The organism is Cupriavidus sp. 96C5-1, from assembly GCF_057798855.1.
This window is the reverse complement of the sequence record NZ_JBYOJU010000056.1, coordinates 1-56,844: the sequence shown is the minus strand read 5'-3', so window position 1 is coordinate 56,844 and position 56,844 is coordinate 1. Positions and strand designations below refer to the sequence as shown.

Genomic DNA, 56,844 nt, shown 5'->3' with positions numbered 1-56,844 from the left:
GAACGATCCGATGCACGCTGACCCCCATGTCTCTTCGTTGTCGGAGGCTCGAACGACATCAAGCCGACTCACGGCCGGCGTTTTATAAGGGAACGGCTTGCATGCTCGATTCGTCGCCCCGACAGCGAATCGAATGAAGGTGTGAAATAGAGCTTCGAAGAACTACATAGGCTCCATAGGGCCGCTTCCACGCGCCCAACGGAAGGAGCGATTCTCCCCTGCGCAAATTGCAGGCGTCGAGTCTGAGGCAACTCCATGGCCCGAAACTTTACGCATTGCCCCACCGTTCGGTTACCCCAAACTAGGGTTAGCTTCGTGCAGGATTTGACATCGAAGTTCGCCCCGTTCATAACCAGCCTTCCCGATCCAAACGCATCTTCTTACCTGCGGTCATTGCGCCTTTGTTCCAGTCAGCCATCTGCATACGGATCCACATCATAGTGGTGAGCGAGCCGATGCGAGCTACTGCGACGAAGGCAGAAATACGGGCAGGGCGAGATGCAGGCCTGGTTGTAGCGGGCTGGGGAGTGGCGAAGTTATCGCAATTGCGCATCATTTATTCAATTAACGGCGGATTGGCTTTATTTCACGTTTTCGCATTCCGAGGTTTTGATAGTATCGCCGAAGATTTCCGGGTTGCCGCAAGTTGGGTTGTGGCTGTCAGTAGCCCGCAAGTCTCTTCGGCCCCTCTTTTGCGAGGGGCAATTTTTTGGCCGCTGTGTGGCGTCATGGAATAGGATCGTCTCGGTATGTCCCTGTTCAGGGTGATGGAGAAGGGGTGTTTGTCGCATCGCTCACGTCGCTGGCCGCTGATGTTCATGACTTCGTGCTGCCGTGCTCTCACAGGAGCCCTGTCGTCGTTGGGTCGCTTCATGCTCAGAATGGACTACAAGTGAGCAATCGCCGCCATACGGGAATGCGAGGGCGCGCCCCCAGACTCGCCACGCTGGCTAACGTGGATTGCGGTGGGCGATGAGTACAATGTCAGGCTGCGTCTTTGGCCCATTTGCAGCGTGTCGGTGGGGCGGCCATGGCCATGACTTTCCAGGCGCTTGGCCATGGCCAAGCGCGTCCCAGTTGGTAGGCGGCAACAGATATGGCGCAACAATTTCAAGCGAGGAATGGGGTGCTGAACTTTTCTTGGGAGGCGGATAAATGGGTCTATACGGCCGTGGGCGTGCCCCTCGTGGGCTGGGTGGCAACCGCTTGGCTCCGCCGGAGGAGGGAGAAGCGCGCGTGGCAGCAGGCCGCTGACAACATGGAACGTGCTCGCCGACAGAAGATTGATCGCCTTGTCCGATTGCCACCGGAGTGCAAGACTGTCCTCCACGGCTTCCATATGAAGGCTTCCCACACGCGACGGCTGCCCCCCTGGGATCCGGCTGTCCGTATCCTCGTCGAGGAGGGCATCCTTAGCGAGGTATCTGGCGGGGACACCTACGATGCGGTCGACCTTTATTTCAGCGTTAACATCCAGTTGTGGGCCGTGCTCCCCGATTGGCTCGCCGTTGACTCGCCGAAAGACGCCCAGAAATGAGCTCGCTCGCCTGAGTAACTGCAACGAACTGAAGAGTGTCTGGCTCCTGCTTCAATGCCTCAGGCACATCCTTCATCTGCACGGGTTGACCTTGCAGGAGCCGGACGTTGGCCAGCGCTAACCAGACCTGCAGAGAGTCCGGGAACCGCTCAAGGGCGGATTCCCCGGCTGCGCGCCCCCCGTCGCCTCTTCTGAAGCATGAGGCCTCGTACTTGGGCCGCGGCCATCCGCTCGTCGTCCGGATAGAGCTTGAAGGCCTTGAGAAACAGACCGGCGGAATCCTGGTCGTCCAAGCGCATGACCCAGATGCTGAGCCCAAGTTGCCCTGAGTCGATCGCAACACCCCTGTTGTCCAAACGCAACGGCCGTCCCGTGGCGGCAACGTTGGAAGAAAAGCAACGGACCGGGGTACGCATTTGAGCTTCAGCTCGTAGCGCCAAGCCTTGCCATCCGGGACGTGCTTGCTCTCGCTCAAGAGCATTGGCGTGAGGTCTTGGAGCGGCGGGGGAGGTTGTCTGGCGGCCATGGGACGGGAGCGCGAATTGCTGCATTCGCGCTTCCGTTAACAGTCTAGGCGCCCCGTCGATGGATGCCGCCAACCCACCCAGCCGGGAGCGGGGGAGGGTGCCCGCTCAGGCCTCGGCGATCAGGAACTTGTCCCGATTCTTCCCGAGCCAGCCCGGAGCGCGGCCACGGCCTGACCAGGTTGCGCCTGTCTTGGGGTCCTGATATTTCGGGGGCAATTCTGTCTTTGGGGCGGCAGCGGTCGTTGCGCTCGTTCCCGCCGGTCTGCCGCGGCGGCGTTTCGGCGCAATGTCTTCGGCCGTGAGTTCGTATTCCGCCATGAGGACGCGGATTTTCTCGATCACGTCAGCGACCTCAGCGGCACGGACTTCGACCAGCTGAGCTTCGATTTTCTCTTTCTCGGCCAATAGTTGCTTATATGTCGCCATGTTGGCTTCTCCGTTGGAAAGGACTAAGCCTACAGTATTTTTAACATTCGCGCGACCGGGTTGAAGCTGCTATTAAATCTGCCTCATAGTCGTGATCCTGCAGGCCGATGTAACTAGGACCGTCTTCTTTTGCTTTAGTTCTCGCCAGCGCTTCTCGCATTCACTCTGACTGCTAAAGAAAAAATAATCAGGCTTCGGGAGTGCGTCGGGTTCAGTAGATGCGACGGCAAAATACCAGTTGCCGGCGCCAGTGGCCTCGTGGTCGTCCACCGGCTGGTCTCGCTGGCCGTCGGTGGCTATGCTATGAACGGCGATCACCGACAGAATTGCTGCGCTTGCAATTGCCCAACGGGCTCCGCTTGGAAGATTAAAGGGGGCTTTTATCATCTGCATCTCGCGCAAATCATGGCCGGTCGAATCTGGCCTCAGGATAGCAGCGTTTCGGCGCTGCTTGATCCCCCCTCACGGGCGAAGCCATACCGAACTGATCCACTCGATTGAAAAGCTCGGGGATGGCAAGATTGCCTGCTGGCAGCACATCCGAATAACTCCGAAGATACCCTTTGCAAGGTGATGCGTTGACCATCTCCCGACCACCGCTCTCACACGATGTGATTGACACTGTTGTTGCGACTGCGACGGATTCTCGTGGCCACAAGCAGCTGATTGAAGCGCTTCGTCGGACAGGTTTGGGCACCGTCCGGCTCGGCAATGTGCGAGACGGATTTTCGCTTGGGACGCCTGATTGTCTTGTCATCGCGCCAGACGGGAGCTCTCTCGGGGTGTACCGGGAATGGGTCCAGGCGGAGCTCGGCGACGTCGGTGGCGATCCTGTGGCTGTGTGGCGCAAGCACAAGGACGGTGAACTGCGGTTCGCGGATGCCGAAATCGAGCGAATCTGTTTTGTAGCTCATTACGGCACGGGCACCGCGGAGTTCTACCAGATCATCGTAAGCCGATACCAATATTGGATCGAGCGGACGCTGTTTGGCGCGGATATCTACGCTGAACCCAGGTCACTCGACTGCCTGCTGGAGCAAACCAGCTGCAGGGGTATGTTGCTTGAGGCGCGTATGCCGTTCGGCGCCCCGTCCTATCATCTGGGGAGGATTGAGGATCTCGCGGAGGTGTTGCGCCTTGAGCGCGAGTTGGATGACGCAGAGAAGGCTAAACAAGCGCGCGTCATCGTCCTGACACGCAATATGCGGACGGGTGAAATCCACTCATCTCGGTACTTCGATACGTATCCTGAGTTGCGCGACCGCAAGCCGCGGCTGGCACGTTTCTTTGCTGACTGGGATCGCTCGAGCGCGGGCAGGAACGGCGCCCCGCTCACCGACCACTGGGTCTTCGAGGTCAGCGATTATACGAACCCGCGAGACCAGTCTCGCCACCTGGCAGTGCTTCCCGCCTGGACCACAACGCGCAGGCTGCCAGAAATCAAGGAGAAGCGCCGCGCATCCGTATTGGCGCTATGGGACGAGCTGCTCCGATTCGACGTGCGTGCGGGCCACGCTTTTGCCTGGTTCTTCTTTATGTTGCACGGCAATCGGCTCGGGCCCTGGGTGGGGGAGCAGATCCTGGCAGCGGCCGAGGCCGGTACCATCGTGTTGCCCGAGCACGACTACCGGGTACTGAAGGACTGGAGCCGCGCGCCATACGGATTCTGACAGCGGCGTCCCGATCGAGGTGCTCCTCGGCCGCTGCATGCAAGATCGAAAAAAATGCCTGCATGTGCGGGCTTTTTTTCAAGAGAGCCGCGCGTCGTAGAGCCAACGCCGCTGCTTTGCATAGGAAATCAGCGCGGCTTGCGGATGCTCCGGATTGATGAGGACGTTGAGTTCCTCCGGGACTACGATCGACGGCACGACGAGCACCACCGATCCTTTCGATGCCACCCACGCCTCGCCAGCGTCCAAACTCGTTTTCCCCGCAGGGATAGCGTCCCAGCCGACGGGTGCAGTCGCGGCCGTCATCCGCAACGCAGCGGCCCAGACGTCGTCGGGGATTTCGATCCGAACCAGATACCGGCTCAGGGGAAGACTCGCGGCGCCCAGATGCGCTAGTGTCTCGAGGCACGCTAAGGCAATACTGGATGCGCAGTACACCAACGAGGTGCCTTGTCGGTTCCAGCGCCCGCCAGTGGCTTTGGCTCCAGCGCCACTGCGGTCGTCGGCCGTGTAGTCAGGCGTGTCCGTTGCGATTCGCCAGACGGTCCTCAAGCGTAGGCTCCGCTCTGCATCTTCGCGACCAGGTCGGAGACGACTTCCTGCCCGGCCACGGTATCCATCAACTCTGCCGGGCGTTGGCCGCCCAATGCTTGAGAGGGCTGCTCGAGCCACTGTGCCACCCACTGGGCAGCGTTGAAGTTTGTCCCATCACCTGACCGTTCGACCATGGCCTGCACCTGGCCAACCAGCTTCGCCATGCCTACAACGCGTTCACTTTGCTCGCTAGATAGGTTCTGATGCGCCTTCGCTTTTCTGTCGACCGTCGCCCTTGGCAGATTCAGGGTCTTGATCAGGTGCTCCTTGGTCGTGCCCATGAGCTGCGCAAGACGTGAGACGTCGGTAGCCGGAATCCCTGCTCTGATGATTTGGATGACGTATAAGACACCTTGAGTCGTCAGGCTGGCCTCATGGACCGCAGAAAAATCGCTGACGCGGAAACCAGCGTGCGGCTTACGAGCGGCCGCTTTGGCTCTAACGCCAACGGCGGTAGTCATATCGATCTCCATTTGAGCAATTAGTATAGCTCAAATGAGAAATGGTGCGGACAAGCTCCTTGGCTTGCATAGTCGCCGCCTTGGAGGCTGCTGGAGGGGCAACCTCGGTGCTGCGGCGGGGTGCTTTGCGCCTGTGCGGTTCGTTTGCATCGATGCCAACAGCCTAGCGATCCCTGGGGCTCCGCCAATGTGCTCGAATCAAATTTGATTTGAGGAATCCAGCGAGAATGATTCGAGCTGACATTCTCTGATCAATTTTGATGTAAGATTGATTTGAGATCAACCTCGAATCATTCTTGAGGCACCGAGATGGCGAGAATCGAACTGTTCGAAGGCATCCTAAAGTACTTTAGGGACCGCGCCGCCGCAGGTCAGGTCGAATTGCGTCGCAGAGACGTGGAAGGCGCTGTGGATGCGCCTCCAGCCACTGTGCTCCGCTATCTGGAAAGACTTGAGGCCGTCGGGATGATCGAGCGGCTGGGGAGGTCTTCCAGCACGCGATACCGGCTCCAGGGACTGGCGCAGCCTGTCGCAGTCGCCCAGGTATCGAGCACGCCGGCGGCGGATGCACCAGCGCCGGCACCGGTAGGGACAGCCGCTCTGAGCTGGTCCGCCGCGGCCAAGAATCTGACGGTCCGACTCGATGCTCCATTGGGCGTACGCATCCCCGTGAGCTACCAACGGAAGATAGTCGACGACTACCAGCCGAACCAGACATTCCTGCTTCCTGAATCCCTTGCCAACGAGTTATACAGGGAAGGGCGGATGCAAGGCCAGCAGCCGGCAGGTACATACGCGCGCAATGTCATCGCTCCGTTGCTGATCGATCTTTCGTTCTCATCCTCCCGTCTTGAGGGGAACAGGTACTCCAGGCTCGATACGGAGGTATTGTTCGAATCAGGGCGGGCAGATCCTGGCGATCTGGATGCGACAATGCTCCTGAACCACAAGCAGGCGATCGAGTTCCTGATAGATGAGGTACCGCTATACGGAATGAGCGTGCCAATCGTTCGCAACCTGCATACGCTGTTGATGCAAGGGTTGCTTAAGGACGAGGATGCACTCGGGACCATCCGCAATAAGGTGGTGAATATCAGCAATACCGTGTACGTGCCCTCCCACGCCCCGCAACTGCTAGATGAGATGCTGACGCAGATCATTGAGAAGGCAAAGTTGGTCAAGAACCCAGTGGAAGCGGCGTTCTTCCTTTGGGCGAACATTGCATATCTCCAACCGTTCGAGGATGGGAATAAGCGTACCAGTCGTCTCAGCGCAAACATCCCACTTCTGCTTTACAACTGTGCCCCGCTCAGTTTCCTCGATGTCAGCGACGACGACTACGGTAGGGCTATGATCGGCGTTTATGAACTGCTCGATACAAGCATCGCCGCCGATCTGTTTGCTTGGACTTATCGCCGATCGATCGCAAAGTACGCCGCCCAGATCGCAGCGGCCGGGCAGCCCGATCCATTCCGGGCAAAGTATCGAGAGGCGATTTACGAAGTGGTTGCGCAGGTCGTGCGGGACCGAGAATCTCTGACCAAAGCGATCGCGGGTCTCGGCGTGGACCCGGGCGCTGCCACTCAGCTCCACGAGATCGTCATGAGTGATCTCTCTAGGCTTGGAGAACACAACTTCTCTCGCTATCGCCTGCGGATGAGAGAGGTCCAGCAATGGATCGCTGAAGGACGTCCAGCGGCCGACTGAGCTGCGACCGATCAAGAGCGCCTTAGCTTGCCGAGGAAGGAGTTGCGCCCGGATGCCTGCGCAGAATCGGTTGGAACGAGAACAGCTCGCTCGTGAGCCAGATCGATTGTGGGCCGCTCCTGCGCTGAATTGTCGGGCGTCCACCCAGTTTCTGGAAGAACTGGCTGTAGCCTGCTTCCAGCGTACCGCGCCATTGCGCAGCACCTGTGATGGGATTTCGAACAACCAGGGCGTTAGCTCCGCGTTCTTGTAACGCGCGTATTCCTGGTCAATCGGAGGATGTTGCCCCACCAAGACCAGCGCCTTGCGCTGGAATGCCCGGTAGTATCGATCCTCACCAACTTTTGCGTTGTAGACGAAGCGCTGGCACCCAATCCAGCGCAGCAGAATGGCTTGCCGCGCTGGCGTCGGGCAACAGCGGAATCGGTATCCGGTTTGCATGAGATGACTAGAGGGCTCGAGACCCCGCTTCGCGTGTTCAGCTATCGCCTATTGCGCGGCCGCTCAGTCGTAGCGATGACTAGGATCATTCTCAATGACCCAACGGACCGAGGTAACGAGGGCGGCGAGGAGAACGGCGACGTATCCTGCTGCAGCTGCGAATTGCATCTTGAGCCTCGCTAGCGACAAATTGCAAGGAACGACAGGCTGGGACACTATTGCCCGTGAGAGGGGATCTTTGAGACTGCGGAGCTAGTCTGCCTGCATGAGCATCTCGTGTGCCTTGGCCTTCTGTCGGCGCTGATGGTCCTCTTGCTCGGCGATCACGCGCAAGGTAGCCTGCTTAAACAGAGAGCCATCGGTAAGCATTGAGGCGAACGACCTCAACTCGTCGAGCGAAATTCGGTCCAGCTGGTTATCCGGCTGCATGTCGATTTTGTTGGGGGCGAAGAGAAACTATTGTCCGCAACGCAAGGCCTTGCAAGCGTTGTAGCCTAAATGGTGCGTAAATCCATCAAAATCCGCGTAATCGAGATGGGTTGATCCTGGCTCGCCGTCGTCAGCTTCGTATGGGACGGCGCTTTCGCACGACTACGGAGGGTGCCTTGGAATCGCTCTCGGAACCCGCGCCCGCCGGCCGGACACGGCCTTCCAATTGGACGGACGTGATGGCGTGCTTGTAAATCGCGTGTATGCCGTCCGGCGTGTTCAGAAGTACAACAAAGTTGTCGAACGACTCGATAGGGGGAGCAACGCTACCAAGACGTAGTACCCGCTAAAGCGAGCGGCCTTGAGGACTTTTCTAAACGGGGGGAACCACGATGCTTCGAAAAGAAGTAATCCTAAAAGGTAAATCGTCACAGCTGCATTTCCCGCCTCTTGTTGATATGCAAAAAGGACGGGTGTAGGCGCAGGGAGTTGACCTACACACCTCGAAAACGGCAACCGAGGGTCAGTCAAATTGACGCACCGAAGTTTGCCGCATTGCGGAAATCTCAATACCCCTACTAAGTGGCGGGCACCGATCGGAGGGGAGCAGCACTTTGCCGTGTCTCCCCTCGCAAAGAAAAGGCCCGCCGAAGCGGGCCTGGGACCTACATGACGAAGGGATTCACTGCGTCGCAAGCAACCAACCGCCCAGTTGTAACCTGCTACGCAATCAAGCGCCACGAAGGACGCTAAGCCCGCCGCGAAAGCCGTGCGGTATTCCTAGCTTAGGCGGGATCTGAGACCGTCACGACACAACATTGACCTCCGATGATCTGTTACGCGCACCGGCTGTCGTAACGGCGCAGCCTTTTACATCTTCGTCACAATGATCAGCACCGCAAGTAGGAAAGGTGGCCTAATCTAAAAGTGCCGCCGTGCAATGCGGCACCTTCTACGTTCATCGTGGCGTAGGGGTGGAGTCGGTAGCCAGGAGCCTCCCGCTGGTGGTACCCGACGCCGCCTGTATCTCCTAGCAGTACCACGGCCCGCTTTGGCGGGCCGTGTTTGTTTCTGCGGCGATTTGAAGAGGCCCGCCGAAGCGGGCCTTCCAAAACGCAGAACCGTTGTTCACTGCGTCGTGAAACTCCAAGTCTTGTTCACCGGCTGGCCGTTGTTCGTGCCAACCAGCTTGGCGGTGTATGTCGTCTTGGCCGCCAGCGGTGCGTCGGGAATGAGCGCCCCAACGTTGCTCGACAACACCTTGTCTTAATCTCGTGACTCGCCGGGAAATCGTCGCTGAAGTATGGGCTTGGGTTGGGCCCAGAGCGACGGGAACGGCTCGCTTCGGTGGCGAACCCCGACGACATGGCGCGTGCATAAAGGGCAACTATGCACCAACCTCTCCGGAACCTGCCGGTCGGCAGACAGCCCCGTTGCGCTCATGGCGCTCGCGAGCCGGAAGGGCGACGCAGTGCGGCGATCTGAGCTCGCTAGCGGCGCTAGCGAAGTAGTAACGGCAGGTTGTATTCGTCATGTCTGCACGGTTGTCGAGATCGAGGCGATCACGGCGAACAGCGTGCCGCGGAAGCCAGCCTATCGCGCATACAACGCCGGGCTGGACGGGACGGTTTCCAGATCTCCGGAAGGCGACGGCTGCGTGGCCTAGTCCAGAGCCCGGTTTGCCGCCTCAAGGCATAAGCCGGGAGCAACGGCGCCATGATGCCGCGCGACGCGATTCCGGCCCGCCAGCTTGGCGACGTAGCAGGCACGATCCGCAGCTTGGAGCCACTGGTCCCAGTGCTTGTCGCTGGCGTCGACCCATGCGATGCCGATGCTTACCGTGACCTGGACCTGTGTTCCGGCTGCGTCGATGACCGTGGCTTCGACGCGCTTTCGCAACCGCTCTGCAATTTCCACGGCCTTGTCCGCGCTGACTTTGGGCAGATAGAGCGCAAACTCCTCGCCCCCGAAGCGGGCAAAGGCATCACTTGCGCGCAGACTGCCTTGTACAGTTCTGGCGAAGGCGGCCAACACCTGGTCCCCCGCGGGATGGCCGAAACGGTCGTTGATCGCCTTGAAGTGATCGAGGTCGAGGACAGCGATGGCACTACCGGGGGCCGCCTTGGCCGGCAGGCGGGAGAGGAACCACCGCCGATTGCCGACACCGGTCAGGCTGTCGGTCTGCGCAGCGAGCAGGAGTGCTGTCTCGCTGCGTTCATTGACCAGGGCCATCACGAGGAATGCGATCAGGAAATTGGCGAAGATCTGCAGGAAGAGGGCCGTGGCCGGGTCAAAGAATGCGGCGATGCCGCTCGCAAGGAAGATGAGGCGAGCCGCGTCGATTGCCGCACTGGTTGCCAGGCAGGCAATCAGGGGCAGCCGCGAGGGGAGCGGGTCACTGAGGCGATCTCTCCAGAGTTCGATGGCTGCGGCGGTGAGGAAGCATACGGCAGTGAGATGGTATGCGCTGGCTCGCAGGGTGTCGACGAGTGGAAACCGAGTGATGATCCCGACAAGGAACCATCCCGTGGGGACGGAGAGCATCAGCCAGCGATGGATTCTGCGCCGACCGCTCACGCAGCGCATGCCGCCCCAGACCAGTACGTAGCCCGTGATGCCGAGCAGGAGACCAAGGTGCGCCCATAGCCATGGAGGCAGCGCGGCCCGCTCACCCAGGGAGGACAGGGTGGCGCCAACAGCCAATGCGCTGAACCCCGTGGCCAGCATCGCCAACCCGCCTGGTTTGGTGGATTTCCGGCGAGTGTTCAGGATGCCAATGGCGCCCGCCAATGTGGAGGTATCGTGAAGCAGGAGGGTCGTGGCGAGATCAATAGTGATGCGCATAGGTCAGCCGACCAGAGCGTACGCTGCCGAAAGCCGCAATTGGGAAGACGTGCTTTATCAAGCAATAGCATGCGCCGGGCAGATCAGCGAGCACAATGAGTTTCTACCCCGCACCGGAGGGGCATGGTAGAAGACAATGCGTATAATGGATATTTAGTGCGTGATAAAGATATTAAATTAATCGGTCGAGGCCGGCGAAGCTAAGCTGATCTGTCGCATTTTGGATATGACTTGTAGTCGCGAGCGTGCACCAAGCTGGAGCAGAATGGCCGAAACATGTTCTTTGACGGTGTTTTCCGTTAAACCGAGATGCCGTGCGATGGCCTTGTTGGACAATCCATCGAGCAAATGGCGTAGCACAGTACCTTGGCGGTTCGTGAGGCCGAGGGCTTTTGTCTCGAAAGTGCAGCTCAATGTCGCGCCGACAGGTTGATTAGGTACATCGCTCGTTGGGCAAACAGATGGGCCGCTATTGTCTTCAAGGAGCGGCTTGATCCTCGATATAAGCTCTATGCGCTTGCGAGCGCCAAGGCGCTTCAGGATGGCGGCGACATGTTGCTTGACGGTATTCACCGCCAAGCCCAAGCGGCGCGCGATGAGCTTATCGGGCAGTCCCTCCAGCACCAGGGCGAGTACGACCAGTTGACGTTCAGTCAGGCCTTGTCTAGTGGGAGTGATTGGAACGTGATTCGCTGGGATGCCTTCGGCGTGCATCACAATGATCGTCGCCTGAATCTCCTGGACCTGAGAAACCGAAAGTTTCGGTAGTGTAGTAAGAATGTCCCTAAGCTGCCCGTTCACAGTCCCTCCCCCCGTTTTTTATCCCGGCATGCGACTTCCGCACTGGATTTTCCCCAAAGCGCGACTTGGAGCGCCAATGTCGCATCGCGATCTTCGCCGCGAATTTGCGTCGGCATTGGCGTCGCCGCGAGTCTACACGCGGGTTTCTCCCTAGAGAAGAATCTTGACGATGGCCTGCACGACTTACGTCAAAACGTTTGTGATCGGCTGGAAATAGTCGGATGCAGATCGCCGCCTTTGATTGAGTTTTATTGCTTCTCATTTTTCGAGTGGAGTGCGCAAATAGCCTCCTGAACAAGGGTTATTGAGCTTCTTGCGGCCTATAGCGGAATTCCAGAAACGCCGTTGGCCGGGGTTTCTGCCCCATTTTTTTGGGTCAATCAAGATAGCGTGTGAATGTCTTTAATTTACAACTTCTGGCAGAATTTGATCACTTAGGAAGTGAGGGGGAAATGATGAGAATAAAGCGCATCGTCCAAGTATGCGCACCGTCTTTGCGGCTCGCCCCAGCAGTGTGGATGATTGGCGAGAAAATATGACCGAGAGACCAGAGATCTATGCCCAGAAGCTTATCGCGAGCGACGCCGGCGAGTTTGCGGCGCGCCTGCGACCGATCTGGGGCAATGTCGCGATCGACTCGGGGAGGGGAGATTATCTTGATGTGCGGCTGGCGTCGAGTCTCGCCGGGGGAGCAGTGACGCATCAAATTCAGACGACGACCGGCGTTCAATTCCGGTTTGACAGGCAATTTGACGGCTACGCACTCGTTTTGCTCCATGAGGGCGGCCTGCGGGCGCGGATTGGGCAACAGGAGCGCGCCTGGTCGGCAGGCGCTTGCGCAATTCTGGATGCGGCGCAGGTCAGTCAATGGCAATGGCAGGCCGGCAGCTACGACATGCTGCTGGTCGGCGCAACCGATATCACGCAGCGACTATCGACGCTGCTGGAAGCACCGGTGACGCGTCCGGTGACATTCCAGGCCGAGGTCTCCCCGGAATCGGACGGGGTGAGGCTGGGCCGCGCCGTGATGCAGATGATGCAATTGTGCTTTGGCGATGACAGATCCAGGGTGACGGCGATGGCCACGGCGGCCAGCATACGCGACGTCGCCGTAGGGGCCTTCCTGGAGGGCTTGCCGCACAATTACGCCGACAGGCTGGTAGTCAAGACGCCAGGACCGTCACCACGGCACGTAAGATTCGCGATCGAATTCATCCATGCCTATGCGCGGGACAGCATTTTCGTCGAGGATATCGCCAAGGCCGCTGGCGTCAGCGTGCGCGCCCTGCAGGTGGGATTCGCCACCTTCAAGAACACCACGCCAATGGCGTACTTGAAGCGGGTTAGGCTGGAGGGCGTGCGCAATGAACTCCTGCACAGCGATGACGCGTCGGTTGCTGAAGTCGCGATGCACTGGGGGTTCAAGCAGCTCGGTATGTTCGCCAAGGTGTATCGCGATGCGTTCGGCGAGCTGCCATCGCAGACACGGCGGATTGCGAGGCGGTAGGGAGACTCCAGTCTCGCCGTCGCGGGGTATTCGTGCTCGGAAAGGGAAAAAAACCAGACGATCCGTCGCTCCCCGCGCGCGGATCGTCTGGGCGTCAATAGCGGGAACCTCTAAACGCAGCGCGGATATTAGATGTGCCATATCTGGCTGACTACCCTGCCATCGATCGGGAAATCGAAATGCCTGCGTATATTGAGCGTGTCGTGCGTTATTTTGATATTTAGGCGAAAAAGAAGGCGACCCGCCACAAGGAGATATTGGTATGGCGGGTCGCCTTTCCGTCAACCGCGGGAGATCAGTTCTGCAGGGCGCAGTATTAGGCGGCCATATCCGAACGAATACCCTGCCCTGGATGGGGTAATTGAAATATCTGCGCCCATAGGTTGATTTATGCGTTATTGAGATATTTAGGTGCCGATCCAGAACACGCATCGGGTTGTTCGAGAATCGCTGTGCTGGCGGACAATGCGAGTCCGTAAGCGCACGCGGGCACTCGACCCGACCGGCCCCGACGAGCTCCACCGCGACCTCGCGCGCGACGGGGGTTTCTGGCGAGGTGTCAAGGTGCAGCCCTCAGTCGAGGGTGATAGCGGCGCGCCGAACCAGAGCGCGCCACACAGGTGTTTCGCTTCGGATGGTATCGGCCATGGCCTCGCCGCTGCTAGGATCAACGATGCGGCCCGCAGCCTGGTAGTCCGTCTTGAGCGCCAGTACGGCCCGCGACATCGCGGCGTTCAGGGATTGGCGCAGGGGGGCGGACATCCCCGGCGGGGCCACCAGCCCCACCCACACCTCGCCGATACCGGGCACGCCGAGTTCGCCAAAGTTCGGCACCCCAGGCAGGACCGCCAGGCGGCGGCTTCCACCAACCGCCAGTGGCCGCAGTCGGCCGCTGCGGATGTGCGGCAGCAGCAAGGCCGCGCCTTCCAGCGTCAAGTCGACCTCGCCGGCCAGCACGGCCTGGATGGCGGCGGGGCCCCGGTAGGGAATATGGCTCATCTCCATGCCGGTGCTGGAGCGTACCAGTTCCAGACTCAGATGCTGAGGCGATCCGACGCCGGGGGTGGCATAGCGCAGCCCGTCGGGCCGGGTTTTGGCGAAAGCCGGCAGATCGGACCATTGCTGCACAGGCGTGTCGGCACGAACCACCAGCACCTGCGGCCCCACGAACAGGATGCCCAGGTGCGTAAAGTCGCGCAGGGGGTCATATGGCAGCTTAGGAAAGAGCGCGGGTGCGGCCGTCATCTGCATCGCGTGCACCAGGCCCAGCGTCAGCCCATCAGGGGCTGCACGCCGCACCATGTCCAGCGCCTGAATGCCGCCTGCCGTTGGGCGGTTGTCGACGACGACGGACTGCCCCGTCTGCGCCGTGAAGGCTTCGCCGATTTGCCGGCCCACGACATCCATGGCGCTGCCCGGCGCCGCACCGATCAGCATTCGCAGAGGAGAGGGGGTCTGCGCGAAGGCAAGTCCGCCCAGGCTGCTCAGTGCCCAGCCCAGGAACATTCGGCGGCGCACGGATGGAGGGGGCATGCGGGTCATGGGTGGCTCCTGGTCGAAGGTCTTGCTTGCCACTGTAGAAAACTGCATTCAAGCTGTCGACAGCTTGATCTGCAAACCGATCATGAGGTTTACTCAACAATCTACGAACGGAGAATGGACACTGATATGGACAAGGCGGGCCGACTGGAGATCTTTGTGCGGATCGTCGACCTGGGCAGCCTGGTGGCGGCTGGGCGCAGCCTGGGCCTCACGGCCTCGGCCGTGAGCCGCGCCTTGGCCGAACTGGAGCAAGCCATGGGCTCCACGCTTCTGCATCGCAGCACGCGGCGCATGCAGCTCACGGAGGACGGCTCCTTGGTTTACAAGCAGGCGCAGGAGATTCTCGCGCGCCTGTCCGCGCTGGAATCCACCGTCGCGCGGCGCAAACAAAGGGTGAGCGGCACCGTGCGCGTGGGCATGCCGATTCCCCTCGGCCGGCACATCGTGTGGCCTCGGATGCATCTCCTGCTGGACCTGCATCCCGAGTTGCGCGTGGTGTGCATGCCTGTCCAGGAACCCCGCAAGATGCAGGACGAGAACTTCGACATCATGCTCACGGCCGGCGAGCCGCCGCCGAGCCGCCTGGTGGCGCGCCGGCTGGCAAAGGGCAGACCGGCCATCTACGCGTCTGCCGACTACCTGCGCCTGCATGGCGAGCCGCATACGCCCGAGGATCTGGCGGCGCATCGCTGTCTGGTCTTCCACGGTCCGTGGATGCAGGTGCCCGCCGAAGAGTGGTGTTTCAAGGACGGAAGGGCGAGGCGCACCGTGAAGGTAACGCCCAGCGTGGTGAGCGCGGACCGAGAAGGCCTGATCGTGGCGGCCATGGCGGGTGCCGGATTGATCCGCATGGCCTGCTTCGATCCCGATCTGATTGCCAGCGGTCGCCTGCAGCGCGTGCTGCCCGAATGGGAATGCACCGATGGCTTCAATGTCTACGCCCTTTATCGCCGGGGCGCGCAATCGACTCCGCGGGTGCACGCCTTCCTCGAATTCGTGCGGGAGTCCTTTGCGGCGTTCGATCCTGCGCAGGTCACGTTGTGGAGAGCCTGACACCTGCTCGCCGTTGTTGGGGTCCAGGATCTGCCCATCCTCCCACGAGTCATCACCGCCTGAGTTTCGGACCCCTTCGATGATCGTCATGCCAATGACACGTATTCCTTTTCGGTAGTCTGTGCACGGAAGGCGCGAGTCTCATCATCAGCTGGAGTAGCCGCGTGAAAGACCGCAATGCCGCCTTCGTCGCGCAGTAGACGGGAGACGAGCGCCTGGGTGCGAGCACGAGCCCCGTTGTCACATTGACGATGGTTGCTTCAGGCTGTGCATTCAGCAACGTTAATAGACCAGCCATCAGCAGTATCGGTGCTTCGAAATTGAGTCCGAGTTCGAGCTGGGTCGTGCAGACAGCGGTTGTGGGTGGCCCGTACCAGCCAGTCGGCTGGCGTGCCCAGCGCTTGGGCATGCAGCATCAGCGCCATCAGGTCGGCTTCGCGGTCGGCCACATACACCAGGCAGCTAATCCTGCTATGGCAGATGGATCTATAGTGACACAATATATCGACTTCGGTACCCTAGGAGGCAACCAATCAGCGCAATAGCATCAACCGAAGGTGACGGCTGGGTTGGCGATGACGCCCAGGCAGGCAATCGAGTCGACGGCCGGTGTTATCACCGAGAAATCCTTTGCTGCGGGAACGTATTTGGATGTTTTACTATTCTTATTCGGCTATCGAGACGCGATACTTGCAAACAGTAGCGCTAGCTCCCCCTGTGCTGCTTCACTTGTGAGGTTACCCCCCTCCTGGTATTTCCCGCGAGCATCTGTCCCACCGGCAGATGCTCTTTTTTTGTATAGCGAAGTGGAACCGGATAACCGGCGTTTGCCCCTTCAACGCCCAGGTCTGCATCCGTGTGGGGCGTTCGCTGATACCGGATTCGTCGATGAAGACGATCAATCGGCCTTCGCGCCGGGTTTTTTTAAGTGCCGGCCAGGTGCGCTGCTTCCTCGGGCGTACAGCCTCTTCGTCGTGCTCGATTGCTCGGCGCTCAGGCCTTTTGCATGCTGAAACCCAGGGTCCCAACGAGGCGCCAGACTTGCGCTGGTCCGAACTCAGCACCGTACATGCGCCGGATGAGCGCACCCACGCGCTTGAGTGTCCATAGTTCGGTGCCAAAGCCGTGTTCGGTCGGGTTTTGTAGTAGCGCCTTGCACAGTCCGGCGAGTTGCTCGTCCTCCAGTCTGGCCGGACGGCCTCGACCGGGCACGGCCCGTAGCGCATCGATTCCGCCTTCATCGAGCAAGCCCTTCCACGTGTACGCGGTCTGTCGGGCTAGCCCCACGGCCAACGCCACCTTTGCCGGACGCTTGCCCGCCAATAGCATCCGGCCAGCCCGCCAGCGCTTCTTCGCCATGCCACCCATCTCCAACCATTCCGTTAGAGAGACAACGCGCCAGCATGGAATCGGTCGTCATGTTTTACGGAAATCTCAATAACTGACGCAGCGTACCAGGCTCCTTGTGCGCAGCGTTATCCTGCAATCCCGCTACCTAACTCAGATCCTGGATCCTGCAGTGACTGGCTATCAATCCACGACTGCAACGCCTGCGCGCTCATAGGCCGGGCAAACAGGAAGCCCTGCGCATACTTCACGCCTTTGCCGCGCAAGTAGGCCGCCTGTGTCTCGGTCTCGATTCCCTCTGCAATCAGCGTGACGTTAAGGCGTGCGCCCAAGGCGATGATCAACTCCAGCACCGGCGCATTCACGGCATCCGTGTTGATCACCGAGACAAAGCCGCGATCGATCTTGATGTAGTCGACCGTGAATCTCTCCAGGTACGCCAGCGAACTGTGCCCCGTTCCGAAATCGTCGATGGCGAATTGCACCCCAGCCGCGCGCAGCGCCTGTATGTTCTTCAGCACCGCATCGGTGTCGGGCACAACCTTGCGTTCCGTGATCTCCAGCACCAGACGTGGCGCTTTTCCGTGCAGCGCTCGCTGCAGGCACTGCACATCCGCAATCATGTCCGTGCTGGCTAGGTGCTCCGCCGTGATATTGACGCCAATATGGAAGCCGGGCGGGAACGACAGCGATTCGACGTCACGTTGTATCAGGGCAAAAAGATGCCGCGTGAGTGGAAGCGCCAGCCCGTTGTCTTCTGCCACGCTGAACAGCAGGTCAGGGCGGATCGGCCCAGCACCCGGCTTGTTCCAGCGGATGAGCGCTTCCACGCCAGATGTCCTGCCGCTGGCGAGTTCAAGCAAGGGCTGGTAGTGCACATGGAATTCGTTGTTGCGCATGCCGCGGCGGATCTCGGCCACCATCGACAGGCGCTGCATATGGAAACGATAGGCTGCGTACGCGAGCAGCAACGATGCCAGCAGCATGAAGGGCGCGTAGTGAGCCAACAGCTGATTGCGCAGTGCTGCAATCACCGAGGGCTGGATACCGGCATGCACGGAGAGCGGGTAGCGCTCGGACGGTAGCGGTGGGAGCGTGTCGAGGCCAGGCGTGGTCAGCGGTGACCCGCCAGGCCCCGCCAGTACGCTGCCTGAGTGTTTTAGCACAATCGCCATGGCGAAGCGGTCCCGTGGGCTGGCAGCGGCGAGGAGATCCTGCAGATACTGGCCGTCCAGCGTGGCGATGGCGCCGCGCCCGCCGTCCAAGCGCAGTGCCACGAGTAGTGCCGGGCGGTCGGGCACCTTGGGTGTGCCCGGCAGGATATACAGGCTTCTGCCCATCGGAAGCGGGCCGGGCCGCTTCGTAAGATGCGGTATGGGCAGTTGCAATGCGCCGGTTGCCGACGAGCAGTAGAGGGTGTCGTCGCGCACCAAGAACAGCGAGCGGAAATAAGGCCTGAAGGCCCCGATCTGCTGTAGCTGGGCTGCCACCTGGTCGCAAGGCTGCGCGGCGAGTGTGGCCAGGACCCCCGTCAGGTTGACGGCTTGATTGAGCATGGTCTCGGTTTGGCGCAGCACGATCTCGCTGGCGGCAATGGCTTCTTCTTCCGCTTGCCGCTGGGCCTCTATATAGATGACCTGCAACATCAACAGGAATGGCAGCGCGGCGGCCATTGTAATGGACAGAAGCCGCAAGCCCGTCAAACGGCCCCGCATGATTCTAGTTGGCATGGGTTCAGCGCTCCGCACAAAATGCGTGAGGATGTCGACGGAGAATCTGGGCTGGGCCAGGCACGCCTTTAGTCTAAAGGCGGAACTCCAGCCGAGAGGCTTTTAGTACTGCGGCGAACGATTTCAATTTCTCAAGCAAGATTCAAACCATCTGATTGTCAGGCTGCATGTCGATTTTCCTAGGGGATGGAAGCAGACTATTGCTTGCGAAGCAAGCGCCAGCGAGATCTTGCAAGTGGCGCAGTACAAAAGGCTGCGTGAATTTCACATTTTCATCGCGATTAGAGCATTGGCGCTAGTGGCGTAGCAGATCAGTGATGACCGACCTCCAGGCAGCCGGTTGCTTTGCCGTAGTCGCGCCGCCGCCGGCACCCGAGCCGACGCGCACCTACCGTAACGCCGAAGGGCAGAAATGAAACAGACAGGGCCGAGTGGTCGCCGTGGGTCAAGGCTGACTGCGCTGTACCGGCAGATCAAGCGATTCTTCCAGGCCTGCGCCAGCGAGCCGGGCCTGGTGGATCCGCGCGGCGCGCCGCGCCGAGCAGGCCGAGTAACGAGGGAAGGGCGAAAGCCTCACCCGATCCGGGGCGATCCTACAATCCTGCCCGCATCAGCGCCTTGCTGTCCATCCAGCTTTGCACGAGCTCCGCGACTTGGTCGGCGGTGCGATCCATCATCGCCATATGGGAATTGCCCCGGATACCGAGCGCCGGCAGGTCCACGATCTGCACGTCGCGCCGGCTTGCCGCACGGCTTCAAGATAGGCTGTCGAGGCACTCCGGTAGTGCTGCCATAACGGCGACTGGCTGATGTAGTCGCCCCAGACCGCGAGGTGGGGAATGCGCGACCTCCTGCCGGTATCCGCACCTTACGGATCGACACTGTTGAGAGTGCCTGGCGTGAGAACTCGGAGGCTCGCGAGAAATATCGGCTTGGCAGTTCTGATAGGCGCCGTTTCCAACTTATTCTGGAAATTAGAAGAATATTATTGTTTGCCTATTGGTGATACTATTGGCTCGGCTTCTCTAGCTTCAAAAGCATCGCCTTGTTCTGGTCAAATGCAATGCCAATGATTCCCGCCTCTCCGGCTTGCCGGGTGAGATTCCACAGAGTCTTTTGAGGGTTAACCCAGTTTCCGTCTGCATCTCGACCGGTGGCACGTATTGTGCTGAGTTGCCAAAGCGTCGTACTTGCTAATGCGTGACGCTTTAGCGCAGCCGAAATGTTTTCCTCGTACCTGTAGACCTGGGGCACTGCAACCCAGAATGCCACAGATGCAGAGCATAGAAAAAAAGATGGTTTCAGCCACCCGGGTGCCGACGCCCATCCGTATATCGAGATCGCCAACAAGGTCATAGCGCTCAGCGCGCCAGCAATAAGTGCCGATAATGTGGAAAAATACTGCCATTTAAAAAACGACTTAATAAGGTCAAACTGTGCCTCGGCGCCTTTGAGAATTCTCTCCTGCGCACTATTGATTAAGTCCAATTCAGGTTTGTTAAAATCATTGCATCCTGATTTTTTTCCTCTCTGCAATGATGTCGAGATTTTTTCGCACTCATAAATGTTAGTAGAGATGGAAATCGGTGATCGGAAAAATGGACAAAAATCTTTGATCGTATCATACCCCACCGTAACCAAGAATGCGTACGGAACCAAGTAGATCAAAACTGCAGCAGCGAGCGTCGGGGCCGCTAGCTTCACAGCCTTGATACCACCTTCTATCATTGCATTCATGGATCACTCCTTTGCGATCTCCAAGGCCGAGTTGATCGGTACGATCATCCTGATCTTTTTGAGATAGTCTTGCCGCCGGCAACGCCATCGGTTTTCTGCGCACACTGGGACTAAGCGTGTACCCAGAACGCGCTCTCGGCAAACTCCATCCCGTTCCACCAATTGGCCCGGCCCTTGCCATAGCGGAAGTTCGTGGCGCCAGCCTGGCTCTGGAGCGGGGCGGTAACCTCGCCCATAGCATCACGCCTGGCGCTCTCGACGGCGCTTTCCGGTACCACGGCAACGATGTGACCCGAGCGACCGTCCTCTTTGCGCCGAGCGACGATCAAGCCGATCGCCCCCTGGTTGACCGTTTGTTGTAGCTTGGTCAGCGTGCCGGTCTGGCGCCAGCCGAAAGTGGGGCCGAAGTCCCGAAGCCAGCGAAACAGATCGTTGGCACGCATTTCAGCGATTGTGTCGCCAATCAGCGGTTCGACGGATTGGCCCTGTGTCAGCGCTAGGATGGCGCGGGTCGTCCACCACACGCGCGGCAGATAGACGTCGGCGAGGTGGCAGTAGTCGTGGCAATAGATATTGCAGAACGTCAGACCGTCATGGGGTTGGTAACGCCCGTGCGCCGCCTTGTCGACAGCCAGCCAGTCAATTATGGCGCTCAGCGACGCGCGGAGCTCGTCGGGAGATGTGCCCGCACGCGTTGGTTGATTCGGCTCGTTAAGCGAGTGCGCGCCGGCCGGGTCCGAACGCTTTGTGATGTGGCCTGGCCGGCTGGGCATGAAGACCGCGACCACACCGGTGACGGGTGGCGCCTCTGACGCTGTGACAATGGGAATCTCCGTGACGCCGGTGTCGGCCACGAGATACTTCTGCGAGGCGAATCCACGCAGCAGCGCACCGTTCAGCGAGGTCTCGACTTCCCGAAACCCATTGCGGGCCTTGCCCGTGAAGGCTCGCACCGGCTGCCCGTCAGGCATGTGGCCGACCACGTTCGCTTGCGGCGGATCGCTGATCTTCGGTTCGCTGCGCAACCGTAACATGCCCTCCTTCGTGTCCACGCGCAGGAATGTGCCCTGCGCGATCACCGGGCTCGGTGATGGCACCACAGCCGTGTTCTCCCGTGGCGGAGTCAGCAGCGGAGAATTGCCAGGAAGGGCCACTGTGTGGGCCATCTGAAGGAAATCGAAGAGCTGCTCGCCGTAGAATTTTTGACCGTCGAAGAAACCCTGGCGTAGGCCCTTCTTTGGAGTGAAGCTGCCTGTGTTATAAGCGATGCCCACCGCGGCGAGCTCCATGTCAGTCAACAACGCGCGGCCCTCGAATCCGAGCCGCTTTGCAGCGTGGCCGAGTTCTTCCAGGCAACATTCGAGCGTGCCCTCGAACGTCGCATAGCGCTTCTCCAGGAAGTAGTCAGGGTCGGACTTGAAAAATTGCAGGTCCCGTTGAAACATGCCAAAACCGTGGCAAAACTTGTTTGGCCGCTTTGCCACGGCGGCAAACGACGGAATCTCTTTCGACATGTCGATGAGTGCCTGGCGGGCGATCGTATACATCTCGTCGCCGTGGGCGGCAGCTAGTAACGCCGCCTTGTTCCTTGGAAAAGCGCTACGTCCCTTGTCATCGTCGAGCGTATCACCAACGCATAGGGCCAGCACCTGGTCGATCGGCAGCCTTGCACGCAGCCTAGACCACACGTAACCGGTTTCCTGGCAGGCGATTGCGGCGAGGAAGTCGACGGTCAGCGGGGAGTTGGCCAACAGCGGCTCGATGCGCGGTTGGAACTGGGTCTTGAACCACAACACGTCGTCCCGAGTTGGCATGGTGGACTCCTTTATGGGGGCGTAGTGGCCGGCGCGTCTTAAGCGTGCCAGATGCGCGGCAGGAATCGGTAGGGGCCGTCGGCGACGATAAACGCCAGACCGAGGAGGATAGCCGCAAGCTTCGCGAGCATACATACCGATGACAACACGCGCCATGGATAGGCCGTCCGCCCGCCGAGCATCTGCAGTATCGCTTTCCCACTGCCGTCCAATGGAATCGCCAGATGTGCGAGCCACGCCATGGTGGCTGCCAATGAGGCGTAGTTAGACCCCTGGCCGGCGCCGCTTTGTATGCAATGCAGCGAGATCGCCACGGAGTAGCGCAGAAGGCACAGAGAGTCGATGGGCGTGTGAAGGCGCAAAACCTGGACGCCGAGGGGGTGGTATTTCGTAAGGCGGCCAGCATCGCTTTTGCTCGGGATTGTCCCCGCGGTATCTCGAAGTCGACGGCGGCACGATACGGAAAGGGCCCCTCTGAATTGACCGCGCTTGACGCGCAGGTACGCACCGGCGAGCAGCGCGAAGACGACCGAGACAGCGCTACCGGCGCGCTGGGCTGTTGGGCTGAGGGAGGCGAGCGGACCAAAAGCCATGGCCGATGGAACGCTCAGTCCGGTTTGCTGCCACGGAACTGGCTCCGCGGCATCGTGCTTGCCGCCGTCATCTGCGCGGCCGACAGGCTTTCGCGAATCGTCTTGTACGCCTGCCAGTCGAAGCGAGCCAGAAAGTCAATCGCGGTCAGCGCGCCACGACGGAAAAGGTCGAGCTTTTCGGCATCCGCCATGCTGAACGCCAGCCAGTCGTGCTCGGCCGTGTCTATGTACGCAACAAGCCGGTTGAAGTCAGGGTTCTTCCTCAGGAATTCGTAGTCCAGGCAGTGCCGGGCCGCATTGAAGGTCTGTGTGACGATTTCCTGCAGACGGTCAATATTGTGCGCTCGCTCGTCCCACTGTAGCTTGACGCCGAACGTTGGTCGTGTCGGCACCTTGAGCGGATTGTGGAAGACGTCAATCGGGAAATTGGATAGTACCCCGCCGTCGACGATCAAGCTAAACTTCGGTGGGAAACGCTTCTTCTCGATATCGACCTCATTAATGCCGGCCAGATCGCACCACAGCTTCTCGTGAGCTGGGTCGCGCATTGCCAGTGGAATCTTCACGGGGCGGAAGAAGAACGGGATGGACATCGAGCAACGCACGTAGTCTGCTGGGTCTACCTGGTCAACATCTGCCCAGTAGAGACCGGCCATGCGTGGGAATTCGAGCTTGGTCTCTGTGGAGATGTCCGCGGCGACGATGCATAGTTTGCAGTCCTTGGGATCGAGCGGTGGCAACGCAGGCTGGCCCTCGAGTTGAGACTCCCGGTGAAGGGAGTCGTCCCGCAGCCGCCAGCCCGTCGGCGTAGTGCCCATCTGTGCCAACAGCGCCTTCGTGGTGGTAAGGCCACGGGGCTTGAGGACCATGTCTTTGAGCCAGCGATGAAAGTGTTCGCCACGGTTCAGGCCCATGATCTCCGAGAAGTTATCGACGACCTGAATGCCTTTCCAGAGCGCCTTCATCAGGCCGCGGCGCGCAAGTATAGTGTCGAGAAAATCCGAGGCGTCCGTGTCGTCGTCGTCCTTGCCGTCGACGAAATCGGCCATCGGCATGTTGGCCACGATCTCGATGAGCATTTCACTCTTGGCCGCCGCCGGCACGTCTAGCGCCGCGAGCGCCAGGACCGTAATGGATCCCGCCGAGGCGCCGCCAAGGCTGGCAAATCGCAGCCCAGCCTGCTCTAGCACATAGACGTAGCCAAGTAGAGCGATCCCGAGCACGCCGCCACCTTCCATGACCAGGTCCACGTATTGCAGCCCCGCGTCATCTATGACGTCGCTATAGACCCGGTTTTTCAACGCGGCGATGTCCGCCTGCTTGTCCGCGATGGCCTCGATAAAGCTCTGGCTGCTGAGCGTCATCTCAATCTCCCTTGTTTGAAGCGAAAGCATGGATGGACCGGCGAGTCTGGCTGCGAGAGGTACAGGCAAGGAAAGACGCCGGCTCCTATGCTCCCGTCGATCTATTGCAGAGGAATGTTTGCAGCCCTATCTCCAAGGGTTGAGATGAACCGAAGCCATACGAGTGGTGCTATCCGGGTCAGAAGTAGAACCTCCAAGTATAGTAAGAGGCTCAGCGGACCGCCCAGCACTCATGTGGGAGTCATTCTGACAGTATGGAAAAATGGGATACGGCGGTGCCCCCACGAAGGAGGGACGGAAGATATAACGCATGCGATTTATGCGTGTTTATCTTATTTGCATCGCTGGTTTGATTTGATCACTGCGTCGGAATACGCTTGGACATGCGAGTTGCACTGCGTCGATATGGATGCAATGAGCCGTGCGTAACCCATTGCGCCTGGCCGAGGTGGTGCTGACGCTGGTGCGACAGAGCGCAGGCCACGCTACGCTCGATACCACTACCCGCAACGTGATCACCGAGGCGGCGTGACGCATGGAAGCGATGTGGATGGTGCGGGATGCCGACAAGGGGGATTGTGCGGCCCAAATCGTTGCACCTTTCAGACTCCCAGAACCTGATACCTATGTCTCTTGAGATTGAGCGCGCCGCGGCCATGGTGTGGATCCGTGTGCAGATGGCAAGGCACGGCCTGACCTGACCTTGACCGACCTGCGGGCAGCCGGTTGTTTTGCCATCGTGGCGCCGCCTCCGCCGCCTCCGCCGCCGCCGCCGCCGGCTCCCAAGCTGACCCAGAGCACCGATCAGCGGTGTATGCGGCTCCCAGCTCGCACTTGAAGCTGCTTCTTGGCAAAAGAAAATGCGGCGGGCCGTGGCCCGCCGCCTAGTCCTGCCTCAGAGAAGAGCGTGTTACGCGTCAGGCCTTGGCCAGCTTCACGCCGGTCGGGTCTGCCGTCAGGTAGCCGACTGCGGCGCCGAACCGGTCCTTGTAGTTGGCGCGCACGAGCGGATCGAGTGCGGCCTTGACCTTGTCGTGCAGCGGCGTTTCCCAGTCGCCGGCGTGCTGGAAGTTGCTCATGATATAGGTCCAGCCGTTGATCTCATCCACCGCATGCAGGCCGGTGGACTCGGCGCCCACCGGGCACGACAGCACGCGGGAGAGCTTCTTCGTGTCGACGTTGTACGCCCACAGGAAGTTGTTGACGTGCGTGTTGCTGTCTTCGCCGATGAACAGCGTGCGCAGCTTCTCGGAGAACTTCAGGTTGTCCGGCGTGGCGATTTTGTCCGGGTTGGCGAAATTGCCCAGTGCGTCCTGCTGCTTCATCTTGCCGCCGCCCAGATCTTCGCTGACGAGCGCAGGTACTGGGGCCATGTCGACCGGCACCCACTCGCTGGTGACGGCGGCGCCTGCCTTGTCCTTCTGGCCACCCTTCAGGTTCAGCTCATAGATGCAGCCAGAGTACGGGCCTTCCACCTGGATGTCGCCGGCGTTGGCGGCATTGCCTTTCAGCATGCTCGTCTCGATGCGCGACATCGCCGAGTAGGCCTTCCTGTCCTTGATGTTGACCGTGGTGCCCTCCATCTTGGTGAAGCCCAGGCTGCCGCCCACCAGCGCGGCGTAGCGGTGTGTCTCCAGGAACGCCGCGGCCTTCTCCTTGCCAGGCAAGAGCTTCACCCAGTTTGGCTTGCCCGCGTACAGGATGCGCGTGTACGACGTGTCGGCCGGGTCGGTCGTCTTCACGACCATGATGTCGGCCGCCTTGATGCCACCGTCCACCAGCGCGCGGATCTCCGCGCTCGTGGCGCTTCCCAGCTTGATCCACGACAGCGTGGCCGCGCCCGGCCCGGTACCCGAGGTCTGGTTCCACTTGGCGACGTAGAGCGTGCCGCCGGAGAGGTCGCGCGCCTTGTCCGCGATGAACATGAAGAGGCCGCCGTTGGCGGCGTCGTCGCCCATCAGCACGGTGCGCTCGTCCGGCATCACCTGCACCAGCTCGTGCGAGATGCGGCCCAGGCAGTAGTGTTTCTTGATGCTGCCGGTGCCGTCCGCGTTCACGGTCACTTCCGGCAGGTGGCCGTAGTGGTAGGGTTTGGCCGTGTCGGGATTGCCGAACAGGTTCTGGCTGAAGCCGCGCAGTTGCGTGTCGGTGGCGGCCTTGGTGGCGTCTGGCTCGTATTCCTCGCTTGAGAGGTGCGTATTCCACGGCGATAAGCTGGCGCCACAGGTGATCCACAGGCCGTTGACGCCAGAGGTGTCGACGTTGTGGTACTTGACCACCTTGAGCCTGCCTGTGGCCGGGTCCTGGTCCAGCGTCAGCACGGCGATGGGCGACGGCAGTTGGCCATACATGCTCGTGTTGTTCTGGTTGGCCGAGGTGTACTCGAACTGCACCACCGCGAACACCGTCTTGCCTTTGACGCCGGACACGGAGGCGTTGGCCAGCGTCAGCAGCGAGCTGCCGTCCGGGGCGTCGGAGAAGAACTGGCGTTCCTTGCCTGCCACCGAGGTGTCGATGATCGGCTGGTTGTTGATGTTGTAGTAGCCGCCTGCCACGACCGTGCCGCCCTTGCCGTCGGGCGCGGTGTCGCCGGTGATGAAGAACGGCTGGTAGGCCAGCTTGTAGGTCTGGCTGCTGCCGTCGCTGAACGAGACCTTCAGCGAAGAGTTGACCGTCGTGGCGGCCATGGCTGCGGGCGTGTCCAGCGTCGGTGCCGCCATGCCGGTGAACTCGGCGGTGGTGAAGCTGGCGGCTGTGGGTGCGGCTACGGCGTCGTCACCGCCGCCGCAGCCCGCCAGCAGGGCGAGAGAGCTGGTACCGAGCGGCAGCATTGGCGCACTGGCGAGGAGTTTCAAAGCCTTGCGGCGGGAAGCATCCGGTTTGTCAGTCATGGTTTGTTGTGGGGCATAAGCAGACTACGAAGGGGCCGCGGCGCCCAGCGGTCTGCTTCGCTGCAGCGCACCGCGTTCGCGGGATGTCGGAAAGCACGCGGGACTATTCCGTCAGCACCTAGAGAAGACAGCGCGATCGGCGACCTTGCCCGCACTCCATGACAAACCAGTGTCACAATGTCTCAATGTCGCGTGGGGATGTGGAAGCCTGCGCAATAGAGACAATTAGCGCGTATTCTCAATTGCGACTCCGGCACGCGAAAGAGAAGTTCATCGCGGATTTCCGGGCAAGGCCGTCCCGGTTCTCGAGGAAAAATAGCGGTCATCGCGGAGCCATAGGTCATGCGCTCGGCCCATGACCGCGTCGGCAGACTCAAGCGGGCTCCGTCGGAATGGGCCCACAGTAGAATGGACGGATCTCGAATGCAGCTGGGTATGATCAGCCATGACTCTGCAAGTCACGAGGATTTTGATGCACTTGCACCACCCGCTAGAGGTGATGCTGGCCTGCGTGCGCCGGTACGTCTCCTTTCCCCAAGAATCTCGTGCGAGCGGTGGATTATTTGGACCGACCTCGAGGCAACATCCGCGACACTCTCCCCGAGCCGGCCTGTAGGCGATCCCGTCGGTCCATATTCTTCTTCACCGCGCGCACCTGCACTGTTGCCGAGGCTTCGCCGCGCGGCTGCGTACCGCCAGCAAGCGCACCCACGTTTCCCGCGCGCTGGCGGTCAGGGCGCCGCTGGAGGTGGTACAGCAGACCGCCGGCCATGTCTCGCTCGATGCCACCACACGCAATGTGACTGCCGCAGATGGGGATGGGGTGTGGATATCGAAATTGCGCAGCTTCTATGCTATTAGCGCTGGATTGGCTTTATGTCACGCACACTGATTCCGAGGTTTTGATAGTATCGCCGAAGATTTTCGGGTCGCCGCAAGTTGGGTTGTGGCTGTCAGTAGCTCGTAAGTCTCTTTGGCCCCTCTTCTGCGAGGGGCGATTTTTTGGCCTCTGGCATGGTGGCCTGGAATAGGAACGTCTCGGTATTGAATAAGGCACGACCCGTTGTCGATTTGAAAATGGTTTCCAAAATAAATGCAAATACCCGTTTTCATGAAGAGCCTATCCTCGATGTGTCGGCGTCCCCTCTGGGTGATACTCGCCTGCAGTATCGTTCTATTTAGTTGTGCCCCAATGATCGCAACGAAACCATCAATTGTCGAATTTTCCCAGGATGAGACCGAGGTGCGATCCATAGTTATCCTGGCAACAGCAAAGATCCAGCTCGATACGGGGTACTCACGAGAATTGGCCGAAACATCCGTCTGGAAGCGGGTGGGACGCGTGCCGCAAGGTACTGTCTATCAGCCGGTCGGAACGATCTTCACAATCGAGGGTCGGCAGGTTCACGAAGCCTACTTGGTCCTCAAAGACAAGAAGCTGGTGGGCTTCTATTTACCGGGTGAGCAGAACTACTCCCCACTTTCAACCGCAGTACCCCTGACCTTGGGAGACATCGAATGAAACGAGTTGCGCGGATGGTGATGGCCGGAATGGCGATGTCCTTGCTGATGGCGGGTTGCGCTTCGGGTGTGAAGCATTCCGAGATGGCGGCCTCTATCCCGACAATCAAACCAGGGGAGGGCCGCATCTACTTCCTGCGTTCGGCGTCCATGTTTGGCGCTGCGATTCAACCGGAGATTCGCCTCAACAACCAAGTCGTTGGGGATTCCAAGCCAGGTGGCTTCTTCTTTGTTGACCGACCAGCTGGAAAATATGTAGCCTCGGCGTCGACTGAAACGGAGAAGACGCTCAGCTTCGCCCTGGATGGCGGGGAAACGAAGTACGTGCGCAGCTCGCCTTCAATTGGTCTGATGGTTGGCCGCGTGGTGCTGGAGTTGGAAACACCAACCAAAGCCAAAGAGGAGCTGTCCTCCCTAAGCTATACCGGAGACGTGATGAAGACCTCGGCAAAATGAACTAGCAGGCCAGCTTGAGCGGTGTCACGTGGGCACCGCCCAGGTGACCGAGAAACACGTGGGCCGGACAGCTGTTTCCAACCTGGCCTACCACCTGCACCTCACAAGTGACCTTTCGCTCGAGCCCTTGCCTCGTGTCATTCGCGCGTGCCTGGTGCATGCCACAGCTCTTTAAGCGAAGCAATGGAAATCCTGTAAACCCGCGTCTGGGCAGGCATTCTTCAGACCGGAGGCGCTATTCGGCGCATCGCAGTCCATGGCAGGTCCCGCAAGTCATGCTTGCGTTGTGGCGCCTTTTCGTTCATCAGCGTCAATTACCGCGCGGCGAAACTCCATTCGTCGGACGAGGTTTCAGTGGGATACGGCCTGCGCTTTGTCGTCCCCATCAGGTGGCACCGGCACGCGGCGCAGCCTGTTGCCCTTGCCGAGCAATTCCATCGGGCAGCAACTCGTCCGTCCTCATTTCGCGCATGGCGCGGTGAGACGCCTCGTAGCCGTCAAGCGTGATGGTTTTCGCAGCGGGCCCTTGACTCTTGATCGCCTTCGCGAAGAAGGCCTTGGCTGCAGCGACATCGCGCTTGACGCTGAGCCGGAAGTCGACCGTCTCTCCCGCTCGATCAACTGCACGGTAAAGATAGACCCATTTGCCACGGATTTGCACATACGTCTCGTCGACTCGCCATGAACGACCCGCCGATCTCGCAAACCGATGCCAGCACTTCACGAACTCCGACGTGAAGTGTTTGACCCAGCGCATGATCGTCGTGTGCGCAAGCGACAGGCCGCGCTCGGCCATCATTTCAACGAGGTCTCGAAGACTGAGCTTGTAACGCAGGTACCAACGCACGCACGGGACGATGACTTCGCGGTCGAAGTGCCGCCCCGTTGAACAACCAGTCGATGTCTCTCAGCGTACTCATTGCGGGCTCGCGCTCGTCAAAAACCTGAGCGTAGCCCGCCGGCCCCTCCGATCTGCGCCAGAGCCGCCGGAGCATGGCCCCGCCCCGGTGCACGCTTCAATCGAGCACGGCGAGCAGCGACTTGGCTTCCTGCAGGTCCAATGTGTCGAATCCCTCGGTGAACCCCTGGTAGACCTCGCTAAGCATCTCGCGCGCCTCGGCCGACCTGCCCTGCCGCCACAGCCGGTTCAAAGCCATCACCGCGCGCAGCTCCATCGACCGGGCGCCCTGGCGGCGGGCGATTGCGATCGCCTGCAGGAAGCAGGCCTCGGCCTCGTCCCGGCGGCAGGCCTCCTCTCCCTCGCGGACATGCAGCAGGGTCAGCTCCCCCTTGAGCCGGTACAGCTCAGCTTCGTACAGGTGCTCCTGCGTCCGCTCCACCAGGCCCAGCGCCTCAGCCAGCGTCTTGAGCCCTGTCTCGGCCTGCCCCGTTCTCGCATAGGCCTCGGCCAGCAGCGCCAGGAAATGAGGTAGCCAAAGCTCCGCCCCGGTGCCCCGGTAACCGCTCAAGCCCTGCAGCATCCTTTCGATGCCCTCTGCCGCGCGTCCCTGCGCGGCTAGCGCCCAACCCGAGAGGATTGTTCCCCAAGTCAACCAGAACGGGAAGCCGTGCTCGGTCGCGAGCGCGAGGAGTGCCTCCGCCATCTCGCGGGTCGGCTGCGCCTCGCGGCGGTGCAGATGAAGCTCGGCGGCGAATTGCAAGGCAGCGGCCGAGGCAAGAGGCTGGGACCGGGTCTGGGCCAGGGCGAGCATTTCCTGGCTGCGCGCCAGGGCTTGATCCGGATAGCCGAGAAGCCACAGGTCCAAGGCGAGGAAGGCCAGCCCGAGCACGCCGGGCTCCAGAAAGAAGGCAGGCGAGTGTTGCTGCCGAGGATCATAGAGGGCCAGGGCCTGCTCCAGCTGCGCGCGGGCAGGTTCCAGCTCGCCGAGACTCAATAAGCTGGCCCCCAACGCTCGATGGGCTTCTACGAGCAACGCAGGGTCTTGCGCCTTCTCGGCCAGCGCAAGGAGTTGCTCTCCCAGCTCGCGTGCGCTCCGCAGCTCGCCACGGACTATATGGAACAGACGTAGCCCCAGCACAGAGGGGAAGAGCTGGGTCGTATCCCCGAGCTGTCGACATAGCATCAACGCCCGGGTATAGGTCGCCTCCACTTCCGGGGCACCGTGCCCCTTGGCGGCCATCCAGGCTGGGCCGAGGGTGATCTGCAGCGCGAGCTCCTGCCGCGCGCGCTCGGGCGTGTCGGGCTGGGTCTCGAGCAAGGCCAGGGCCCTGGTGAGGTGGGCAACCGCTTCGGCATCGGCGGAGCGCTGCACCGCCTGGCGCCCGGCGCAATGCAGGTATTCCACTGCCTTGGCCGCGTTGCCGCTGCGGCTGAAATGATGGGCCAGCTCGCTGCAGTGCTCTTCGAGCTGGTCATTGTGCAGGGCCTCGATTGCCTGGCCCGTGTGCTCGTGTAGCGCACGGCGCCGCTCGATCAGCAGCGAACCGTAGCTGACCTCCTGGGTCAGCCCATGCTTGAAGCTGAACTCCACCTCCGGAAACGCCGGCTGCTCGTAGATGAATTCTCTGGCCTGCAGCCGGCTCAGCAGGCTCTTGAGCGCGTCTTCGGGCTGCTCGACGACGCGCGCGATCAGGCTCCAGGCAAATTCCTTGCCGATCACCGCCAGGGTCTGCAGCAGCGCCTTCTCGGCTGGCTCCAGGCGGTCGATGCGGGCAGCGAGCACCCCCTGTACGGTGGTCGGGATGCGCAGGGCGGTCGGGATCTGCTCGAGCCGGTAATGCCCGCGCTCGCCGCGCAGCACCTGCTCCTCGATCAGCGTCTGCACCACTTCTTCGATGAAGAAGGGGTTGCCTTCGGTCTGCTCCAGGATCAGGCGCTCGAGCGGCGCGAGCCCGGCACCCTCGCCCAGCAGATCTCGCAGCAGTTCCCGGGCTTCGGCGCCGCCCAGGGGATCGAGCCGCAGCTGGCTGTAGTAGCCCTTGTGGCTCCAGTCATGCCGGTATTCGGGCCGGTAATTGACCAGCAGCAGGATGCGGGCGTTGGCCACGCTCTCGCCGAGAAAGCCGAGGAAGGCCTCGGTCTCGCTGTCGAGCCACTGCAGGTCCTCGACGATCAGCTCCAGCGGTTGGGCCAGGCTCTCGCGCACCAAGAGCCGCTTGATCGCCTCGAAAGTGCGCTGCCGGCGGATGTGGGGGTCCATCTGCGCCAGCGCCGAGCTCGGCTCGGTGCCCCCCAGCATGTGGAACAGATAGGGCAGGCTGTCTTCCAGCGCGCGGTCCAGGGTCAGCAGCTTGCTGGTGAGCTTCTCGCGCCGCAGGCGCTCGTCGTCCTGCCCCGTGATCTGGCAGTAGTTCCTCAGCAGATCGATCAGCGGCAGGTACGGATAGGCCTTGCCGTGCGAGACCGAGAAGGTCTCCAGCACCAGGCAATCGCGCGGCGCAAGCAGCTTGAACTCGTGGAACAGCCGCGACTTGCCGACACCCGGCTCGCCGACCACGCCGACGATCTGCCCGCGTCCGGCCTGCGCCAGCGCCCACGCCTCGCGCAGTTGCTCGAGCTCGCGGACCCGGCCGACAAAGCGCGCCAGCCCGCGGCTGGCCGACACCTGGAGCCGGGTGCGCAGCGGGCCCAGGCCCAGTACTTCGAAGACGGGCAGCGGCTCGCTAAGCCCCTTGATCGGCGTCGCGCCGAGCGCCTTGAATGCGAAATAGCCCTCGGCCAGCTTGTGCGTGTCTTCGCTTGCAACGATCGAGCCGGGCACTGCGATGCCCTCCATGCGCGAAGCGATGTGGATAGAGTTGCCTACCGGATCGTAATCGGTGTGCAGATCCTCGGTGCGGATCGCGCGCACCACGACCTCGCCCGAATTGACGCCCACGCGGATCTGCAGCGCGATACCCTGGGCTCGGCGCACGCGGTCGGCGTAGCGGCGCATGTCCTCCTGCATGCGCAGCGCTGCCAGCAGGGCGCGCTGCGCATGGTCCTCGTGCGCAATCGGCGCGCCGAACAACGCCAGAATGCCGTCGCCCATCGACCTGGCCACATAGCCTTCGTAGTGGTGCACAGCCTCCATCATCAGCGCCAGCACCGGGTCGATCAGGCTGCGCGCGTCTTCGGGGTCGAGATCCCGGATCAGCGCGGTCGAGCCTGCCATGTCGGCGAACAGCGCGGTGATGGTCTTGCGCTCGCCCTCGGTCGCGCCCCGCGCCTGCATCGCGGCCCGGGCGGCCCGGATACGCTCGGCCAGATGGGGAGGCGTGTAGTTTATGGGGGCGCTGGCCGCTGACGCGCTACCGCGACCTGCCGCTCTCAATGGCGCGCCGCATTCGCTGCAGAACTTGGCGCTCGCGCTGGTCTCGTGCCCGCAGGCCGGGCAGACATGAACCAGCTTGGCGCCGCATTCCTCGCAGAACTTGGCGCCTGCCGGATTCTCGAATCCACAGCTGCTACAGCGTCGCATCGGGCCCACCTTCGCCTTCGGCGGCTTGCGAACTTACGATTTTTTCAAGGCCTGCGGTTCCGCGCCCGTGCCAGCGTGGTCGGCACGACCCCGTTACAGCCCCGGTCCGCGGACTCGTCGCGCAACCTGGCGAACTTTGAACGGGAACGCGAATGCGCCGCTTGGATGATGAACCGGCGGCCCAAGGGATCCTGCTGGTTGGCCATCGACGATCGCCAGTGGTCGTTCCGACTTGACTGCACACAACTGGACCTGACCAGCACCCGCGTCGGCATGACATCGGATACGCAGCGCGAACTGCATGAGAAGCTTGGGCGTCTCGCAACCGCGCCTAGTGTTGCACCATGATCGCTGTCCCGACCGCAATGCCTTTCCAGGGTGGTGTTTATCATCATGGGGTGTTGTGTCTCGGCGAGGGTGTAAGTCGTCAACCATGAAGCCCAGCCGGACAAGCCAACTGTCGCTCGCCAGCTAGGGGGCGAACCAAGATACGCGCCTATGCTCTGTAGAGCACAAAGCCGCAGCCACACGCGTTTGCTCGAAGCAAAGAATTGCAAGTCATTGATCGAAAACTATATTTTAGGATCAAAGCGCCATTTTTTGCACGACTTGGACAATCGCCCCCATTTACGAGAACCCGTCAAATCGGGGCGGTGATCAGTCTTCCCGAAAGAGGATAATGAGCCACCCACAATAGGCTCATGTCCTTCGAAGCTGTGGTGCAAATTGTGGGCGCGAGCGAAAAAAGGCGTATTCGTCGCTACATCATCGTGCTGAAAGGACTGCCTGCCCAACAGCAGGCGCAGTGATCTTCGAGGCGCAGCTTTGTGAGGTTGAACTGACTTTTCGAATGCGAAGCATCAGCTCAATGCCGGAGATCGTAACGGCCGCATTCCTGAAGCGTTTGAAGCCGAGCATCGCATCGACCTGGACTCCCTCCGATTGCGCCAGAGCGCGATTTTGTCGGCCCTTCAGAATGGGACGAAGCCAAGCGAGGCAACGGATTGCAGGAAGGGAGCCAGGCCGGGAAGTCCCAGAAGCGATATTGATCTGATTCTCTTCCCGGGAGTTGAGGACCTGACCGATGAGCACTCCCGATTTCCTCCGCAGCCGGCTTGACAGCATGATCGACCTGCGCTATCCGCTTGCAGTGCTGGCCACACGCATGCCCTGGGCCCAGATAGAGGCGTCGCTGGCGCCGAGATGCCAGGTGCTGCCTGGTTTGCGCTGTGCGGCCTTTACGGCCAGGTGAGCAACGAACTTGACATCGATGGCTCGCGAGCGGCGCGATTGCCATGCCGCTCGCAGGCCACCGCTTCGTCAGAACTTATGCCGCATGCCGATGGTGGCCTCGAACACGGAATTGCGTCCGCTGACCGGCAGGGTGAATCCCGGCGTACCAGCCAGTGTTCGCCATGCTCCCGTCAGCTTTGTATAGTCGACGCCCGCGTAGACATCGGTGCGTTTGCTAAAGCTGTAGTCCAGCAGCGGGCCGCCGGTGATGCGCGTGCCGTTTTGCCCGCCGTGCTTGAGCAGATCCACGTAGACGGGCAGTTTCAGTTCAAGCGAGGGTGTCAGTGGGTAGCTCACCGCCGCGGAGAACGAATCGTTCCGGTAGCCCGCCGGGTAGACGTTGCTATAGATGTAGGATGCATATAGCTTGGTCGCGCCGAGCTTGTAGGTCGCGCCTACGGTGAACACCTTCTGGGTGCTGTCGGGGATCAGGATGCCGAAGTACGTGCTGCCATAGGGGGTCGTCGCTGGCGTAAGCCCACCGATGTTGTTGATGATCTGGAACGCCGCGCCGACGCTCAGTGGGCCATTGTCATAGGAAGCCGCCACGCCGGGAGATGAGAACCGCTTGGCGTCGCCAGCGATTTCGCCGAACGTGTAGGCGCCCTTGAAACTGAAGCCACCGAAGGTGGGAGAGGAATAGCGTACGGTGTTGTCCAGCCGGCCGCCGCCGGTGAGTCCCGCACCCTGGAAGCCGAGCGTGCCGACATAGTTTGACAGGGCGTACACGTCATGGAGGAACGCCATCTCGTGGACCAGCGTGTATTGACGGCCCAGCGTGATGTCGCCGTAGGTTGACGACGAGAGGCCGACCAGCGCGGTTCGGCCGAACAGGCGCGCATTGCCCGACGGTGTCGATTGCTGGGTCGCCCCGGTGCCGGGTGTGAATCCGGACTCGAGCTGGAAGAGGGCCTTGTTGCCGCCGCCCAGGTCTTCAGTGCCGATCATGCCCCAACGGCTGCCCGACAGCGGTCCGCCGTTGCCCATGCCGATCTTGCTGTCGCCGGCGGCATTCTGATGCGTGTTGTAGCGTATGCCGACGTCGATGACGCCGTATAGCGACAGGCTGCTTTGCGAGTGCGCCGCGCCGGATATGGTCCCGAGAACAGCGGCGGTCATAAGCGTTTTTTTCATTTTCACTCCCTTTCAGTGTGCTGCATGCCATTGTTGTGATGCTCGGTTGCCGGACGCACGAATCCGCTCCCAGCCGCCTTGCGCGCAAGGGTGGCTGGCATTGGAGTGTCTGGCCAATAGGGTTGGAAGCCCGCTGGTCGCAGTGCGCACCTGAGGCTGTCCGCGTTCGCTCTACTTCAGTGCCGCGATGGTGTCGGCGAAGCGAACGCGGCCTTTACTTGATGATTCCCGCGGTGGTGGCGACTGGGCCGAGAAAGCAAAGTGACTTGCCTTGTTCGAAATTAAACGCCTTGCCGCCTTTGCTGACCAAGACGACTTGCCTATGGGGAAATAGTGCCGGCTTATGCTTGCGCGAAGCCCGCTCTTCTGTCCGTGGCGCAGTTACTCCACGGCCTTGCCCATGTCCTCGACCACCTTCTTGGCGTCGCCAAAAACCATCATGGTCTTATCCAGATAGAACAGTTCGTTATCCAGGCCCGCATAGCCAGCGGCCATCGATCGCTTGTTAACGATAATGGTCTTCGCCTTGTAGGCTTCCAGAATGGGCATGCCGTAGATCGAGCTGCCCTTCTGTTGCGCCGCGGGGTTCACCACGTCGTTGGCGCCCAGGATGATCGCCACATCGGCCTGGCCGAATTCGCTGTTGATGTCCTCCATCTCGAACACCTGGTCATAAGGCACCTCGGCTTCAGCCAGCAGCACGTTCATGTGGCCGGGCATGCGTCCTGCCACGGGATGGATGGCGTACTTCACCGTGATGCCCTTGTGCGTGAGCTTCTCGGCCAGTTCCTTGACCGCATGCTGGGCGCGGGCTACGGCCAGTCCATAGCCTGGCACGATCACCACGGTCTCGGCATTGCCCAGGATAAAGGCCGCATCGTCGGCGCTGCCGCTCTTGACGCTACGCTGCTGGATCGTGCCCGCTTGCGCACTGCCTGCCTCGCCGCCGAAGCCGCCCAGGATCACATTGAAGAAGGAGCGGTTCATCGCCTTGCACATGATGTAGCTCAGGATCGCGCCCGAGCTGCCCACCAGCGAACCCGCGATAATCAGCATGCTGTTGTTCAGGCTGAAGCCGATGCCCGCGGCCGCCCAGCCCGAATAGCTGTTGAGCATCGACACCACGACCGGCATGTCGGCGCCGCCGATGGGAATGATGATCAGCACGCCCATGAGGAAGGCCAGTGCCAGCATGGCGATGAACGCCGGCCAGCTCTCGGCGCCGATGAATGCGGCTCCCAGGCCGACGGTGGCCAGGCCCAGCAGCAGGTTGAGCATGTGCTGGCCCGCGAACTGCACCGGGGCGCCCTGGAACAGGCGGAACTTGTACTTGCCGGAAAGCTTGCCGAAGGCGATGACCGAACCGGAGAAGGTGATCGCGCCAATGGCAGCCCCAAGGAAGAGTTCCAGCCGGTTGCCGGTCGGAATCGCCTCACCTTTGGGCGCAATGCCGAAAGCATGCGGCTCCGCAACGGCAGCCACCGCGATGAACACAGCCGCGAGGCCGATCATGCTATGCATGAAGGCCACCAGCTCCGGCATCCTGGTCATCTCGACGCGCTGGGCCATGAATGCGCCGGCACCGCCCCCGATCACCAGTCCAAGCAGAACATAGCCAAGGCCTAGCGGGCTCCCCCCGGCAAGCTTGAGGATCAATGTGCCGGTCGTGAGCACGGCAATGGCCATGCCGGTCATGCCGAAGCGGTTGCCGCGGATCGAAGTGGTGGGGTGGCTCAAGCCCTTCAGGGCCTGGATGAAGAAGACGCTGGCTACCAGGTAAAGCAGGGTAACCACGTTCAGACTGATGAATTCCAGGTTCACTTGGCCCCCTCTCTGGAAGCCGCAGGCTTCTTGTCCTTCTTTTTGAACATCTCCAGCATCCGGCGCGTCACCAGGAAGCCGCCGAAGACATTGACGGCGGCCAAGGCGACGGCAAGTACGCCCATGACCTTGCCCAGCGTGGTCTCGGTGAGTGCGGCGGCCAGCATGGCGCCGACAATCACGATGGCCGAGATGGCGTTGGTCACGGCCATCAGCGGTGTGTGCAAGGCCGGCGTGACGTTCCATACCACGTGGTAGCCGACATAGACGGCCAACACGAAGGTGGTGAGATTGATGATGGTGTGCGAGACCGCTTCCATAGTGTTGCTCCTCAGGTTCTCAGTACCGTTCCGCCCTTGGTGACCAGGCAGGCGGCGACGATGTCGTCGCTTTCATCGATCGTGAGCCCCCCGTCCTTGGGCAGGATCAGCTTCAGGAAGTCGAGCACGTTGCGGGCGTACAAGGCCGATGCATCGGCGGCCACGAGTGCGGGCAGGTTTGTCTCCCCTACGATGGTCACGCCATGCTTGACGACCGTCTTGCCCGCTTCGGTGAGCGGGCAATTTCCGCTCACGCCATCGGCACCTTTGCCAGCGGCAATGTCGACGATCAGCGAGCCCTGTTTCATGCCTTGCACCATTTCCCCGGTGATCAGTAACGGTGCGGCCCGGCCCGGGATCAGCGCGGTGGAGATCACCACGTCGGCCTGGGTCACTCGCTTGGCCACCTCTACCTTCTGGCGCTCGAGCCACGAGGCTGGCATGGGCCGGGCATAGCCGCCCACTCCTTCGGCGGCTTCCCGCTCCTCGGCGGTCTCGTAGGGAACCTCGATGAACTTGGCACCCAGCGACTCAACCTGTTCCTTCACCGAGGGCCGGACATCCGAGGCTTCGACCACCGCGCCAAGGCGCTTGGCGGTGGCGATGGCCTGCAGGCCGGCCACGCCGACGCCAAGAACCACCACCCGGGCTGCCTTCACGGTGCCGGCAGCCGTCATCAGCATCGGGAAGAAGCGCTGGTAGCGATCGGCAGCCATCATGACAGCCTTGTATCCGGCGATGTTGGCCTGCGATGAGAGCACGTCCATGCTCTGTGCCCGGGTGGTGCGCGGGGCGGCTTCCAGCGCGAAGCCGGTGAGGCCGGCCGCCGCCAGGCGCGCAAGGTTGTCCTTGTTGAAGGGATCGAGCATGCCTACCAGTACGGCACTTGGCTTCATCAAGGACAGGTCTGCCGGCGCGGGCGGGCGGACGGTCAGCACCAGGTCGGAGCCGAATGCGCCCGCCGCATCGGTGATCTCGCAGCCAACGGACTCATAGGCCAGATCGGGGATCGAGGCGCCGCAGCCTGCGCCGGTCTGCACACGCAGCACGTGGCCATGCGCCTTCAGTTTCTTTGCTGTCTCCGGCGTGAGGGCGACACGGGTCTCGCCCTCCGCGGTTTGCAGCGGAATGCCTATCAACATCCAGGTCTCCAGGGAAGCAACTCGGGATCGACGCCGCTGCCGGCGCGTCCGAGGTGGTGTTATTGGAAGTCCGTTATTGGAAGTCCAGCAGGACTTTCATCGCCTGCGTGCGGTCAGCCGCCAATGCAAATGCGCGCCCTGCATCCTGGTACGGGACGGTGGCGGAGATCAGCGGTTTCACGTCGACCAGTCCCTTGTTCAGCAGTTCGACGGCCATCGCAAACTCTTCATGGAACCGGAAGGCGCCGCGCAGGTCCAGTTCCTTGGCGACGATGGCATTGATGGGCAACGTCATCTCGCCGCCCAGGCCCACTTGCACGATGATGCCTCGGGGACGCATGGCGTCGATGGCGCCACGCAATGCCCGTTCATTGCCGCTGGCCTCGAACAGCACGTCGATCTGACCCTTGTCGACCGTGTACGGCTTAAGTGCCTCGGGTTGTTCGGCTACGTTGAGCGTCACATCGGCGCCCACCGCCCGGGCGGCCTGCAGAGGGTAGGCACCCATGTCCGTGACGATGATTTCCGCCGCGCCAGCCCGCCTTGCCGCCACCACGATCAATGCCCCAATGGGGCCGCAGCCGGTCACGAGGACGCGCTTGCCCAGCAACGGCCCGGCGCGGCGAACCGCGTGCAGCGCCACCGACAGGGGCTCGGCCATTGCGCCCTCCTGGTCGCTCAGCGAATCGGCAAGGCGATGGGCCTGGCTTTCCTCGATGACGATCTCGCGGCGGAATGCACCTTGTACATGTGGCGTGCGCATGGCGCTGCCGTAGTAGCGCATGTCCAGGCAATGATTCTGCAGGCCCTGCTGGCAGTATTGGCACAGGCCGCAGGGACGGCTTGGGCTGATCGCGACGCGATCCCCCTTGGCGTGGTTGCGCACGTTTTGCCCGATTTCCTCGATGCGGCCGGCTACCTCGTGGCCGAGCACCATCGGTTCGTTGACACGCACGGTGCCAAAGCCACCGTGGTTGTAATAGTGCAGGTCAGAGCCGCAGATGCCGCCAAAGCGGACATGCACGCGTATCTCGTGCGGCTGCACATCGGGGGTGACAACGTCTTCGATGCGCAGATCGTTGGCGCCGTGGATGACAAGAGCGTCCATGATGAATTCCAGTGAGTTATAGAGTGGCGGTCACGCCGCCGTCTACGTAGAGAATGTGGCCGTTGACAAAATCGGAGGCATTGCTCGCCAGGAAGACGGCCGCGCCAATGAGGTCTTCAACGTCGCCCCATCGGCGCGACGGCGTGCGCCCCACGAGCCAGGCGGTGAACTCCGCGTTATCCACCAAGGCCTGCGTCAGCTCGGTCTTGAAGTAGCCCGGGCCCAAGCCGTTGACCTGGATCCCGTAAGGACCCCAGTCAATCGCCATGCCCTTCGTGAGCATCTTTACCGCGCCCTTGCTGGCGGTGTAGGGGGCGATCCCGGGGCGCCCCAGTTCGCTCTGCACCGAGCAGATGTTGATGATCTTGCCGTGCCCGCGCGGGATCATGTGGCGAGCCACTGCCTGTCCGACAAGGAAGACGCTGTCGACATTGGTTTTCATCAACTCGTGCCAGTGGGCTTCTTCAAACTGCTCCAGCGGCGCACGGCGCTGCATGCCGGCATTGTTGACGAGAATGTCGATGGGTCCCACATCGGCTTCCACCGACGCGATGCCCTCGGCCACTGCCGTGCTTTGCGTCACGTCGAACGAGACCGTGCGGACGTCGGCACCTTGCGCTCGCAGGCTTTCGGCTGCCTGTTCCAGCTTGTCTTTCCGGCGGGCATTGAGCACCACCCGCGCGCCGGCGCGAGCCAGGCCCCCGGCCAGCGCCAGGCCAATGCCGCTGCTTGCGCCGGTAACCAGGGCGGTGCGGCCACTCAGGTCAAACATCTTGAGATCTGGGTTCATCATTTGTCTTGCCTTGCGGTTTCTTCGGCGATCCAGCGCAGCACCTGCGTGACTTGCGCATCGAGTGGCTGGTCGGCCGGGACTTGAAGCACACCAGGTTCCCCTGCCGGTGCTTCCAGAATGGCGAACTGGCTGACCACCGAACCCGGCTGGAACATATGCCCCTTGCGTGCGGACACCCGTGCAATCGCTTCCGAGAGCGTGATGTCGACGTGCACGATGCGCAGCTGCGGCACCGCTTCCCGCAGCCGTTCGCGGTAGCAGCGCTTAAGGGCGGAGCAGGTGAGGATGGCATCGCCGGGCGCTGCGGCCAGCAAGGTTGCCAGCTTGTCCAGCCAGGGCTCGCGGTCGGCATCCTGCAAGGCGGTGCCCTGGCGCATCTTCGCCTTGTTGTGCTCGGGATGGTGGTCGTCGCCTTCGATCCATTCAGCGTCCATCGCCTTGGCCAACTGTGCAGCCAGCGTCGACTTGCCGCAGCCTGCGACCCCCATCACCAGTAGCTTATTGATAGGCATGGCGGCCTCTACTGCTGCAGAACCTGCGGGTTCACCGGCGTCGGCGGCTGGCCGGCCCGAGGCCCGCGGCCGAGGGCAGCGATCAGGTTGTCCACGGTCAGTGCGGCCATGGCCCGACGCGTGCTTACCGAGGCGCTGCCTATGTGCGGGGTCAGCACGACATTGGGCACGGTCAGCAGATCCGGGTGGATCCGGGGCTCGCCTTCGAAGACATCGAGCCCCGCCGCTGCGATGGTGCCTTGGCGCAGTGCCTGCGCCAGGGCTTCGTCGTCGACGATGCCACCGCGCGCGATGTTCGTCAGCGTCGCGGTAGACTTCATCTGCGCCAGCTCGGCTGCGCCAATCGCGTGATGCGCCGCCGGCGAGTAGGGAAGCACCAGGATGAGATGGTCGGCTTCCTTCAGCAGGGTGGCCTTGTCTACGTAGCGGGCATGTACCCTGGCCTCCGCCTCGGGAGCAAGCGGCGAGCGATTGTGATAGATCACCTGCATGTCAAAGCCCAACGCGGCCCGCCGGGCGATGGCCTGGCCGATCCGCCCCATGCCGAGAATGCCCAGGGTGGCTCCATGGACGTCGTTGCCGACCATCTGGTCGTAGATTCCCGTCTTTTGCCATTCGCCCCGCCGCACGAAACGCTCGGACTCGGTGATGCGCCGGGCGGTGGCGAGCATCAGCGCGAAGCCGAAGTCCGCGGTGGTTTCCGTGAGCACGTCCGGCGTGTTGGTCACCAGCACGCCCCGCGCGGTGCAGGCGGCCACGTCGACATTGTTGTAGCCTACCCCCACGTTGCAAACTGCCTTGAGTGCGGGACAGGCGTCAAGCAGCGCGGCGTCGATGCGCTCGCTGCCGGTGCTCATCACGCCTTGCTTTCCTTGTAGCTGCGCGATCAATTCGGCCGGGGTCCAGACCGTGTCGGCCGCGTTGGCGGTGACTTCGAAATGTTCGCGCAGCCGGTCAGCGATGTCGGGAAAGGTCGCTCGGGTGACGAGGACGGAAGGGCGCATGCGGGTCTCCTTGCTCTATGGTTGTGCGGGTGGGAAAGAAGTCAGCGGTCAGTTGTTGCACCGAGCTTCCAGCGCATCGATGAAACTGCGGTCCCAGCGGCCTTCCTTCATGGCGCGTATGGTTTCGGCTTCGGCGGCGAGTACGGCGCGGGCTTTTTCAATCAGCAGCGGCACATCCTCAGGCGGTATGGCAAGCAGGCCATCCTGGTCGCCCACCAGTACGTCCCCCGGGCGGACAACCATGCCGCCGACCGATACCGGCACGTTGATCTCGCCTGGCCCGTCCTTGTACGGGCCGCGATGGGTGACGCCGCGTGCGTAGACCGGGAACTCGCGCTCCCGCAGTTCCGCGACATCCCGTACCGCGCCATCGATCACCACCCCGACCACGCCGATGCTGGCTGCATAGTTGGAGAGGATGCCGCCGACGACGGCGTTCTGCAGGTCGCCACCGGCGTCGATCACCAGCACGTCGCCAGGCCGGCAGAACTCAAGCGCTCGCAGGTAGGTGAGGTTGTCGCCGCCGCGCGATCGCGCGGTCACCGCAGTGCCGGCCATCGTGGCCGCGACCGGTCTGTGGAAGGGCTGAAGGCCGACTGTGCCCGTATTGCGATGCATGCTGTCGCTGAGCGCGGCGACCGGCAGTTCGCGCAGGGCGGCGAGCAGGGCGGCCTCAGCCTGGGGGGAGGAGGGGTTCTTGCGGATGGCTTTGTAGGTACTCATGGCGTTCTCTTGTAGGTCAGGACAGGGCCAGGACTGCGCGCTCGATGCGGCGACAGCCCTCTTCGAGCGTGTCCAGGGCGGTGGCGATCGACAGGCGGAAGTAGGGCGAAAGGCCATAGGCCGTCCCGGCGACGAGCGCCACCCCCTCGCGCTCGAGCAGGTACATGACGACGTCGGCATCGTCATGCAGCGTCTTGCCATCCGGTGTGGTCTTGCCGATCAGTCCGCCGCAGTTGACGTAGAGGTAGAACGCCCCATCCGGTGCGCGGCAGCTCAGCCCGGGGATTTCGTTGAGGCGGGCGAGCGTCTGGTCGCGGCGATGCTTGTAGACGGCCACGCTCTCGGTGACGAAGCGCTGGCCGCCGTTCAGGGCCGCTGCCGCGGCGGCCTGGCTGATCGAGCAGCAGTTTCCAGCCGATTGCGACAAGAACGTGTCGAGCGCCTGGATCAGGTCGCGTGGACCGGCCACCCAGCCGAGCCGCCAGCCCGTCATCGCGTAGGTCTTGGAAACGCCATTGATGGCCAGCGTGCGCTCGCGCAGTTCAGGAGCCGCATTGAGCAGGTGGGGCGTGCGCACTGCGTCGAAGCGGATATGCTCGTAGATGTCATCCGTCATCACCAGCACGTCCGGGTGGCGGGCCAGCACATCGGCCAGCGCCCGATACTCGGCCAGGGTATAGCTGGCGCCGGTCGGATTGCTCGGTGAATTCAGGATGAGCCAGCGGGTGCGCTCGGTAATGGCGCCTTCCAGCTGGGCCGGCGTCAGCTTGAACCCCTGGTCTTCCGCGCACGCCAGCGTGACCGGGCTCCCGTCGCAGGCAAGCACCATATCGGGATAGGAGACCCAGTACGGGGCGGGGATCAGTACCTCGTCTCCCGCTTCCAGGGTGATCGCCAAAGCGCTGTAGATCGCGCTCTTGGCGCCGTTGGTGGCGATGATCTCGTTCATCGCGTATTGCAGGTCATTCTCGCGCGCAAGCTTGTCGGCGATGGCCTGGCGCAACTCCACCGTGCCGGCCATCAGCGTATAGCGGGTCGCGCCCTGCTCGATGGCCCGCACTGCGGCTTGGCGGATGTGTTCCGGCGTGTCGAAGTCGGGTTCGCCGACCACCAGGTTGACGATGGACTTGCCCTGGCGGCGCAACTCGTTGGCACGGTCCGCTGCGGAGGTGCTGGGGGAGGGTTTGATGCGCCTGACACGTGCGGCGATACGGGACGTATTCACGAGGGTTCCTTGCTGCGATTAAGGAGGGTTAAGCGCAACAGTAGCCGTGGCGGCCAAGGAAGGCCAAGATGACTCCGGTATGTCCAGATAGGAAACACCTATAGGTACGGACCCGCCAATGCCCTAATCTCCTGTACTCAGCGCTTGCGGCGCAAGAAGATAATGAGCTGTAGATCCCCGCGGATAGGAGGTAACTTGAACTTCAGGCGATTGAGGTATTTCGTAAAGATTGTCGACATCGGCAGTGTGACGCAGGCGGCCGATCTGCTTCATGTCGCTCAGCCCTCCCTGAGCCAGCAAATGGCAACGCTGGAAGGCGAGGTGCGCCAGCAATTGCTGCTGCGCACCAAGCAAGGCGTGATTCCCACCGAAGCGGGCAAAGTGCTGTACCGGCATGCCCAGGCGATCCTGCGCCAGGTCGATCAGGCAAAGGTGGAGATGAAGACGGCCGGACAGGGCCTCTCGGGCGCGGTCTCGGTTGGGTTGGCGCCCGGCACCGCCGCGGCGGCGCTGGCTTTGCCGTTGCTGCGTACGGTCCGGGCCCGCCACCCCGGGATCCTGCTTTACCTGAATGAGAGTTACGGCAGCACGCTGTCGGAACTGATCATGAACGGACGCATGGACATGGCGGTGCTCTACGGCGGCAAGACGCCTGTTCATGGGCTCTCGTTCCTGCCGCTGCTGAAGGAGCCGCTCTATGTGGTCGGCCCCGAAAGCATGCCGGCGCCGCCGGATGAGGTGCCGCTGCCTATGCTCGGGGACATCGATCTGTACCTGGCGCGACCTTACAACGTGGTGCGCAGGCTGGTCGATGAAGCGTTCAATGCGATCGGCATGGCGCCGCGCGTGCTGGCTGAAATCGAATCGGCCAGCACGCTGAAGGCGATTGTCGCGGACGGGCTGGGGGCGACCATCCTGCCAGCCTCGATGGCGCGCGAGGTGGCGATGTCCTGCGACGCCTGGCAGTGCCGCATCGTCGAGCCGGTGATCGAGGCGCCCCTGGCGTTGTGCCAGTCCGGCCACCAGCCACTGTCCGAGCCGGCCCAGGCAATCAAGGAGATCCTGCTGGAATTGGTGGCGGGGCTGGCGGGCAACCTGCTTCTGTGCGACCGGGCGGAGAACCGGGAGGCGTCATAAGACGTTCCTATCGGGGCACAGACAAACCGTCTTGGTACTGAAGGGCAGAGGCCGATACTGTGTTCACCAACAGCTATGAAGTGAACGCACATGGATCTCATGCACATCAAACAGCTCATCGACGTCATGGCGGCCTCCGACATGGCCGAGATGAGCTTCAGTCAGCACGGATGGACGTTGCGCCTGGCGCGGCATATTTCCGGGGGAGCCAGCGGCGATCCCGCTCCCCCACCGGCCCTTCCCTGTACGCAGCCCCGGCCACTGGGGCAGCCCTCCTCGCCCTCCGAGCCTGTTTCTCCCGTACCGGAGGGACGTGAATTGCTGGCTCCACTTTTCGGCATCGTGCACCTGCGGCCCGCGCCCGACGAGCCGGTGTTCGTGCAGCCGGGACAGACCGTGGAGGCCGGCCAGACCGTGTGCGTCATCGAAGCGATGAAGGTTTTCAACGCCGTGCTCGCCGAACGCGATGGCGTGGTCGAGACCGTGCTGGTCGAGTCCGGGAAGGAAGTGGAGGCCGGCCAACCCTTGATCCGATTCGCCTGAGCGCCGAGGTTCGTCATGTTTGACACTGTCTTGATTGCCAATCGCGGGGAGATCGCCTTGCGTATCCTGCGCGCCTGCCGCGGGCTGGGCTTGCGCACGGTGGCCGTGTATTCGGAGGCGGATCGCGAAGCCGTCTACGTGCGTCAGGCCGACCAGGCCCTGTGCATCGGTCCGGCGTCTCCCACCCATAGTTACCTTAACCAGGCTGCGCTGCTGGCGGCGGCGCGCGTCAGTGGCGCCCAGGCCATCCACCCCGGCTATGGATTCCTGTCCGAGAACGCCGGCTTCGTCGACCGTGTGACCGACGCGGGTCTCACCTTCATCGGCCCCAGCGCGGCCTGTATCCGCACGATGGGTGACAAGGTCAGTGCCAAACGCGCAATGCGCGAAGCCGGCGTGCCCTGCGTACCGGGTCCCGACACCTCCCTTCCGGAGGACCCGGCCGAGGTGTTGGCGATCGCGCGCGATATCGGTTACCCCGTCATTGTCAAGGCAGCGGGCGGTGGCGGCGGACGTGGCATGCGGGTCGTGCATCAAGAGGCGGGACTGCTGGATGCGCTGGCGCTGACGCGCGAAGAGGCGCGCCGTGCCTTCGGCAATCCGGAGGTCTATATCGAGAAGTTCCTGACCCACCCGCGCCACGTCGAGATCCAGGTACTGGCCGATGGCCACAACCAGGCGCTATGGCTTGGCAGCCGAGACTGCTCGCTGCAGCGCCGGCACCAGAAAGTCCTGGAAGAGGCGCCGGCGCCTGGCATCGATCCCTCGCTGATCGCAGCGGTCGGCGAGCGCTGCGCCGCGGCCTGCCGGCAGATTGGCTACTGCGGCGTCGGTACCTTCGAGTTTCTCTACGAGAACGGGGCATTCTATTTCATCGAGATGAACACTCGGCTGCAGGTCGAGCACCCGGTCACCGAAATGACCACCGGCATCGACATCGTCCAGCAGCAGATCCGCGTGGCACGCGGCGAGCCCCTCACGCTGGCGCAGGCCCAAGTGGCTTGCCGGGGACATGCGCTGGAGTGCCGCATCAATGCGGAGCATCCGGACAGTTTCGCCCCCGCGCCCGGGAAAATCATCGACTGGCAGTTGCCTGGCGGCTATGGCGTACGCGTCGACAGTCATGCTGGCCCCGGCTATCGCGTGCCGGCGCACTACGACTCGATGATTGCAAAGCTCATCGTGCATGGCGCCACCCGCGAGGATGCGCTGGCCCGCATGCGCCTGGCGCTGGACGAGATGCAGGTGGGAGGCATCGCCACCAACTTGCCCATGCACAGGGAAATCGTTCGGGACGAGGATTTCGAGAAGGGCGGGGTCGACATCCACCACCTGGAACGTTGGCTGCAGGCGCGCGCCGCGCGGCCTGCCGGGACGCATTGAAGGATCTTGAGCATGACCATCGAAACGGGGACCATCAGCCTCCTGGGCACCACTGCCTTGCTGTTCGAGGCGCCAGGCGAGCTGAGCCTGGCGACTCAGCAACGCCTGTGGGCGCTGGCGCAGGAGGCCGAAGCATGGCCCGAGGTGCGCGAAGCCGTACCCGGCATGAATAACCTGATGTTGAGCTTCATGCGCCCGCCGTCAAGGCTGGCGGAAATCGAAACCCGTCTGCACGAGGCCTGGCTTGCCGTCACGCCCCTGGCTCGCGACGGGCGCCTGATCGAGCTGCCAGTGATCTATGGCGGCGCACCGGGCCCGCATATGGCCGACGTGGTGAACCACACGGGTCTGTCCGTGGATGAGATCGTCGAGCGCCACAGCGCGCCGCTCTATCACGTCTTTGCGCTTGGCAGCCATCCCGGCTACTGCTACCTCGGCGGCATGGATCCCCGCATCGCCACGCCGCGACGCAAGGTGCCTGTCCTGAGCATTCCCGGCGGCGCGGTGTCCATTGGCGGGGCACAGACAGGCGTTTCGGCCTCCGATGGGCCTAGTGGCTGGAACACCATAGGCAGCTCCGAAATGTGTTTCTTCGACCCGCAGAAGAACCCGCCCGCGTTGCTGCAGCCGGGGGATGTACTGCGCTTTCGTGTCGAGAAGGTGATTCGATGATCGAGATCCTCTCTGCCAGCGCGCTGGCCACCGTCCAGGATCTGGGCCGCCTGGGTGCGCTCCGTTGGGGAGTCGGCACTTCGGGGGCGATGGACCCGCTGGCGCTGGCCGCCGGCAACCTCCTGCTGGGCAACGACGAGGGGGCGGCAGGCATCGAAGTGCCGGTCTTCCCGTTCCTGGCGCGCTTTACACAGGACTGCCGTTTCGCGCTGACCGGTGCGGACTGTGCCGCGCAGCTCGACGATCGGGCCCTGCTGCCGTGGTGGGTGCATGAAGCCCGGGCCGGACAGACCCTGCGCCTGGGCGTGCCGCAGCCTGGTCCCATCCCCGCCTGCCGGGCCTATCTTTGTCTGGCTGGCGGCGTAGACGTGCCGGTGGCCCTGGGGTCACGCAGCACCCAATTGCGCGGTGCCTTCGGCGGTCTCGACGGGCGCGCGCTCAAGCGTGGCGACGTGCTGCAGGCCATCTCGCCGGGGCTCGGCAAGGGGGCTGGCAGTGCCGGCATCGGCCTGGTGCCGCCGGCCTTCGGCTTGCCGCTGCTGGTGGACGGCGCTGCGGCGATGCGCGTGCTGCCTGCCGCCGAGTATGGACTCTATACCGAAGCCTCGCAGCGCAGCTTCTGGTCCGAGCCCTGGAAGATCACCGCGCAGAGCGACCGTTACGGGTATCGGCTCGCCGGCCCGTCGTTGGCGGCGCGCCAGCCGGTCGAAATGCGCTCGCATGGCATTGTGCCCGGTGTCATCCAGGTGCCGCCCGGCGGGCAGCCCATCGTGCAGATGCGCGACGCCCAGCCCTCAGGCGGCTACCCCAAGCTGGGCACCGTGATCGAGGCTGACCTGTGGCGGCTGGGGCAGGCGCCGATCGGCAGCCAGGTGCGCTTTGTCGAAACCACGTGGGACGAGGCGGTCGCAGCCCTGGACGAAGTCGAGGGGTGGCTAGCCGATGTTCGGCGCCTGGTAGGTCTGCATGGCGCAACAGGAGGGCGCTGAGATGGAAACCGAACACATTCGCCAGCTCTGCGCATGGCTCGCGGCAACCGATATTGCCGAGCTCGATCTGCAAGGCCCGGGCGTCCATCTCCACCTGCGGCGCGAAGGCGCCACCGTGCAGGAGATGGTCGCGCTGCCGACGCCGACGCCAGTAGCGGCCGGCAGTCCCGCGTCGCCTGAAATCGTGCGTGCAGGCTCCGTAGGCGTGTACCGTCACCGCCACCCCCAGCGCAGCGCCCCGCTCGCTGCCGTGGGCACTGCGGTGCAAGAGTCACAGGCATTGGGCCTGTTGCAGATCGGACCGCTGCTGCTGCCGGTGACGGCTCCGCGCGAGGCGGTGGTGCTGGAGATACCGGAGCCCGACGGCGCGGTGGTGGGCTGGGGCACGCCGCTCGTGGTGCTAGGTGCTTCCTGACTAGGGGTTGACATGGAAATTGATCTCAATGCCGATCTGGGCGAGGGCTTTGGCCCTTGGCGCATGGGCGACGACGAGGCGCTGATGTCGCTGATTTCTTCGGCCAACGTGGCGTGTGGCTTCCACGCCGGCGACCCGCTCATCATGGACCGTACCGTGCGCCTGGCGCTCCAGCGCGGCGTCGATGTGGGCGCCCATGTGGGCTTCCCCGACCGGCAGGGTTTCGGGCGGCGACTGATGCAGATCGATCTGCCTGAACTCGCGGCGATGGTCACGTACCAGCTCGGCGCATTGGCAGGCATTGCCCGCGCACGGGGCAGCCGGATGACGCACATGAGTTTTCATGGCGCTCTCGGCAACAAGGCAGCAGCCGATCCGGCGTGGGCCGTTCCGCTTCTGGAGGCGATAGCGGCTTTCGATCCACAGCTTATTATCAGCACTTCGAGCAGCCAGGCGATCGAAGGTGCGGCCGCCAGCCTCGGGTTGCCTGTCGCCGTCAGCTTCCTCGCAGACCGCGCTTACGACGACCAGGGCCTGCTCGTCAGCCGCGCCCTGCCCGGTGCGGTGATCCACGACGAAGAGCGGGTACTGGCCCGCGTGCGGCGGCTGCTCACGGAAGGCACGGTCGCCACGCACACCGGCAACACGTTGCCGATGCGGCCGCGTTCCATCCTTGTCCACGGCGACACGCCCGGGGCTGTGGCGCTCACACTACGCTTGCGAGAAGAAATCGAGTCCCTTGGCGGCCGCATCGTGCCGATCTCGCGGCAGCTCGCGCACGTTCCCGGTGCAACAACATCTAAACAGTATTGATAGGTGGCCAACGCTGGATAGCGTCAGGCACACGCCATTTCAGGGCATGGCCAGGACGAAAGCGCAGGCCTGGACCGACATCTACGGATCGCGATCTGTCCGGGTCACCAGGTCTTCACCATTTTGGCTCGCCTGAGCGTGCATGGCCGCACGGCAATGGTGCGTTATTTTGCAGCGGCACAGCTGGTCATCCTGCTTTTTCAGCCGCATTTCCAGCCAGTAGTATCTGGGCTTCGTATTAGGGTTACCCCGACATAAGAGGGTCCTATCTCGCCAAAGACATTCCATCTTGGCGTAAAAGGCCGGCGCTCGATAAATTGACATCAAGCCATCGTACAGGATTCATATGCCTTTCTCAGACTACAAAACAGCCTTGGTCACTGGCGCTTCTTCCGGCATCGGTGCCGCCGTCGTCGAACGTCTGTGTCGCGAAGGCCTGCAGGTGCATGCCCTGGCACGTGGCGCAGACGCGCTCGCCGCCCTGGCTCAGCGTACCGGCTGCATCCCGCATGCGATCGACGTGACCGACCTGGCCGGCATCACAAAGCTGGCGAAGGAGGTGAGCTTCGACGTCCTGGTCAACAACGCTGGCGTGGATCGCCCCGGCTCCCTGCTCAACGCCGATGCCGATGGCATCGACCTGCTGGTGGACGTCAATTTGCGCGCGGTGCTGCATCTGTGCCGGCTGGTGCTTCCGGGCATGGTGGCGCGCGATCGCGGCCATGTGGTCAACATCAGCTCGATTGCCGGCGCGTATAACTTCGGAGGCAACTCCACCTACCACGCCACCAAGGCAGCGGTGAGCATGCTGTCGCGGCAATTGCGCATCGATGCCTACGGCAAGCGCGTGCGTGTCACCGAGATCTGCCCAGGACGCGTCGCCACCGACATCTTCGCCCATGTGCATGGCGACAGTGCCGAAACCTACGAGCGCTTCGTCAAGGGCTTCGAGCTGCCGCAGGCCGCCGATATCGCCGATGCGATCGCCTTTGCCATCGCCGCGCCGGTCGCCGTCAATATCGGGCACATGGAGATCACGCCGACGCTGCAGGTGCCCGGTGGCCTCTCCACGATGCGCCCCGAACCACTGCAAGACTGAACGGGGCCGAATCATGCATGGCTTCGATCTGATGGCGATCCTGCTGAACCCCGAGTTCAGCCGTATGCTGATTGAGGGCGTAAAGATGACGCTGTTGATCGCCGGCGGCTCCTGGGCGCTGGCGATGGCGCTGGCCTTCCTGTTGCTGACGCTGCGGCTGACGCCCAGCCGGCTGGCGGAGCGCTTTGTTGCGGGCTATGTCTCGTACCACTGCAATGTGCCGACGCTGGTCCAACTGATGCTCTGGTACTTCGGCATCTCCAGCCTGCTGCCTGACCCGATGCAGGCGTGGGTTGGAGAGCATCACGCCGAGGTCTTGTTTTCCATCCTCGCGCTAGGCTTGTGCCAGGCAGCCTACTTCAGCGAGGACCTGCGCTCCGGCCTTCGCGCGATCCCCCCGGGGCAGGAGGAGGCGGCCCGGGCACTCGGCAACAGCTTCCTTGGCGCCATGCGCCATGTGCTGATGCCGCAGGCTGTGCGCAATGCACTGCCGGCATTGATCAACCACAGCGTTTCGCTCTTCAAGAACAGTAGCCTGGCGATGGCCATCGGCGTGTCGGAGATGACCCATGCGGTCAAGGAGATCGAGAACACCAGTTTCCGGGCCTTCGAATCCTACCTGCTTGCGACGGTCATGTATCTGGCCTTCTCGCTCCTGATCATGGCCGCCGGTGCCTGGCTGGCCCGCCGCTTCCGCGTCGTGGCAGGGAGGTGAACCATGACGACACTGATCGACATCCTGCGCGAAAACTGGCTGCTGCTGCTGATTGGCCAGTACCCGAATGGACCCCTGGGCGGAATCGCTTGCACGCTGATCCTGTCGGTGCTCGGCATCCTGCTTGCGTTTCCGCTGAGCGTGCTGCTGGCGCTGGCGCGACTGTCGCCCTGGCGCTGGCTCCGTGCTCCGGCCACCGCGCTGGTGTATGTGGTGCGGGGAGTGCCGCTGCTGATGATCATCCTGTGGGTGTACTTCCTCGTGCCACTGCTGATCGGGCGCAACGTTTCAGGCTTTACCACGATGCTGTGCACGCTGGTCATCTACGAGGGAGCCTACCTTTGCGAGGTGGTGCGTGCAGGGATCGAGGCACTGCCGAAAGGGCAGATGGAGGCGGCGCGGGCTCTGGGGCATAGCTACCTTGGGGCCATGCGGCTGGTGATCCTTCCGCAAGCGCTCTACAACATGCTGCCGAGCATGCTGGCGCAGTTCGTCTCGACCATCAAGGAAACAACGCTCGGCTACGTGATCAATGTGCCGGAGCTGACCTTCGCTGCCAATCAGATCAACAATGCGCTGCTGACCAAGCCATTCCATGTCTTCTTCCTGCTGGCGGTGATCTATTTCGTCGTGTGCTGGAGCTTGACGCGTGCTGCTCGGGAACTGGAGCTTCGAATCGCGGCCAAGCGGGCAGGGAAAGGCGCGACCCTGGCATCCATCGCTCCCCAGCCGTTGGCCGTTGAACCGTAAGTGCTCACCAATTGAGTCATCGACATGATCAAGTTCTCTAATGTCTGCAAATGGTACGGCGACTACTGTGCCTTGAACAACATCAACGCGGAGGTCAAGAAGGGCGAGGTCGTCGTGGTCTGCGGGCCTTCTGGCTCCGGCAAGTCTACGCTCATCCGCACGGTCAACCGGTTGGAGGAAATCAGGTCCGGCGAGATACTGTTCGACGGAAACAACGTACATGCGCCGATGAGCAGCGACGCGCTCAACAAGGTGCGCAGCCATATTGGCTTTGTGTTTCAGAGCTTCAACCTGTTTCCCCATCTTTCGGTGCTCGAGAACATCGTGCTGTCGCCCATGCGAGTGCGCGGGGTCCGTCGCGGTGAAGCCCGCGACAAGGCGATGCAACTGCTGGAGCGGGTTGGCCTGGCAAACAAGGCTGACGCCTATCCGACGCAACTCTCCGGAGGCCAGCAGCAGCGCGTGGCCATTGCGCGGGCCCTGGCGATGGAACCACCCGCCATGCTGTTCGACGAGCCGACCAGCGCGCTCGACCCGGAGATGGTCGGCGAGGTGCTGGCCGTGATGCGCAGTCTGGCAAACGATGGCATGACCATGATGTGCGTTACCCATGAAATGAACTTCGCACGAGAGGTCGCCGACCGCGTGTGGTTCATGGACGCCGGCTGCATCCTGGAAGTCGCCGAGCCGAATGCCTTCTTCCGTGACCCGCAACACCCCCGCGCAAAACGCTTTTTGTCGGACCTGCGCTCGCATTGAATCATCCCTGTTCCCTAATATTTAGGAGTCTGATATGTCGGTTTATTCCACCGCTGCACGCCTGGCTGTCCTCGCTTGCCTGGGCACTGCTCCTTTTGCGGCCTTGGCCGACCAATGGGCGGAGATACAGAAGAACAAGGAGTTGCGTTGTGGCACCTTCGCCGACGTGCCTCCATTCGCCGCACCGGATCCGAAAACCCGGGAGATGGTGGGCTTTGACGTCGAGATGTGCCAGGCGCTGGCCAAGCGCTTGGGTGTGGTAGCCAAGATCACCCCGTTGTCGGTCGAGGCACGCGTGCCCGAAGTCAAGATGGGCCGGGTCGACGTGACGGTGGCCAACCTGGCTTACACGCTCGGTCGCGCGGAGCAGATCCAGTTCAGCGATCCTTACTACCTCGCCAAGGAAATGTTGGCCGTGAAGGCTAGCGATCCGGGCACGAGCAAGGCCGACTACAAGGGAAAGCGACTGGCGGCAGCCAAAGGTTCGACCTCCGAACTGTCGATCAAGATGAACGGTTCGGACCCGGTGACCTTCCAGGATACGGGCTCCGCCTATATGGCCGTGCAGCAGGGCAAGGCATTGGGCATCGTCTCCAACACCATGACGATCACCAAGCTGGTGAATCAGTCGAAGAGCGGTGGCATTGAGCTGAAGATGATCGCCGAGCCAATGACCTATCAGCCGATCGGCGTGGGTATGAAGAAGGGCGAACCGGCGCTGCTGGCCAAGGTGAACGAGGCGTTGCTGGCCATGGACAGGGCAGGCGAGATCAACCAGCTCTGGAACAAGTGGCTGGGCCCCAACACCGAATACAAGATGGTCCGTGAAGACAAGGTTGTCCCCTTGAGCGAATTGAAGTTCACGCCTATTCCTTGAAATTGCCTTCGATCACGGCTGCCAAGCTTTGGCTCGGCGGGTTTCTGATACTGTCCGCCGAGTGCGTTCCAAACTGGTCGGCCGGGATCTCGATTATCAGCGGGAAGGACACTCAAGACGGACCGTGACGCGGCAATGCTGTGGTAGCACTGGAATCGGCCAGGCGCTGGTCCTGCTCGATGATGTTGTTCAGGTACTTGCGCTGACGGATCGTGATGGGCGTCTCGCGCTGCGCGTTCGCGGCGTGCAGTGCGGCACCGCGTTTGTCAATGGTCACGGTATCAGGCGCGCCGTTCTGGCCAATGGCTTTCTCGAAGCAACGCCGGGTGGCAGCCTTGTCGCGACGAGCCCGCAGCAGAAAGTCGATGGTGTTGCCGGCCTTGTCCACGGCGCGATAGAGGTACGCCCACTCGCCCCGCACCTTGAGGTAGGTTTCGTCCATTCGCCAGCTCTTGCCAACCGGGCGCTTGTGGTGGCGAAACGCCTTCTCGAACAGCGGCAGCAGCTTGATAACTCAGCGGTGCACGGTCGAGTGATCGACCGCAAGACCACGCTCGGCCATCATTTCATCGAGATCGCACAGGCTCAGCGAATAGGCTTACGTACCACCGTACGCAGAGCAGGACCATGTTCGGCGGATTATGCAGGCGCTTGAGCACCTTCACTACGCCAGCGGACAGCGCTTTTTTTCGCAGATGCCTTCTTCATTACGCGCTTCAGTTCAGGCCAATGTCGGATCCGATCTTACCCCGGCATCCTTATCTCGACAAAACCAGAATTCTAGCGTGATAGGCCCCCAAGCCGAATGCAACCCGACTCGACCAACCGATTCGTGACATGATGCAAAGCAATGCTGTAGGCACAGTGCCAGAGTTCGATTTCGTGCTGTTCGGCAGCACCGGCGACTTGGCCACGCGCAAGCTGCTGCCGGCGCTGTTCGACGCCCACTGCGTGGGCTCGCTGCACCCGCGCGGGCGCATCCTCGCGCTTGGCAGCCAGCCGCTTGGCCAGGAAGCCTACCTGGCGATGCTGGAGTCCAAGGTGCGTCCGGCGCTGCCCGCCGCCGCCGCGGCGGAAGCCTGGCAGGGCTTTGTCTCGCGCATCCTCTACCTGCAGGTGAACGCCAACGCGCCGGAGGGCTTCGATGCACTGGCCGAGCTGGTGCGTGCCCGCGCCGCGCCGGTGGTGGTGTTCTACCTGGCGACTGGCCCGCATCTGTTCGTGCCGATCTGCGAGCAGCTTGCCCGCAAGGGCCTTAACCACGCGGGCGTGCGCATTGTGCTGGAGAAGCCGCTGGGCCATGACCTGTCCTCGTCCGATGCGATCAATTCCGCGGTGGCGCGCCATTTCGCCGAAGACCAGATCTACCGCATCGACCATTACCTGGGCAAGGAGTCCGTGCAGAACCTGATGGCGATGCGCTTTGGCAATGTTCTGTTCGAACCGCTGTGGCGGCGCGAGTGGGTGCGCGACGTGCAGATCACCATCGCCGAGGAACTCGGCGTGGAAAAGCGCGGCGCCTTCTACGACGGTATCGGCGCGCTGCGCGACATGGTGCAGAACCACCTGCTGCAATTGCTGTGCATGGTGGCGATGGAGCCGCCCTCGAGCCTGTCCGAGGACGCCATCCGCGACGAGAAGCTGAAGATCCTCAAGGCGCTCAAGCCGATCGAACTGGGCGAGGTCGCCGAGAAGGTGGTGCGCGGGCAATACTGCCGCGGCGCCGCGGGCGGCGACGCGGTGCCGGGCTATGTGAACGAGGCGGCCATCCCGCCCGACAGCCAGACCGAGACCTTCGTCGCCATCAAGGCCGAGATCGCCAACTGGCGGTGGGCGGGGGTGCCGTTCTACCTGCGCACCGGCAAGCGCATGCAGTCGCGCGTGGCCGAGATCGTGATCCAGTTCCGCGACGTGCCGTATTCCCTGTTCCCACGCCCGCTCGACCACGAGCCTGGCAACCGGCTGGTGATCACGCTGCAGCCCGAGGAAAGCATCCGCCTGCATTTCCTGGTCAAGCAGCCGGGCGACACGCAGGCGCTGCAGCCCGCTTCGCTGGACCTGCAACGCATGCTGCCGCGCGGGCAGGGCGCACGGCATGAGCGCAAGACCGGTGCTTACGAGCGCCTGCTGCTCGATGTCATCCGCGGCCGGCTTGGCTTGTTCGTGCGGCGCGACGAGCAGGCCCAGGCCTGGCGCTGGGTCGC

General features: G+C 62.1%; 49 protein-coding genes and 6 pseudogenes. 22 read left to right on the top strand and 33 right to left on the bottom strand.

Translation table 11 applies throughout. The features are described from left to right. Positions 1 to 1,096: 1,096 nt before the first annotated feature. Positions 1,097 to 1,537: a hypothetical protein gene (locus tag AC3FOF_RS38940; protein ID WP_488729654.1), complete on the top strand. Its 441-nt coding sequence runs from the start codon at positions 1,097 to 1,099 to the stop codon at positions 1,535 to 1,537. A gap of 632 nt (positions 1,538 to 2,169) precedes the next feature. Here AC3FOF_RS38940 and AC3FOF_RS38935 read toward each other — a convergent pair. Continuing rightward, positions 2,170 to 2,490 carry an H-NS histone family protein gene (locus AC3FOF_RS38935; protein ID WP_488729653.1) on the bottom strand — a complete coding sequence of 107 codons (321 nt, stop codon included), beginning with the start codon at positions 2,488 to 2,490 and terminating at the stop codon, positions 2,170 to 2,172. A 578-nt stretch (positions 2,491 to 3,068) separates the two neighbouring features. On the opposite strand from AC3FOF_RS38935, the gene AC3FOF_RS38930 reads away from it, so the two are divergent. Beyond that, complete coding sequence (locus tag AC3FOF_RS38930; RefSeq protein WP_488729652.1) at positions 3,069 to 4,160, top strand: hypothetical protein; 1,092 nt, start codon at positions 3,069 to 3,071, stop codon at positions 4,158 to 4,160. 78 nt (positions 4,161 to 4,238) lie between these two features. Here the strand turns inward: AC3FOF_RS38930 and AC3FOF_RS38925 are convergent, their stop codons facing one another. Both AC3FOF_RS38925 and AC3FOF_RS38920 read right to left on the bottom strand, forming a co-directional pair. Further along, positions 4,239 to 4,712, bottom strand: a complete 474-nt coding sequence (locus tag AC3FOF_RS38925; protein ID WP_488729651.1) for an RES family NAD+ phosphorylase — start codon at positions 4,710 to 4,712, stop codon at positions 4,239 to 4,241. Further along, positions 4,709 to 5,215: an Xre family toxin-antitoxin system antitoxin gene (locus AC3FOF_RS38920; protein ID WP_488729650.1), complete on the bottom strand. Its 507-nt coding sequence runs from the start codon at positions 5,213 to 5,215 to the stop codon at positions 4,709 to 4,711. Before AC3FOF_RS38920 ends, AC3FOF_RS38925 begins: the two co-directional genes overlap by 4 nt. A gap of 309 nt (positions 5,216 to 5,524) precedes the next feature. Between AC3FOF_RS38920 and AC3FOF_RS38915 the strand changes: the two genes are divergently transcribed. Further along, positions 5,525 to 6,922 carry a Fic family protein gene (locus tag AC3FOF_RS38915; protein ID WP_488729649.1) on the top strand — a complete coding sequence of 466 codons (1,398 nt, stop codon included), beginning with the start codon at positions 5,525 to 5,527 and terminating at the stop codon, positions 6,920 to 6,922. A 360-nt stretch (positions 6,923 to 7,282) separates the two neighbouring features. On the opposite strand, the pseudogene AC3FOF_RS38910 reads toward AC3FOF_RS38915, so the two are convergent. The 6 genes and pseudogenes from AC3FOF_RS38910 to AC3FOF_RS38885 all read right to left on the bottom strand — a co-directional run. Then, positions 7,283 to 7,363: pseudogene (locus AC3FOF_RS38910) on the bottom strand (helix-turn-helix domain-containing protein); the annotation flags it as partial. A gap of 252 nt (positions 7,364 to 7,615) precedes the next feature. Further along, positions 7,616 to 7,792 carry a hypothetical protein gene (locus AC3FOF_RS38905; RefSeq protein ID WP_488729648.1) on the bottom strand — a complete coding sequence of 59 codons (177 nt, stop codon included), beginning with the start codon at positions 7,790 to 7,792 and terminating at the stop codon, positions 7,616 to 7,618. 130 nt (positions 7,793 to 7,922) lie between these two features. Further along, on the bottom strand, positions 7,923 to 8,105 hold the full coding sequence (locus AC3FOF_RS38900; RefSeq protein WP_488729656.1) for an RNA chaperone Hfq: 183 nt from the start codon (positions 8,103 to 8,105) through the stop codon (positions 7,923 to 7,925). Between the two features lie 815 nt (positions 8,106 to 8,920). Continuing rightward, positions 8,921 to 9,049: a hypothetical protein gene (locus tag AC3FOF_RS38895; RefSeq protein WP_488729647.1), complete on the bottom strand. Its 129-nt coding sequence runs from the start codon at positions 9,047 to 9,049 to the stop codon at positions 8,921 to 8,923. Between the two features lie 405 nt (positions 9,050 to 9,454). Next, complete coding sequence (locus tag AC3FOF_RS38890) at positions 9,455 to 10,636, bottom strand: GGDEF domain-containing protein (protein WP_488729646.1); 1,182 nt, start codon at positions 10,634 to 10,636, stop codon at positions 9,455 to 9,457. A gap of 177 nt (positions 10,637 to 10,813) precedes the next feature. Beyond that, positions 10,814 to 11,437: a response regulator transcription factor gene (locus tag AC3FOF_RS38885; RefSeq protein ID WP_488729645.1), complete on the bottom strand. Its 624-nt coding sequence runs from the start codon at positions 11,435 to 11,437 to the stop codon at positions 10,814 to 10,816. Positions 11,438 to 11,972: 535 nt separating this feature from the next. Between AC3FOF_RS38885 and AC3FOF_RS38880 the strand changes: the two genes are divergently transcribed. After that, a complete protein-coding gene (locus AC3FOF_RS38880; protein WP_488729644.1) occupies positions 11,973 to 12,944 on the top strand; it encodes an AraC family transcriptional regulator in 972 nt (323 codons plus the stop codon). Between the two features lie 573 nt (positions 12,945 to 13,517). Here AC3FOF_RS38880 and AC3FOF_RS38875 read toward each other — a convergent pair. Next, positions 13,518 to 14,486, bottom strand: a complete 969-nt coding sequence (locus AC3FOF_RS38875) for a Bug family tripartite tricarboxylate transporter substrate binding protein (RefSeq protein ID WP_488729643.1) — start codon at positions 14,484 to 14,486, stop codon at positions 13,518 to 13,520. A gap of 114 nt (positions 14,487 to 14,600) precedes the next feature. Between AC3FOF_RS38875 and AC3FOF_RS38870 the strand changes: the two genes are divergently transcribed. After that, the gene (locus AC3FOF_RS38870) at positions 14,601 to 15,539 is read left to right on the top strand and encodes a LysR family transcriptional regulator (protein WP_488729642.1); all 939 of its coding nucleotides are present in this window, start codon (positions 14,601 to 14,603) and stop codon (positions 15,537 to 15,539) included. Positions 15,540 to 15,591: 52 nt separating this feature from the next. Here AC3FOF_RS38870 and AC3FOF_RS38865 read toward each other — a convergent pair. The 9 genes and pseudogenes from AC3FOF_RS38865 to AC3FOF_RS38825 form a co-directional block, all read right to left on the bottom strand. After that, positions 15,592 to 15,852: pseudogene (locus AC3FOF_RS38865) on the bottom strand (SDR family NAD(P)-dependent oxidoreductase); the annotation flags it as partial. Between the two features lie 490 nt (positions 15,853 to 16,342). Beyond that, a pseudogene (locus tag AC3FOF_RS38860) lies at positions 16,343 to 16,907 on the bottom strand (IS630 family transposase); the annotation flags it as partial. Between the two features lie 107 nt (positions 16,908 to 17,014). Then, positions 17,015 to 18,616, bottom strand: coding sequence for an EAL domain-containing protein (locus tag AC3FOF_RS38855; protein WP_488729641.1), 1,602 nt, complete (start codon positions 18,614 to 18,616; stop codon positions 17,015 to 17,017). Positions 18,617 to 19,209: 593 nt separating this feature from the next. Further along, positions 19,210 to 19,347, bottom strand: coding sequence for a hypothetical protein (locus AC3FOF_RS38850; protein ID WP_488729640.1), 138 nt, complete (start codon positions 19,345 to 19,347; stop codon positions 19,210 to 19,212). 277 nt (positions 19,348 to 19,624) lie between these two features. Then, on the bottom strand, positions 19,625 to 20,353 hold the full coding sequence (locus AC3FOF_RS38845) for a hypothetical protein (RefSeq protein ID WP_488729639.1): 729 nt from the start codon (positions 20,351 to 20,353) through the stop codon (positions 19,625 to 19,627). 110 nt (positions 20,354 to 20,463) lie between these two features. Continuing rightward, complete coding sequence (locus AC3FOF_RS38840) at positions 20,464 to 22,167, bottom strand: hypothetical protein (RefSeq protein WP_488729638.1); 1,704 nt, start codon at positions 22,165 to 22,167, stop codon at positions 20,464 to 20,466. A 38-nt stretch (positions 22,168 to 22,205) separates the two neighbouring features. Then, positions 22,206 to 22,760 (bottom strand): hypothetical protein, encoded by a 555-nt coding sequence (locus AC3FOF_RS38835; RefSeq protein ID WP_488729637.1) that lies wholly within the window; start codon positions 22,758 to 22,760, stop codon positions 22,206 to 22,208. Positions 22,761 to 22,774: 14 nt separating this feature from the next. Further along, a complete protein-coding gene (locus AC3FOF_RS38830; RefSeq protein WP_488729636.1) occupies positions 22,775 to 24,124 on the bottom strand; it encodes a patatin-like phospholipase family protein in 1,350 nt (449 codons plus the stop codon). A 917-nt stretch (positions 24,125 to 25,041) separates the two neighbouring features. After that, on the bottom strand, positions 25,042 to 27,015 hold the full coding sequence (locus AC3FOF_RS38825; RefSeq protein ID WP_488729635.1) for a PhoX family protein: 1,974 nt from the start codon (positions 27,013 to 27,015) through the stop codon (positions 25,042 to 25,044). Between the two features lie 1,192 nt (positions 27,016 to 28,207). On the opposite strand from AC3FOF_RS38825, the gene AC3FOF_RS38820 reads away from it, so the two are divergent. Then, a complete protein-coding gene (locus AC3FOF_RS38820) occupies positions 28,208 to 28,537 on the top strand; it encodes a hypothetical protein (protein ID WP_488729634.1) in 330 nt (109 codons plus the stop codon). Next, positions 28,534 to 28,992, top strand: a complete 459-nt coding sequence (locus tag AC3FOF_RS38815; RefSeq protein ID WP_488729633.1) for a DUF2846 domain-containing protein — start codon at positions 28,534 to 28,536, stop codon at positions 28,990 to 28,992. Before AC3FOF_RS38820 ends, AC3FOF_RS38815 begins: the two co-directional genes overlap by 4 nt. 436 nt (positions 28,993 to 29,428) lie before the next feature. On the opposite strand, the pseudogene AC3FOF_RS38810 reads toward AC3FOF_RS38815, so the two are convergent. Both AC3FOF_RS38810 and AC3FOF_RS38805 read right to left on the bottom strand, forming a co-directional pair. Next, a pseudogene (locus AC3FOF_RS38810) lies at positions 29,429 to 29,912 on the bottom strand (IS6 family transposase); the annotation flags it as partial. 96 nt (positions 29,913 to 30,008) lie between these two features. Beyond that, on the bottom strand, positions 30,009 to 33,413 hold the full coding sequence (locus AC3FOF_RS38805) for an adenylate/guanylate cyclase domain-containing protein (protein WP_488729632.1): 3,405 nt from the start codon (positions 33,411 to 33,413) through the stop codon (positions 30,009 to 30,011). Between AC3FOF_RS38805 and AC3FOF_RS38800 the strand changes: the two genes are divergently transcribed. Then, a complete protein-coding gene (locus AC3FOF_RS38800) occupies positions 33,333 to 33,761 on the top strand; it encodes an HAD domain-containing protein (RefSeq protein ID WP_488729631.1) in 429 nt (142 codons plus the stop codon). The two genes, AC3FOF_RS38805 and AC3FOF_RS38800, sit on opposite strands and share 81 nt — an antisense overlap. A 417-nt stretch (positions 33,762 to 34,178) precedes the next feature. On the opposite strand, the pseudogene AC3FOF_RS38795 reads toward AC3FOF_RS38800, so the two are convergent. Next, positions 34,179 to 34,343 (bottom strand): annotated as a pseudogene (locus AC3FOF_RS38795) (IS6 family transposase); the annotation flags it as partial. Positions 34,344 to 34,497: 154 nt separating this feature from the next. Here AC3FOF_RS38795 and AC3FOF_RS38790 point away from each other — a divergent pair. Next, positions 34,498 to 34,665, top strand: coding sequence for a hypothetical protein (locus tag AC3FOF_RS38790; RefSeq protein ID WP_488729657.1), 168 nt, complete (start codon positions 34,498 to 34,500; stop codon positions 34,663 to 34,665). A gap of 68 nt (positions 34,666 to 34,733) precedes the next feature. Here AC3FOF_RS38790 and AC3FOF_RS38785 read toward each other — a convergent pair whose 3' ends face one another. The 10 genes from AC3FOF_RS38785 to AC3FOF_RS38740 all read right to left on the bottom strand — a co-directional run bounded on the left by AC3FOF_RS38785 (position 34,734) and on the right by AC3FOF_RS38740 (position 44,488). Beyond that, on the bottom strand, positions 34,734 to 35,840 hold the full coding sequence (locus AC3FOF_RS38785; RefSeq protein ID WP_276265728.1) for a porin: 1,107 nt from the start codon (positions 35,838 to 35,840) through the stop codon (positions 34,734 to 34,736). 381 nt (positions 35,841 to 36,221) lie between these two features. Beyond that, positions 36,222 to 37,646 carry an NAD(P)(+) transhydrogenase (Re/Si-specific) subunit beta gene (locus AC3FOF_RS38780; RefSeq protein WP_276265746.1) on the bottom strand — a complete coding sequence of 475 codons (1,425 nt, stop codon included), beginning with the start codon at positions 37,644 to 37,646 and terminating at the stop codon, positions 36,222 to 36,224. A gap of 11 nt (positions 37,647 to 37,657) precedes the next feature. Then, a complete protein-coding gene (locus AC3FOF_RS38775) occupies positions 37,658 to 37,981 on the bottom strand; it encodes an NAD(P) transhydrogenase subunit alpha part 2 (RefSeq protein ID WP_276265727.1) in 324 nt (107 codons plus the stop codon). Between the two features lie 11 nt (positions 37,982 to 37,992). Further along, positions 37,993 to 39,123, bottom strand: coding sequence for an NAD(P) transhydrogenase subunit alpha (locus tag AC3FOF_RS38770; protein ID WP_276265726.1), 1,131 nt, complete (start codon positions 39,121 to 39,123; stop codon positions 37,993 to 37,995). Positions 39,124 to 39,196: 73 nt separating this feature from the next. Further along, a complete protein-coding gene (locus tag AC3FOF_RS38765) occupies positions 39,197 to 40,231 on the bottom strand; it encodes an L-idonate 5-dehydrogenase (protein WP_488729630.1) in 1,035 nt (344 codons plus the stop codon). Positions 40,232 to 40,247: 16 nt separating this feature from the next. Beyond that, a complete protein-coding gene (locus AC3FOF_RS38760; protein WP_488729629.1) occupies positions 40,248 to 41,021 on the bottom strand; it encodes a glucose 1-dehydrogenase in 774 nt (257 codons plus the stop codon). Further along, positions 41,021 to 41,536, bottom strand: a complete 516-nt coding sequence (locus AC3FOF_RS38755) for a gluconokinase (protein ID WP_488729628.1) — start codon at positions 41,534 to 41,536, stop codon at positions 41,021 to 41,023. Before AC3FOF_RS38755 ends, AC3FOF_RS38760 begins: the two co-directional genes overlap by 1 nt. 8 nt (positions 41,537 to 41,544) lie before the next feature. Continuing rightward, positions 41,545 to 42,540: a 2-hydroxyacid dehydrogenase gene (locus AC3FOF_RS38750; protein WP_488729627.1), complete on the bottom strand. Its 996-nt coding sequence runs from the start codon at positions 42,538 to 42,540 to the stop codon at positions 41,545 to 41,547. A 48-nt stretch (positions 42,541 to 42,588) separates the two neighbouring features. Next, positions 42,589 to 43,263: an RraA family protein gene (locus tag AC3FOF_RS38745; RefSeq protein WP_488729626.1), complete on the bottom strand. Its 675-nt coding sequence runs from the start codon at positions 43,261 to 43,263 to the stop codon at positions 42,589 to 42,591. Between the two features lie 16 nt (positions 43,264 to 43,279). Next, entirely contained in the window at positions 43,280 to 44,488 is a 1,209-nt protein-coding gene (locus AC3FOF_RS38740) for an aspartate transaminase (protein WP_488729625.1), read from the bottom strand. Positions 44,489 to 44,683: 195 nt separating this feature from the next. Between AC3FOF_RS38740 and nac the strand changes: the two genes are divergently transcribed. The 12 genes from nac to AC3FOF_RS38680 all read left to right on the top strand — a co-directional run bounded on the left by nac (position 44,684) and on the right by AC3FOF_RS38680 (position 54,640). Continuing rightward, a complete protein-coding gene (nac, locus tag AC3FOF_RS38735) occupies positions 44,684 to 45,625 on the top strand; it encodes a nitrogen assimilation transcriptional regulator NAC (RefSeq protein ID WP_400095387.1) in 942 nt (313 codons plus the stop codon). A gap of 90 nt (positions 45,626 to 45,715) precedes the next feature. After that, on the top strand, positions 45,716 to 46,168 hold the full coding sequence (locus AC3FOF_RS38730; protein ID WP_488729624.1) for an acetyl-CoA carboxylase biotin carboxyl carrier protein: 453 nt from the start codon (positions 45,716 to 45,718) through the stop codon (positions 46,166 to 46,168). Between the two features lie 15 nt (positions 46,169 to 46,183). Then, entirely contained in the window at positions 46,184 to 47,551 is a 1,368-nt protein-coding gene (gene accC / locus AC3FOF_RS38725; RefSeq protein WP_488729623.1) for an acetyl-CoA carboxylase biotin carboxylase subunit, read from the top strand. A 12-nt stretch (positions 47,552 to 47,563) separates the two neighbouring features. Beyond that, positions 47,564 to 48,223 (top strand): 5-oxoprolinase subunit PxpB, encoded by a 660-nt coding sequence (gene pxpB / locus AC3FOF_RS38720; RefSeq protein WP_488729622.1) that lies wholly within the window; start codon positions 47,564 to 47,566, stop codon positions 48,221 to 48,223. Continuing rightward, complete coding sequence (locus tag AC3FOF_RS38715) at positions 48,220 to 49,212, top strand: 5-oxoprolinase subunit C family protein (RefSeq protein ID WP_488729621.1); 993 nt, start codon at positions 48,220 to 48,222, stop codon at positions 49,210 to 49,212. Before pxpB ends, AC3FOF_RS38715 begins: the two co-directional genes overlap by 4 nt. Position 49,213: 1 nt before the next feature. Continuing rightward, a complete protein-coding gene (locus AC3FOF_RS38710) occupies positions 49,214 to 49,627 on the top strand; it encodes an acetyl-CoA carboxylase biotin carboxyl carrier protein (RefSeq protein ID WP_488729620.1) in 414 nt (137 codons plus the stop codon). Positions 49,628 to 49,639: 12 nt separating this feature from the next. Beyond that, entirely contained in the window at positions 49,640 to 50,440 is an 801-nt protein-coding gene (locus tag AC3FOF_RS38705) for a LamB/YcsF family protein (protein ID WP_276265713.1), read from the top strand. A gap of 346 nt (positions 50,441 to 50,786) precedes the next feature. Further along, the gene (locus AC3FOF_RS38700) at positions 50,787 to 51,539 is read left to right on the top strand and encodes an SDR family oxidoreductase (RefSeq protein ID WP_488729619.1); all 753 of its coding nucleotides are present in this window, start codon (positions 50,787 to 50,789) and stop codon (positions 51,537 to 51,539) included. 13 nt (positions 51,540 to 51,552) lie between these two features. Beyond that, the gene (locus tag AC3FOF_RS38695; protein ID WP_276265711.1) at positions 51,553 to 52,254 is read left to right on the top strand and encodes an amino acid ABC transporter permease; all 702 of its coding nucleotides are present in this window, start codon (positions 51,553 to 51,555) and stop codon (positions 52,252 to 52,254) included. A 3-nt stretch (positions 52,255 to 52,257) separates the two neighbouring features. Further along, complete coding sequence (locus AC3FOF_RS38690; RefSeq protein WP_276265710.1) at positions 52,258 to 53,004, top strand: amino acid ABC transporter permease; 747 nt, start codon at positions 52,258 to 52,260, stop codon at positions 53,002 to 53,004. A gap of 24 nt (positions 53,005 to 53,028) precedes the next feature. Next, positions 53,029 to 53,763 (top strand): amino acid ABC transporter ATP-binding protein, encoded by a 735-nt coding sequence (locus AC3FOF_RS38685; protein ID WP_276265709.1) that lies wholly within the window; start codon positions 53,029 to 53,031, stop codon positions 53,761 to 53,763. A 34-nt stretch (positions 53,764 to 53,797) separates the two neighbouring features. Then, entirely contained in the window at positions 53,798 to 54,640 is an 843-nt protein-coding gene (locus AC3FOF_RS38680; protein ID WP_276265708.1) for an ABC transporter substrate-binding protein, read from the top strand. Between the two features lie 163 nt (positions 54,641 to 54,803). Here AC3FOF_RS38680 and AC3FOF_RS38675 read toward each other — a convergent pair. Then, positions 54,804 to 55,348 (bottom strand): annotated as a pseudogene (locus AC3FOF_RS38675) (IS6 family transposase); the annotation flags it as partial. A 132-nt stretch (positions 55,349 to 55,480) separates the two neighbouring features. On the opposite strand from AC3FOF_RS38675, the gene zwf reads away from it, so the two are divergent. Next, a partial coding sequence (gene zwf, locus AC3FOF_RS38670) for a glucose-6-phosphate dehydrogenase (protein ID WP_488729618.1) occupies positions 55,481 to 56,844 on the top strand: 1,364 nt, incomplete at its 3' end.

What these genes read in the sequence shown, in the direction of transcription:
- AC3FOF_RS38920 (WP_488729650.1), bottom strand. Translation starts at nt 5,215, where the DNA reads ATGACTACCGCCGTTGGCGTTAGAGCCAAAGCGGCCGCTCGTAAGCCG.
- AC3FOF_RS38770 (WP_276265726.1), bottom strand. Translation starts at nt 39,123, where the DNA reads ATGTTGATAGGCATTCCGCTGCAAACCGCGGAGGGCGAGACCCGTGTC.
- AC3FOF_RS38825 (WP_488729635.1), bottom strand. Translation starts at nt 27,015, where the DNA reads ATGACTGACAAACCGGATGCTTCCCGCCGCAAGGCTTTGAAACTCCTC.
- AC3FOF_RS38870 (WP_488729642.1), top strand. Translation starts at nt 14,601, where the DNA reads ATGGACACTGATATGGACAAGGCGGGCCGACTGGAGATCTTTGTGCGG.
- AC3FOF_RS38855 (WP_488729641.1), bottom strand. Translation starts at nt 18,616, where the DNA reads ATGCCAACTAGAATCATGCGGGGCCGTTTGACGGGCTTGCGGCTTCTG.
- AC3FOF_RS38820 (WP_488729634.1), top strand. Translation starts at nt 28,208, where the DNA reads ATGATCGCAACGAAACCATCAATTGTCGAATTTTCCCAGGATGAGACC.
- AC3FOF_RS38805 (WP_488729632.1), bottom strand. Translation starts at nt 33,413, where the DNA reads ATGCGACGCTGTAGCAGCTGTGGATTCGAGAATCCGGCAGGCGCCAAG.
- AC3FOF_RS38880 (WP_488729644.1), top strand. Translation starts at nt 11,973, where the DNA reads ATGACCGAGAGACCAGAGATCTATGCCCAGAAGCTTATCGCGAGCGAC.
- AC3FOF_RS38700 (WP_488729619.1), top strand. Translation starts at nt 50,787, where the DNA reads ATGCCTTTCTCAGACTACAAAACAGCCTTGGTCACTGGCGCTTCTTCC.
- AC3FOF_RS38830 (WP_488729636.1), bottom strand. Translation starts at nt 24,124, where the DNA reads ATGACGCTCAGCAGCCAGAGCTTTATCGAGGCCATCGCGGACAAGCAG.
- pxpB (WP_488729622.1), top strand. Translation starts at nt 47,564, where the DNA reads ATGACCATCGAAACGGGGACCATCAGCCTCCTGGGCACCACTGCCTTG.
- AC3FOF_RS38905 (WP_488729648.1), bottom strand. Translation starts at nt 7,792, where the DNA reads ATGCAGCCGGATAACCAGCTGGACCGAATTTCGCTCGACGAGTTGAGG.
- AC3FOF_RS38685 (WP_276265709.1), top strand. Translation starts at nt 53,029, where the DNA reads ATGATCAAGTTCTCTAATGTCTGCAAATGGTACGGCGACTACTGTGCC.
- AC3FOF_RS38710 (WP_488729620.1), top strand. Translation starts at nt 49,214, where the DNA reads ATGGAAACCGAACACATTCGCCAGCTCTGCGCATGGCTCGCGGCAACC.
- AC3FOF_RS38680 (WP_276265708.1), top strand. Translation starts at nt 53,798, where the DNA reads ATGTCGGTTTATTCCACCGCTGCACGCCTGGCTGTCCTCGCTTGCCTG.
- AC3FOF_RS38790 (WP_488729657.1), top strand. Translation starts at nt 34,498, where the DNA reads ATGAGCACTCCCGATTTCCTCCGCAGCCGGCTTGACAGCATGATCGAC.
- AC3FOF_RS38940 (WP_488729654.1), top strand. Translation starts at nt 1,097, where the DNA reads ATGGCGCAACAATTTCAAGCGAGGAATGGGGTGCTGAACTTTTCTTGG.
- AC3FOF_RS38765 (WP_488729630.1), bottom strand. Translation starts at nt 40,231, where the DNA reads ATGGACGCTCTTGTCATCCACGGCGCCAACGATCTGCGCATCGAAGAC.
- AC3FOF_RS38800 (WP_488729631.1), top strand. Translation starts at nt 33,333, where the DNA reads ATGAACCAGCTTGGCGCCGCATTCCTCGCAGAACTTGGCGCCTGCCGG.
- AC3FOF_RS38835 (WP_488729637.1), bottom strand. Translation starts at nt 22,760, where the DNA reads ATGGCTTTTGGTCCGCTCGCCTCCCTCAGCCCAACAGCCCAGCGCGCC.
- AC3FOF_RS38840 (WP_488729638.1), bottom strand. Translation starts at nt 22,167, where the DNA reads ATGCCAACTCGGGACGACGTGTTGTGGTTCAAGACCCAGTTCCAACCG.
- AC3FOF_RS38755 (WP_488729628.1), bottom strand. Translation starts at nt 41,536, where the DNA reads ATGCCTATCAATAAGCTACTGGTGATGGGGGTCGCAGGCTGCGGCAAG.
- AC3FOF_RS38845 (WP_488729639.1), bottom strand. Translation starts at nt 20,353, where the DNA reads ATGAATGCAATGATAGAAGGTGGTATCAAGGCTGTGAAGCTAGCGGCC.
- AC3FOF_RS38760 (WP_488729629.1), bottom strand. Translation starts at nt 41,021, where the DNA reads ATGAACCCAGATCTCAAGATGTTTGACCTGAGTGGCCGCACCGCCCTG.
- AC3FOF_RS38695 (WP_276265711.1), top strand. Translation starts at nt 51,553, where the DNA reads ATGCATGGCTTCGATCTGATGGCGATCCTGCTGAACCCCGAGTTCAGC.
- AC3FOF_RS38890 (WP_488729646.1), bottom strand. Translation starts at nt 10,636, where the DNA reads ATGCGCATCACTATTGATCTCGCCACGACCCTCCTGCTTCACGATACC.
- AC3FOF_RS38750 (WP_488729627.1), bottom strand. Translation starts at nt 42,540, where the DNA reads ATGCGCCCTTCCGTCCTCGTCACCCGAGCGACCTTTCCCGACATCGCT.
- AC3FOF_RS38690 (WP_276265710.1), top strand. Translation starts at nt 52,258, where the DNA reads ATGACGACACTGATCGACATCCTGCGCGAAAACTGGCTGCTGCTGCTG.
- AC3FOF_RS38915 (WP_488729649.1), top strand. Translation starts at nt 5,525, where the DNA reads ATGGCGAGAATCGAACTGTTCGAAGGCATCCTAAAGTACTTTAGGGAC.
- AC3FOF_RS38715 (WP_488729621.1), top strand. Translation starts at nt 48,220, where the DNA reads ATGATCGAGATCCTCTCTGCCAGCGCGCTGGCCACCGTCCAGGATCTG.
- AC3FOF_RS38935 (WP_488729653.1), bottom strand. Translation starts at nt 2,490, where the DNA reads ATGGCGACATATAAGCAACTATTGGCCGAGAAAGAGAAAATCGAAGCT.
- accC (WP_488729623.1), top strand. Translation starts at nt 46,184, where the DNA reads ATGTTTGACACTGTCTTGATTGCCAATCGCGGGGAGATCGCCTTGCGT.
- AC3FOF_RS38815 (WP_488729633.1), top strand. Translation starts at nt 28,534, where the DNA reads ATGAAACGAGTTGCGCGGATGGTGATGGCCGGAATGGCGATGTCCTTG.
- AC3FOF_RS38775 (WP_276265727.1), bottom strand. Translation starts at nt 37,981, where the DNA reads ATGGAAGCGGTCTCGCACACCATCATCAATCTCACCACCTTCGTGTTG.
- AC3FOF_RS38745 (WP_488729626.1), bottom strand. Translation starts at nt 43,263, where the DNA reads ATGAGTACCTACAAAGCCATCCGCAAGAACCCCTCCTCCCCCCAGGCT.
- AC3FOF_RS38730 (WP_488729624.1), top strand. Translation starts at nt 45,716, where the DNA reads ATGGATCTCATGCACATCAAACAGCTCATCGACGTCATGGCGGCCTCC.
- AC3FOF_RS38785 (WP_276265728.1), bottom strand. Translation starts at nt 35,840, where the DNA reads ATGAAAAAAACGCTTATGACCGCCGCTGTTCTCGGGACCATATCCGGC.
- AC3FOF_RS38705 (WP_276265713.1), top strand. Translation starts at nt 49,640, where the DNA reads ATGGAAATTGATCTCAATGCCGATCTGGGCGAGGGCTTTGGCCCTTGG.
- AC3FOF_RS38875 (WP_488729643.1), bottom strand. Translation starts at nt 14,486, where the DNA reads ATGACCCGCATGCCCCCTCCATCCGTGCGCCGCCGAATGTTCCTGGGC.